The organism is Bacteroides sp. 4_1_36, from assembly GCF_003466325.1.
GTDB lineage: Bacteria > Bacteroidota > Bacteroidia > Bacteroidales > Bacteroidaceae > Bacteroides > Bacteroides uniformis.
In genome coordinates this window covers 115344-173014 of record NZ_QSOX01000004.1, presented here as the reverse complement: position 1 = coordinate 173014, position 57671 = coordinate 115344, and the positions used below count along the sequence as shown (strand labels likewise).

Annotated in this window: 49 protein-coding genes and 1 tRNA gene (2 of these 50 cut by a window edge); 18 read left to right on the top strand and 32 right to left on the bottom strand. The window is 45.6% G+C overall.

All coding sequences use genetic code 11. The features are described from left to right. Positions 1–780: the 5' portion of a pyridoxamine kinase gene (locus DXD65_RS06345; protein ID WP_005826422.1), read on the bottom strand. It extends 93 nt beyond the left edge of the window; 780 of the gene's 873 nt are visible here — the first part of the coding sequence; it begins with the start codon at positions 778–780; the stop codon falls past the left edge of the window. Positions 781–815: 35 nt separating this feature from the next. Between DXD65_RS06345 and DXD65_RS06340 the strand changes: the two genes are divergently transcribed. Continuing rightward, entirely contained in the window at positions 816–1175 is a 360-nt protein-coding gene (locus DXD65_RS06340) for a YbaN family protein (RefSeq protein ID WP_009036614.1), read from the top strand. Between the two features lie 109 nt (positions 1176–1284). On the opposite strand, the gene DXD65_RS06335 is transcribed toward DXD65_RS06340, so the two are convergent. The 4 genes from DXD65_RS06335 to DXD65_RS06320 all read right to left on the bottom strand — a co-directional run bounded on the left by DXD65_RS06335 (position 1285) and on the right by DXD65_RS06320 (position 3300). Further along, positions 1285–1863, bottom strand: coding sequence for an MTA/SAH nucleosidase (locus DXD65_RS06335; RefSeq protein WP_005826419.1), 579 nt, complete (start codon positions 1861–1863; stop codon positions 1285–1287). 158 nt (positions 1864–2021) lie between these two features. Beyond that, positions 2022–2312, bottom strand: coding sequence for a winged helix-turn-helix domain-containing protein (locus tag DXD65_RS06330; RefSeq protein WP_005826416.1), 291 nt, complete (start codon positions 2310–2312; stop codon positions 2022–2024). Positions 2313–2328: 16 nt separating this feature from the next. Next, positions 2329–2913, bottom strand: coding sequence for a hypothetical protein (locus DXD65_RS06325; protein ID WP_005826414.1), 585 nt, complete (start codon positions 2911–2913; stop codon positions 2329–2331). Positions 2914–2925: 12 nt separating this feature from the next. Continuing rightward, positions 2926–3300 carry a DUF2141 domain-containing protein gene (locus DXD65_RS06320; protein ID WP_034525507.1) on the bottom strand — a complete coding sequence of 125 codons (375 nt, stop codon included), beginning with the start codon at positions 3298–3300 and terminating at the stop codon, positions 2926–2928. Between the two features lie 529 nt (positions 3301–3829). Here DXD65_RS06320 and DXD65_RS06310 point away from each other — a divergent pair. The 4 genes from DXD65_RS06310 (at position 3830) to DXD65_RS06295 (ending at position 6972) form a co-directional block, all read left to right on the top strand. Next, positions 3830–4144 carry a hypothetical protein gene (locus tag DXD65_RS06310; RefSeq protein WP_005835817.1) on the top strand — a complete coding sequence of 105 codons (315 nt, stop codon included), beginning with the start codon at positions 3830–3832 and terminating at the stop codon, positions 4142–4144. A 14-nt stretch (positions 4145–4158) separates the two neighbouring features. Continuing rightward, on the top strand, positions 4159–4449 hold the full coding sequence (locus tag DXD65_RS06305) for a cell division protein ZapA (protein WP_005826408.1): 291 nt from the start codon (positions 4159–4161) through the stop codon (positions 4447–4449). Positions 4450–4574: 125 nt separating this feature from the next. Further along, complete coding sequence (rny, locus tag DXD65_RS06300) at positions 4575–6113, top strand: ribonuclease Y (RefSeq protein ID WP_005835816.1); 1539 nt, start codon at positions 4575–4577, stop codon at positions 6111–6113. Between the two features lie 85 nt (positions 6114–6198). Beyond that, positions 6199–6972 carry a copper homeostasis protein CutC gene (locus tag DXD65_RS06295; protein ID WP_057256369.1) on the top strand — a complete coding sequence of 258 codons (774 nt, stop codon included), beginning with the start codon at positions 6199–6201 and terminating at the stop codon, positions 6970–6972. Between the two features lie 77 nt (positions 6973–7049). Here DXD65_RS06295 and DXD65_RS06290 read toward each other — a convergent pair whose 3' ends face one another. Together DXD65_RS06290 and DXD65_RS06285 are read right to left on the bottom strand one after the other, a co-directional pair. Beyond that, complete coding sequence (locus DXD65_RS06290) at positions 7050–7652, bottom strand: OmpH family outer membrane protein (protein ID WP_009036606.1); 603 nt, start codon at positions 7650–7652, stop codon at positions 7050–7052. Between the two features lie 25 nt (positions 7653–7677). Next, entirely contained in the window at positions 7678–7911 is a 234-nt protein-coding gene (locus tag DXD65_RS06285; protein WP_025832920.1) for a hypothetical protein, read from the bottom strand. Positions 7912–8149: 238 nt separating this feature from the next. Here DXD65_RS06285 and DXD65_RS06280 point away from each other — a divergent pair, with 238 nt between their 5' ends. Together DXD65_RS06280 and DXD65_RS06275 are read left to right on the top strand one after the other, a co-directional pair. Beyond that, complete coding sequence (locus tag DXD65_RS06280) at positions 8150–9607, top strand: aminoacyl-histidine dipeptidase (protein ID WP_057256368.1); 1458 nt, start codon at positions 8150–8152, stop codon at positions 9605–9607. 39 nt (positions 9608–9646) lie between these two features. Continuing rightward, positions 9647–10705, top strand: a complete 1059-nt coding sequence (locus tag DXD65_RS06275; RefSeq protein WP_005826396.1) for an endonuclease/exonuclease/phosphatase family protein — start codon at positions 9647–9649, stop codon at positions 10703–10705. Here DXD65_RS06275 and DXD65_RS06270 read toward each other — a convergent pair. The 3 genes from DXD65_RS06270 to DXD65_RS06260 are packed head-to-tail and all read right to left on the bottom strand — an operon-like array spanning position 10702 to position 14106. Beyond that, entirely contained in the window at positions 10702–11871 is a 1170-nt protein-coding gene (locus DXD65_RS06270) for a mechanosensitive ion channel family protein (RefSeq protein WP_008663850.1), read from the bottom strand. The genes DXD65_RS06275 and DXD65_RS06270 overlap by 4 nt on opposite strands. A 58-nt stretch (positions 11872–11929) precedes the next feature. Continuing rightward, positions 11930–12613: a response regulator transcription factor gene (locus DXD65_RS06265; protein ID WP_005826392.1), complete on the bottom strand. Its 684-nt coding sequence runs from the start codon at positions 12611–12613 to the stop codon at positions 11930–11932. A gap of 38 nt (positions 12614–12651) precedes the next feature. After that, the gene (locus DXD65_RS06260; RefSeq protein ID WP_035449511.1) at positions 12652–14106 is read right to left on the bottom strand and encodes a sensor histidine kinase; all 1455 of its coding nucleotides are present in this window, start codon (positions 14104–14106) and stop codon (positions 12652–12654) included. A gap of 198 nt (positions 14107–14304) precedes the next feature. Between DXD65_RS06260 and DXD65_RS06255 the strand changes: the two genes are divergently transcribed. Both DXD65_RS06255 and DXD65_RS06250 read left to right on the top strand, forming a co-directional pair. Then, a complete protein-coding gene (locus DXD65_RS06255) occupies positions 14305–15171 on the top strand; it encodes a GLPGLI family protein (RefSeq protein ID WP_008663855.1) in 867 nt (288 codons plus the stop codon). A 19-nt stretch (positions 15172–15190) separates the two neighbouring features. Beyond that, positions 15191–17788: a carboxypeptidase-like regulatory domain-containing protein gene (locus DXD65_RS06250; protein ID WP_117887430.1), complete on the top strand. Its 2598-nt coding sequence runs from the start codon at positions 15191–15193 to the stop codon at positions 17786–17788. Positions 17789–17798: 10 nt separating this feature from the next. On the opposite strand, the gene DXD65_RS06245 is transcribed toward DXD65_RS06250, so the two are convergent. From DXD65_RS06245 to DXD65_RS06215, 7 genes are all read right to left on the bottom strand, one after another. Then, complete coding sequence (locus DXD65_RS06245; RefSeq protein WP_005826387.1) at positions 17799–18476, bottom strand: phosphatase PAP2 family protein; 678 nt, start codon at positions 18474–18476, stop codon at positions 17799–17801. Positions 18477–18479: 3 nt separating this feature from the next. Then, entirely contained in the window at positions 18480–20378 is a 1899-nt protein-coding gene (locus DXD65_RS06240; protein ID WP_035449516.1) for an LTA synthase family protein, read from the bottom strand. A gap of 115 nt (positions 20379–20493) precedes the next feature. Then, positions 20494–21150 carry a fructose-6-phosphate aldolase gene (gene fsa / locus DXD65_RS06235; RefSeq protein WP_005826385.1) on the bottom strand — a complete coding sequence of 219 codons (657 nt, stop codon included), beginning with the start codon at positions 21148–21150 and terminating at the stop codon, positions 20494–20496. Between the two features lie 102 nt (positions 21151–21252). Next, positions 21253–22725 carry an ATP-binding cassette domain-containing protein gene (locus DXD65_RS06230; protein ID WP_117680553.1) on the bottom strand — a complete coding sequence of 491 codons (1473 nt, stop codon included), beginning with the start codon at positions 22723–22725 and terminating at the stop codon, positions 21253–21255. Positions 22726–22735: 10 nt separating this feature from the next. After that, the gene (gene pulA, locus DXD65_RS06225) at positions 22736–24733 is read right to left on the bottom strand and encodes a type I pullulanase (RefSeq protein ID WP_008663861.1); all 1998 of its coding nucleotides are present in this window, start codon (positions 24731–24733) and stop codon (positions 22736–22738) included. A gap of 34 nt (positions 24734–24767) precedes the next feature. Next, on the bottom strand, positions 24768–25337 hold the full coding sequence (ruvC, locus tag DXD65_RS06220) for a crossover junction endodeoxyribonuclease RuvC (protein ID WP_005826381.1): 570 nt from the start codon (positions 25335–25337) through the stop codon (positions 24768–24770). After that, positions 25334–25639 carry a DUF4286 family protein gene (locus tag DXD65_RS06215; protein ID WP_005826379.1) on the bottom strand — a complete coding sequence of 102 codons (306 nt, stop codon included), beginning with the start codon at positions 25637–25639 and terminating at the stop codon, positions 25334–25336. The genes ruvC and DXD65_RS06215 overlap by 4 nt, the downstream gene beginning before the upstream one ends. 103 nt (positions 25640–25742) lie before the next feature. Here DXD65_RS06215 and DXD65_RS06210 point away from each other — a divergent pair. Both DXD65_RS06210 and DXD65_RS06205 read left to right on the top strand, forming a co-directional pair. Next, positions 25743–25816, top strand: a tRNA-Ala gene (locus tag DXD65_RS06210). A 94-nt stretch (positions 25817–25910) separates the two neighbouring features. Then, positions 25911–26834, top strand: a complete 924-nt coding sequence (locus DXD65_RS06205) for an urea transporter (RefSeq protein ID WP_022401656.1) — start codon at positions 25911–25913, stop codon at positions 26832–26834. On the opposite strand, the gene DXD65_RS06200 is transcribed toward DXD65_RS06205, so the two are convergent. From DXD65_RS06200 to DXD65_RS06185, 4 genes are all read right to left on the bottom strand, one after another. Continuing rightward, entirely contained in the window at positions 26762–27958 is a 1197-nt protein-coding gene (locus DXD65_RS06200; RefSeq protein WP_117680532.1) for an MFS transporter, read from the bottom strand. The genes DXD65_RS06205 and DXD65_RS06200 overlap by 73 nt on opposite strands. Positions 27959–28075: 117 nt before the next feature. After that, positions 28076–29413: a RagB/SusD family nutrient uptake outer membrane protein gene (locus tag DXD65_RS06195; RefSeq protein WP_009036592.1), complete on the bottom strand. Its 1338-nt coding sequence runs from the start codon at positions 29411–29413 to the stop codon at positions 28076–28078. A gap of 19 nt (positions 29414–29432) precedes the next feature. After that, positions 29433–32726: a SusC/RagA family TonB-linked outer membrane protein gene (locus DXD65_RS06190; RefSeq protein WP_117680533.1), complete on the bottom strand. Its 3294-nt coding sequence runs from the start codon at positions 32724–32726 to the stop codon at positions 29433–29435. 43 nt (positions 32727–32769) lie between these two features. Next, on the bottom strand, positions 32770–35412 hold the full coding sequence (locus tag DXD65_RS06185) for a zinc-dependent metalloprotease (protein ID WP_117713544.1): 2643 nt from the start codon (positions 35410–35412) through the stop codon (positions 32770–32772). 356 nt (positions 35413–35768) lie between these two features. On the opposite strand from DXD65_RS06185, the gene pheS reads away from it, so the two are divergent. From pheS to DXD65_RS06155, 6 genes are all read left to right on the top strand, one after another. Continuing rightward, entirely contained in the window at positions 35769–36803 is a 1035-nt protein-coding gene (pheS, locus tag DXD65_RS06180; RefSeq protein ID WP_005826371.1) for a phenylalanine--tRNA ligase subunit alpha, read from the top strand. A gap of 106 nt (positions 36804–36909) precedes the next feature. Next, entirely contained in the window at positions 36910–38106 is a 1197-nt protein-coding gene (locus tag DXD65_RS06175; RefSeq protein ID WP_005826370.1) for an MFS transporter, read from the top strand. Continuing rightward, a complete protein-coding gene (gene nth / locus DXD65_RS06170) occupies positions 38103–38777 on the top strand; it encodes an endonuclease III (RefSeq protein ID WP_005826369.1) in 675 nt (224 codons plus the stop codon). Before DXD65_RS06175 ends, nth begins: the two co-directional genes overlap by 4 nt. Before the next feature lie 88 nt (positions 38778–38865). Then, positions 38866–40125 carry a phosphoglycerate kinase gene (locus tag DXD65_RS06165; RefSeq protein WP_085929901.1) on the top strand — a complete coding sequence of 420 codons (1260 nt, stop codon included), beginning with the start codon at positions 38866–38868 and terminating at the stop codon, positions 40123–40125. Between the two features lie 74 nt (positions 40126–40199). Then, positions 40200–41225 (top strand): porin, encoded by a 1026-nt coding sequence (locus tag DXD65_RS06160; RefSeq protein ID WP_005826362.1) that lies wholly within the window; start codon positions 40200–40202, stop codon positions 41223–41225. 81 nt (positions 41226–41306) lie between these two features. Beyond that, positions 41307–43499: a tetratricopeptide repeat protein gene (locus DXD65_RS06155; RefSeq protein WP_005826360.1), complete on the top strand. Its 2193-nt coding sequence runs from the start codon at positions 41307–41309 to the stop codon at positions 43497–43499. On the opposite strand, the gene DXD65_RS06150 is transcribed toward DXD65_RS06155, so the two are convergent. The 6 genes from DXD65_RS06150 to DXD65_RS06125 all read right to left on the bottom strand — a co-directional run bounded on the left by DXD65_RS06150 (position 43496) and on the right by DXD65_RS06125 (position 47784). Further along, complete coding sequence (locus tag DXD65_RS06150) at positions 43496–44077, bottom strand: Maf-like protein (RefSeq protein ID WP_008663872.1); 582 nt, start codon at positions 44075–44077, stop codon at positions 43496–43498. The genes DXD65_RS06155 and DXD65_RS06150 overlap by 4 nt on opposite strands. A 46-nt stretch (positions 44078–44123) precedes the next feature. Beyond that, complete coding sequence (locus DXD65_RS06145; RefSeq protein ID WP_005826358.1) at positions 44124–44654, bottom strand: KdsC family phosphatase; 531 nt, start codon at positions 44652–44654, stop codon at positions 44124–44126. Between the two features lie 79 nt (positions 44655–44733). Continuing rightward, positions 44734–45531, bottom strand: coding sequence for a Rossmann-like and DUF2520 domain-containing protein (locus tag DXD65_RS06140; protein WP_005826357.1), 798 nt, complete (start codon positions 45529–45531; stop codon positions 44734–44736). Between the two features lie 4 nt (positions 45532–45535). Continuing rightward, positions 45536–45871: a hypothetical protein gene (locus tag DXD65_RS06135; RefSeq protein WP_005826356.1), complete on the bottom strand. Its 336-nt coding sequence runs from the start codon at positions 45869–45871 to the stop codon at positions 45536–45538. A 2-nt stretch (positions 45872–45873) separates the two neighbouring features. Continuing rightward, on the bottom strand, positions 45874–46410 hold the full coding sequence (locus DXD65_RS06130) for a nitroreductase family protein (RefSeq protein ID WP_005826354.1): 537 nt from the start codon (positions 46408–46410) through the stop codon (positions 45874–45876). Between the two features lie 93 nt (positions 46411–46503). Then, positions 46504–47784, bottom strand: a complete 1281-nt coding sequence (locus DXD65_RS06125) for a DUF4026 domain-containing protein (protein ID WP_158573896.1) — start codon at positions 47782–47784, stop codon at positions 46504–46506. A gap of 102 nt (positions 47785–47886) precedes the next feature. Between DXD65_RS06125 and DXD65_RS06120 the strand changes: the two genes are divergently transcribed. Beyond that, positions 47887–48870, top strand: a complete 984-nt coding sequence (locus tag DXD65_RS06120; protein ID WP_117589350.1) for a GNAT family N-acetyltransferase — start codon at positions 47887–47889, stop codon at positions 48868–48870. 12 nt (positions 48871–48882) lie between these two features. Here DXD65_RS06120 and DXD65_RS06115 read toward each other — a convergent pair whose 3' ends face one another. The 5 genes from DXD65_RS06115 to DXD65_RS06095 form a co-directional block, all read right to left on the bottom strand. Further along, entirely contained in the window at positions 48883–51462 is a 2580-nt protein-coding gene (locus tag DXD65_RS06115; RefSeq protein ID WP_117887429.1) for an alpha-amylase family glycosyl hydrolase, read from the bottom strand. A gap of 176 nt (positions 51463–51638) precedes the next feature. Beyond that, a complete protein-coding gene (locus DXD65_RS06110) occupies positions 51639–52964 on the bottom strand; it encodes an alpha-amylase family glycosyl hydrolase (protein WP_005826350.1) in 1326 nt (441 codons plus the stop codon). 81 nt (positions 52965–53045) lie between these two features. Continuing rightward, entirely contained in the window at positions 53046–54656 is a 1611-nt protein-coding gene (locus DXD65_RS06105; protein WP_008663879.1) for a SusE domain-containing protein, read from the bottom strand. Positions 54657–54680: 24 nt separating this feature from the next. Next, positions 54681–56300: a RagB/SusD family nutrient uptake outer membrane protein gene (locus tag DXD65_RS06100; RefSeq protein ID WP_117887428.1), complete on the bottom strand. Its 1620-nt coding sequence runs from the start codon at positions 56298–56300 to the stop codon at positions 54681–54683. An 11-nt stretch (positions 56301–56311) separates the two neighbouring features. Next, on the bottom strand, positions 56312–57671 hold the 3' portion of the coding sequence (locus tag DXD65_RS06095) for a SusC/RagA family TonB-linked outer membrane protein (protein WP_117887427.1). It continues 1643 nt past the right edge of the window; only the last 1360 of its 3003 coding nucleotides appear in the window; the start codon falls outside the window, past its right edge; the stop codon is at positions 56312–56314.

The window sequence follows — 57671 nt, the reverse complement described above, 5'->3', positions numbered from 1 at the left end:
TCCGAAAGTAGCACGGATACCTTGCAGAATGAACTGCGTGGCACGGTCCAGGGCAATGGGCAAACTGTCGCCTTGCAACAGTGCTCCGGTGATGACACTGGTAAACGTATCCCCCGTTCCGGGATAATGGGCCGGCAGGTAAGGACACGTAACCTTCCAGTAGCGGTTACCGTTCCGGTTATAGGCATACACGGACGTCTTATGCTTATCATCCCGTACGGGCACACTGGTAATAATCACCACTTCGGGACCACAATCGGAAAGCTGGCGAAGGTATGACTTCAATTCCTCATCCGTATTCATCTCCTTATAAGGAATACCCAGCAGATAGAACAGCTCCGTCAGATTGGGGGTAACGACATCGGCCTTGGTGATGAGATGTTTCATTTCATCAATCATGGACTCGTGGAAGTTCGCATAAAGCCGTCCGTTATCACCCAACACCGGGTCTACCACAACCAGACCGTCCGGTCGGCGGAAGTCATCAATAAAGTCAGAAACAATATGTATCTGCCGCGGAGAACCCAGATAGCCGGTATAAAAGGCATCAAACTGTACTTCCAGCTTCTTCCACTCGGAAATAATCTTCGGCATTTCATCCGTCAAGTCCAGAAAAGAGAATTCCGGATACTGGGTATGGCTCGACAATACGGCTGTAGGCAACGGACACACCTGAAAGCCCATAGACGAAAGGATGGGAATGACCACCGTCAGAGACACCCGTCCGACTCCCGACAAGTCGTGGACGGCAACAACCTTCTTTACTTTATTCGCATACATATTATCTATATTATTATTTTTCCTACATTTGCCGCATGAAAACCGTCTGCATCATTTTGGGAACAGTTTCTTTGGCACTCGGCATCATCGGCATCTTCCTGCCGTTGCTGCCCACCACGCCTTTCCTGCTGCTCACGGCAGCACTCTACTTCAGAGGCTCACCCAGACTGTACCAATGGTTGCTGAACCACAAATGCCTCGGTCCCTACATCCGCAGCTTCCGCGAGAACAAAGCCATCCCTCTACGTGCCAAAATCATCTCCCTACTGCTGATGTGGGGAACAATGGTTTACTGCATCTTCTTCCTGATTCCACTAACAGAAATAAAGACAGTATTGTTCCTTGTCGCTGTGGGGGTGACTTGGCATATACTGTCATTCAAGACGTTGAGATAAATGAATGTGCTAATGTGGTTAATGTGCTAATGTGCCAATGACCTGCGGTGTGAGAGTCTAATATACACATAGCGCAGCCAATTAGCACATTGGCATATTAGCACATTAATCAAACTCCTCCCAATTTTTCGAAGAATTCTCCCAACCCCTTCCGAGCATCGGCAAGCTTGTCTTCCCAATGTTTCACGGAGTTCTGCCCGATAATATCCGTCACGTACTTCACCGAAATGAAAGGAACATTCTTGGCACGGCATACCAAAGCCTGGGCATAGGCTTCCATATCCACAACATCACCGGACACATCCGAGAGTTCTGTCAAGAAAGTATCCCCCGTATTGCATACACCGCCTGCCGGCCAGTGTAAACAATATCCTTTTTGGGACAACAAATCCATTGAATCAATCTCATACTCCATACCAAGCTCCACCAGCTTCTGCATATCACGGTCTACAAAATGACGGCATACGAAAATATCTCCTACCCGATGACGGATAGTCCCTGCCGTACCTACATTGACCACCAAGTCCGGTTGCGCATGGCTTATCGCTTCAGAAAGATAAAAAGCCGATTTCACCTTTCCCACACCGGTACGGAGATAGCCTATCTGCACCTCTTCCTCCCCTATCAGTCCGGGAAATTTCAATTCCGTAAATTCGCCTTGTACGGCATAAGTGACTAAAATTCTCATATCATTCTATCTTTTTAGAGTCTGTTTAAATTTTGTCCGGCATGAGGGTGGCAAAACGGTTGATGACACACCCTCCTCCTTCTCATGAAAAAGGCAAAGATAGAAACCTTTTTCAGAAGATTTCCATCTTTACCCCATAAATGTAAAGTCACCCACACTCACAACCTCCCTGCCAGATAAGATTTCAATGACTCTACATATTCCTCAAATGCGTCTACTCCTTGCGGAGTGATCTTACAAATCGTACAAGGCATCTTTCCTTTAAAAGTCTTTGTCACCTCCACATATCCCGCCTTGCTGAGTTTGTCTATCTGCACGCTCAGGTTTCCTGCCGTAGCTTTGGTCTGCTGGCGGATATAGACAAAGTCCGCCTCCTCGACACTAATAAGCAACGACATCACCGCAAGCCGCAGTTCGCTATGGAGCAAAGGGTTCAGTTCTTTAAACATATATCATCCTCTTCTTTTATTGTTTGTGACGCTTCGCCACACTGTTCATGTAATGTCCGGGAATCACCATCATAAAGACGAACGCCAATGCAAAAAACAGTATCTGGTCTATGCCGGGCATATAGAAACATCCCAACGAGAGCAAGGCTCCCAGCACTCCCCCTATCGTAACCACTTTCGTGTTCACAATCAGTCCCGTCAGGGCAGTTCCCATCCCCATCATCAGCAAAATGACAAACAGAATAGGAATCTTCCATACAAATATGGCGGTACACGATACCAAGAAAGCACCCAGTCCAAATACCGTCCACACATAATCCACAACACGGTCTATGTAGGTCTTCAACATTTTCCGAGCCTTCCGCTGACTCCACAACGTAGCAGGAAAGGCTATGACTGGAAGCAGGAACCATAGGAATTGCCAATTGTTATTGCCCGTTTCCTTCAATAGAAACCAAACCAGCAACGAGATAATTACCGTTACATATCCCCACAGCAAAAAAGGTGTCCCTGAATTTTCCGCCATTCTGTCCTTCGTGTTCTGTATCATCCGAGTGATGAGTTCTAAACTCTCTTTCTCATTCAATTTTCTTTCTTCCATTTTCCTGCCGCCTTATTTGTTGCTTCCTTTTAATACCCGCTTAAGTGCTATCTCCACCTGCTTCGTGTCGGCGCTCACCTCCACATCCGCTATCGCGCAATACTCAGATGGAATTCCGTCTTCCCTATCCAACTGATAATTGTTGTTTTCATCATGATAGACATAAAGCTTATATTTACCCACTGTCACATCTTTCAGTTCCAGTACCGCCTCCGTGCCCTTGGCATCTACCATACCATACTGCCCCTTGTCAGTGGCAATCATTATCTTTCCCACAGCAGAAGGTATGTTCATCACCTTCACTTTCAGAACATCTTGCGCAGACACCCCCAATGCAAATACACAAAGAAGAGCTGCCGCCATACTTCTACAAACAATCGTTTTCATAATCATTCTCTTTAAGTTATACATACCAAAATCACATTTCGGGTTCGAACTCCGATACAAAGATAAAAGGTTTATTTTATAAACCAAATTATTATATAAATTATTTTATTTATTTCTTAGCATCTCCTCCTTCCTTTACTACATACTATTCCAACCGCACCTAAAGAGTAGTGCCTAAAACAGCAAAAAGTAATTTCGGCCTTACTAAATAGTAATCGTCCAACAACCGTTCAATTATCGTCCAACATCTGTTTAATTATCGTCCAACAACTGTCGGACGATAATTAAACAAGCGTCGGACGATTACTATTTAGTAACGGAGATACTAAGCTTTCGAAAAGCAAGAAATAAAATCCTTCTAAAAAGCAAATTGTTCCATACCTATCCACATCTCTTGAAAAGCCAGCCTCCGCCACCCTTTTTCAATCCCTCAAAACCAGTACTTCATAGGCCACTTCGGTTATTTCGGCACTTCTACAGCATATTTTCCCCGAAAAGTTTTTGTAATCTCCAAGTAAATTGTATTTTTGTGTACAATTTTGGTGTAGTGATGACAGACGAAGAAAAGAAGCTATTAAGTACCTTTGAAGCCAGACTGCGGCATTTAATCTATCTGCACGATGAATTAAAACGCGAAAATGCTGAGCTAAAGCAACTTCTTGAAGCCAAAGAGGAGGAATACGGGAAGGTACAAGCTGAATACCGGGAACTGGAACTTAACTACACGAACCTAAAAACAGCTACGACAATCAGCCTTAACGGCAGTGACGTGAAAGAGACGAAACTGCGATTGTCCAAATTAGTGCGTGAAGTCGATAAATGCATCGCTTTGTTGAATGAATAAAGAGAAGAGGATGTATGAACGATAAGATAAAGATAAACCTGCAGATGGCAGGAGCCTCCTACCCTCTCACAATCAACCGTGAGGACGAGGAAATGGTAAGAGAAGCCGCCAAGCAGGTAGATATCAGGCTCAATGCGTATCGGGAGCATTATCAGAATGTGTCTCTAGAGAGAATTATAGCCATGGTGGCCTATCAGTTCGCTTTAGAAAACCTTCAGTTGAAGGACCGTAATGATACTGAACCCTATACCGCTAAAATAAAGGAACTGACAGAGGTATTGGAGACTTATTTCAAGGAACAATAAGCTACAATCCCTCCGTCGGGTCGGTAAAAGAGAGAAATTCGCGCACTGTACAAAAGTTTGCCCTTCATCAAAGCAAGCTTTTATGCAGTGCTTTTTTATTTATACACTAAAAACAAATTAATAAAATGACAGTAGTTACAATAGTATTATCCATTGCCTGCTTCATTGTCGGAGGGTTTGCCTCGTACTTGTTCTTCAAGCACGGGCTGAAAAACAAATACGACGGTATCCTGAGAGATGCGGAAGCGGAAGCGGAAGTGATTAAGAAGAATAAGTTGCTGGAAGTAAAGGAAAAATTCCTGAACAAGAAGGCGGACTTGGAAAAAGAAGTGGCCCAACGTAACCAAAAGATACAGCAGGCAGAAAACAAGCTGAAACAACGTGAATTGGTACTGAACCAACGCCAGGAAGAAATCCAGCGCAAGAAGATGGAAGCAGAAGCCGTGAAAGAAAATCTGGAAGCCCAGCTGTCCATCGTAGACAAGAAGAAAGAAGAACTGGAGCACATGCAGCGCCAGGAAATAGAAAAACTGGAAGCTATCTCCGGACTTTCTGCCGAAGAAGCCAAAGAGCGCATGGTAGAATCCCTAAAGGAAGAAGCCAAAACGCAGGCCCAGTCCTACATTAACGACATCATGGACGACGCCAAACTGACAGCAAGCAAAGAGGCCAAGCGCATCGTGATACAGAGCATCCAGCGCGTGGCTACGGAAACAGCCATTGAAAACTCAGTAACCGTATTCCACATCGAATCAGATGAAATCAAGGGACGTATCATCGGTCGCGAAGGCCGCAACATCCGCGCCCTGGAAGCTGCCACCGGTGTGGAAATTGTGGTAGACGATACTCCGGAAGCTATCGTATTGTCAGCTTTCGACCCGGTTCGCCGTGAGATTGCACGTCTGGCATTGCACCAGTTAGTAACAGACGGACGTATCCACCCAGCACGCATCGAAGAGGTAGTTGCCAAAGTACGCAAGCAGGTAGAAGAGGAAATCATCGAAACCGGTAAACGCACTACTATCGACCTGGGCATCCACGGTCTGCATCCGGAACTTATCCGCATTATCGGTAAGATGAAATACCGTTCTTCATACGGCCAGAACCTTTTGCAGCATGCACGCGAGACAGCCAATCTTTGCGCTGTGATGGCATCAGAGCTGGGACTCAACCCGAAGAAAGCAAAACGTGCCGGACTGCTGCATGATATAGGTAAGGTACCCGATGAGGAACCGGAATTGCCGCATGCACTCTATGGTATGAAGCTGGCAGAAAAGTTCAAGGAAAAGCCAGACATCTGCAACGCCATCGGTGCCCACCACGACGAAGTGGAAATGACCAGCCTGCTGGCCCCCATCGTACAAGTATGCGATGCCATTTCAGGAGCACGCCCGGGAGCACGCCGCGAAATTGTAGAAGCATACATCAAGCGCCTGAACGACCTTGAGCAACTGGCCATGTCCTATCCGGGAGTGACAAAGACATATGCCATCCAGGCAGGCCGTGAGTTGCGTGTCATTGTCGGTGCAGACAAGATTGACGACAAGCAGACGGAGAACCTTTCCGGTGAAATCGCCAAGAAGATTCAGGACGAAATGACTTATCCGGGTCAGGTGAAGATTACCGTTATCCGTGAGACACGTGCGGTGAGCTACGCAAAGTAACATCAGAAAAGAAAATAAATGCAGAAAAGGGTGAATTCGTATTCACCCTTTTCTTATTTTTGCACCACAACCATAACTTTACAAAATGAAAGATTATCAGTTTGAAGTTTGTGCCAACTCCGTAGAGAGTTGTATTGCCGCACAAGCCGGCGGAGCAGACCGGGTGGAACTATGCGCAGGCATCCCCGAGGGAGGAACAACCCCCTCATACGGCGATATCCTCATCGCACGGGAAGTATTGCAGCAGACCAAATTGCATATCATTGTCCGTCCCCGTGGAGGAGACTTCCTTTACTCCTCCACCGAACAGCGCATCATGCTGAAAGACATAGAGAATGCCCGCCGCCTAGGCGCTGACGGAGTCGTGTTCGGTTGCCTGACGGCAGAAGGAGATGTAGACATTCCATTGATGGAGCAGCTTATGAAAGCCTCACAAGGGATGTCCGTCACCTTCCACCGTGCTTTCGATGTATGCAGAAATCCACAAAAAGCAATAGAAGATATTATCGCATTAGGATGCAACCGCATCCTAACTTCCGGACAGCAATCTACAGCAGAGCAAGGCATTCCCCTTTTGAAAGAGCTCCAACAACAAGCATCAGGCCGAATCATTCTATTGGCAGGCTGTGGGGTGAATGAAGCCAACATAGCCCACATTGCCCGAGAAACCGGCATCCGCGAATTTCATTTCTCCGCCAGGGAAAATATCGAGAGCTCCATGCTCTATCATAATTCCGCCGTCTCTATGGGAGGAACGGTACATATTGATGAATATACACATACCGTCACTACTGCGGAGCGGGTAAAGCGTACAATCGGAGCATTATTAAAAGCCTCTCCCCTAGCCCCTCCCCCGTAGGGAGGAGGCGGGGGAAGAGGCCTATAAAAAAAGGATGTACTTTTCAGTACATCCTTTTTTATATCATAGGATAAATATTATTTCTTCACCGGAGAAGAGTATCTTGCATTCAGGCCATCCAGAATCTCACGAGTGATGTTGTAGACACTGTCTGCATAGAGCAGATTGTCAAAACCCGTATTGCTGATAATCATGCTGTAACCTTTTGTCTTATTGTACTCCTTCAAGAAAGCGTTGATAGAATCACGCAGTTGCAGGCTGTTCTTTTCATTCTCACTCATCAGTTCAGACTGCAGCTTGTTGCTCAGGTTCTGCAAATCCTGCTCCAACTTTGCGATGCGGTTGTATTCCTGCTGCGCTCTCTCCTGAGAAAGATAAGCGTTGTTCTGATACTTTGTCTGGAATTCCTGCTTCTGCTTCTCCAGTTCGCTGGCTTTCTGGTTCAATGTCAGACGGACATTCTCGCCCTTCTTCACCATAGCCTCATTCAAGTCTATGCAATAGTTGTATTTTGCCAAAAGCGTATCTATTTCAACATAAGCAATCTTCATTTCCGATAATCCGCCGGCTTGTGCAGGAGCGTTTGTTGTCTGTTTATCAGTATTGCCGGCACATTGAGCAAATAAAACGATCAGTGCGAGAGCTGCCAGACCGTTCATGAGGTAGTTTAATCTCTTCATAATTGATAAATATTGTTTTTTAAAATTAGTTCATACTATCGTTTAAGGCTTTTTCCAGTTCATCAATGGAAAAACGGGATTTGCGTTGTGCTTCTCTGTCCTGCGACTGCGCACAGCCGATACCTCTATCGCGCATTGCCTTATTGCCACTGACATGCCCGTTAGGGAACCTGCCGCCTTTCACAAAAAAGACCTTTACACCCAATAAAACAATGCAAATAGCAACTATTAACAGAGTTATCAATATTGTATCAAGCATTTCCATTAATTTTGTTACATGAAAATAGTGTTTTTACTATTTTTGTGGGTGCAAATATAGGGCTTTGGTTGGACTAACTCGCCTTTTTTACTCTAAAAAAAGAGAAAGGGGAATAAAATAGTCAATCAATTTAACCATATTTAGCAATAAGTGGTTAATTTAATGGAGAATTGATATTTGACAATTGATAATGAAGGCTGCATAAACACATGTAAGGCAGCCGCTAATTCAGATAATTATGGAAAAAAAAGACTTGAAACCGGCTGGTGTATTTCACTATTTTGAGGAAATCTGCCAAGTGCCGCGCCCTTCGAAGAAGGAAGAGAAAATCATTGCTTACTTAAAAGCATTCGGAGAAAAACATAAGTTGGAAACGAAGGTGGACGAAGCCGGAAACGTTCTGATAAAGAAACCCGCTACTCCGGGTATGGAAAACCGCAAGACTGTCGTACTTCAATCGCACATCGACATGGTATGTGAAAAGAACAACGACGTGAAGCACGACTTCCTGACCGACCCTATCGAAACCGAAATTGACGGTGAATGGCTGAAAGCCAAAGGTACAACCTTGGGAGCCGACAACGGCATCGGTGTAGCCACCGAACTGGCTATCCTTGCCGACGACAGCATCGAGCACGGTCCTATCGAATGCCTCTTCACCGTGGACGAGGAGACCGGACTGACCGGTGCCTTCGCCCTGAAAGAAGGCTTCATGAACGGAGACATTCTGTTGAACCTCGATTCCGAAGATGAAGGCGAGCTCTTCATCGGCTGTGCAGGCGGTATAGATTCCGTTGCCGAATTCACCTACCGGGAAGTGGACGTACCGGCAGGGTATTTCTGCTGCAAAGTGCAGGTAAAGGGGCTGAAAGGTGGACACTCCGGCGGCGACATACACCTGGGGCGCGGCAATGCCAACAAACTGTTGAACCGCTTCCTGAGCCAGGCATCCCAGAAGTACGACATGTACCTTTGCGAAATAGACGGTGGTAACCTGCGCAACGCCATTGCCCGCGAAGCACACGCGGTAATTGCCATACCCGATGCCGACAAGCATGCCCTGCGCACAGACTTGAATGTCTTTGCCGCCGAAGTGGAGGCAGAATATGCCGTCGTTGACCCGGACCTCCAATTCGTGCTTGAATCGGAAGCAGCCCGTCCCAAAGCCATTGACAAAGATACCGCCAAGCGCTTGCTGCAAACCATCTATGCCGCACCTCACGGTGTGTATGCCATGAGCCAAGACATTCCGGGGCTGGTGGAAACCTCCACCAATCTGGCCTCCGTAAAGATGAAATCCGGCCATATCATCCGTATCGAGACCAGCCAGCGCAGCTCTACCGCCTCCTCCAAACAAGACATTGCCAATATGGTGCGTACTGTATTCGAAATGGGTGGAGCAGCCGTATCTTTCGGCGACGGATATCCGGGCTGGAAGCCCAACCCGCATTCAGAAATCCTGGAAGTGGCTGTTGAGTCCTACAAACGTTTGTTCGGTGTAGATGCCAAGGTAAAAGCTATCCATGCAGGTTTGGAATGCGGACTGTTCCTTGACAAATACCCGGCACTGGACATGATTTCCTTCGGACCTACCCTGCAGGGTGTGCACTCTCCCGACGAACGGATGCTGATTCCTACCGTACAGAAGTTCTGGGACCATCTGCTGGATATACTGAAGCACATTCCGGTGAAATAAATATCCCGCGTTCCTTAAAGGGGAACGGGAATCGTTTGTATGAACGTTATCCATAAGATAGGAGTTATACTCTTCCTTCTCTGCCCGTACATCAGTCTGTACGGGCAAGAAGGAAAAGATACCCTCACGTTTCGGATAGTAAGCTACAATGTAGAAAACCTATTCGACTCCCGACATGACACACTAAAGAATGACTACGAGTTCCTGCCGGATGCCACCCGACATTGGAATTACTCTAAATACAGAAAGAAACTGGATAATATAGCCCGCGTCATCATCGCCACCGGAGGATGGACGCCGCCCGCCCTTGTTGCCTTGTGTGAGGTGGAGAATGACAGTGTGATGCGCGACCTTACCCGCTACTCTGCCTTGCGCGAAGCAGACTACCGGTATGTGATGACACAATCTCCCGACAAACGCGGCATCGACGTAGCGCTGTTGTATCAACGTAATCTTTTCAAACTGCTTTCCTATCAGAGCCTCCCCGTAGACAAGCCCCGGAAGAATAGCCGTCCCACACGGGACATTCTTCACGTCAGCGGATTGTTGCTGAACCGGGATACGCTTGATGTACTGGTAGCTCACTTCCCATCCCGTTCGGGAGGGGCAAGAGAGTCTGAACCTTACCGGCTACTGGCTGCCCGAAAGGTGAAGCATGCCATAGACAGCCTATACACGATACGCCGACATCCGCAAATTGTCCTTTTAGGGGATTTCAACGATTATCCGGAGAATAAATCGGTAAAGGAGGTGTTGGAGGCAGCAGCACCGTCAACATTGCAAGACTCTCTACGTCCACAAAAACTTTACCATCTACTGGCAGGAAAAGCCAAAACACGCAAGCACTTCGGCAGCTACAAGTATCAAGGAGAATGGGGACTACTGGACCACATCATCGTATCGGGTACGTTGCTGCAAGAACACGCACCGCTATATACAGAGGAAGCAAAGGCAGACGTATTCTGCCTGCCCTTCCTACTGACAAGAGACAAGAAATACGGAGGGCAGCAACCCTTCCGCACCTACTACGGGATGAAGTATCAAGGAGGATACAGCGACCACTTGCCTGTATATGCGGAGTTCCGGTTGATATATTAGTCGGAATACTGATACAGTTTCAAGTCAAACTTCTGTACCATCACCAGCAAGTGGTCGAAGATGTCGGACTGAATGCGCTCGTACTCTTTCCATACCTTGTTGCGAGAGAAGAAATATACCTGGATGGGTACCCCATACGTCGTGGGTTCCTTCTGGCTGATAATCAAGTCCATCTCCTGGTTCACCACCGGCAGGCTGCACAAATAGCGTTCGATGTAGATACGGTAGAGCTGCGCATTGGTTGGCACCTCTTCTTCTGCTGGCTGATAGTCGGCCATCAAGGGGACTTCCTTGCGGATATTATCCAGCATTTCCGGAGTGCAGAACTTCAGGGTAGTCATATCCAGAAAGATATTCTTGTTTACCCGTCGCCCGCCACTTTCCTGCATGCCGCGCCAGTTCTGAAAAGAGTTGTTCACCAGGGTATACGGTGGTACGGTCGAGATGGTTTCGTCCCAGTTGCGTATCTTGACCGTGTTCAGCGTAATCTCCTCTACAACTCCATTGGCAACGCCACCCGGCAGCGCTATCCAGTCCCCTATCCGCAACATGTCGTTGGCAGAGAGCTGCACGCCGGCCACAAACCCCAGAATGCTGTCCTTAAATACCAGCATCAGTACAGCTGCAGATGCGCCCAGACCGGCAAACAAGGTCATAGGAGACTTGCCTATCAGCACTGAAACCACTATGATACCTCCGATAAAAAACAGCAGCACTTGCAATACCTGCACGAAGCCTTTCAGCGGACGGTTCTTCTGCTTGTCCTTCATGTTATAAACATCGAGCAGTACCAGCAACAAGCCGTTAATAGTAAGCAGCACCGCCACAATGATATAGACAGCACACACCTTTTGTGAGAACTCAAGCATCTCCTTTCCACGCACAAAGGCCATGGGCAGCAGGTAGTAGATGAGGATTCCCGGCAGAATATGTATCAAATGGTGTATCACCCTGCGTTTCATCAGCAACGTATTCCACTGATGGGGAGAGCGTCGGGTATAATGCTTCATACCGCCAACGAAGATTGCCTGGCACAAATAGTCCAGCCCTATCGAAAGCCCCACCATCAGCAGTGCAATAATCGTCTCGTCAAACATATCGGCAAACTTCGGGTCTATCCCCCAACCTATCAAGATTTTATTCATCCATCCTCCTAAACTCATCATAAGCTCTCTTTTTTTTGAAATGTCTTGTTTGTATAACAATCCAAAGATAAAGATGTTTTCAGAGAACGGCAAGCATATACCCTTTTTTCATCAACGACTCAATCCTCACGCTCGGGTCGTTTTTTAGCGACCGCCGCAGATAGGACATCTGTACATTCAAGGCAAGGGAGTTGGCATACGAGGCAGTGCCCCACACAGCATCCAGCAACGTATCGCGACTGACAGTCTTATTCACATTCAGCGCAAGCAAGCGAAGGATATCGGCTTGACGGGAAGTAATCAGCACCTTACTATTTCCCGTACGAATCTCGTTCGTACTGTAATTGAATACGGAATGGCCGAAAGCATACATCTCATCCTCTGCCACGCCGGACAACTGCGAAGTGAAACGCTCGCGGATACGCGCCGTAAGCTCTTCCGGATAGAAAGGTTTGGCAAGATAATCGTTCGCCTTCAGTTGGAATCCTTGCAGGCGGTCAGCCTTGTCGCTGCGGTCGGAAAGAAAAAAGATGAGGACATGCTTGTCCGCCTCCCGGATTCGTTTTGCCACTTCAAAGCCATTGAGCCCGGGCATATTGATGTCAAGCAAGACAAGGTCCGGTTTGACAAGAGGAAACTGGTCGAGGGCGATAAGACCATTTCCGGCATAGGTCACTTCATAACCCTCTTTCTCCAGGAAGCGTTTCAGAAGCATGGAATACTTCAGGTCATCGTCAGCAAAAAGAATTTTCAGTGGTTTCATGAGTTGCTATTTATATTCTCGATATCCATCTGTGCAGATTATTGTGGAATGGTTATTTCCACCGTCGTCCCCCTCCCAATCTGACTGGTCAGAAAGACGGTTCCCCTATGAGCCTCAACCAACAACTTGACATAACTCAACCCCAAACCGATGCCCGGCAAGGAACGGTCAGGCAAGTTGCTGCTACGGTAAAACTTATCGAATACCCGTCCCTGCTCGGAAACAGGGATACCAATGCCGTCATCGGAAACTTTCAATGTGAGCTCGTGGCCATGCAGGCGGCATTCTACCCGGATACTGACGGAGCTTCCCGAATATTTCACGGCATTTTCCATCAGATTACTGATGATATTTGCCATGTGCACGGGGTCGGCCGTAACCAGCAGGTTGTCCGTGAAATGTGTCTCGAAAGATACTTGTTTTCCTCCAGGAGCATGCTGCAGGCGTATCAACTTCTCCACAACCGGTTTCAAATCGAAAGTACTGAGGGAAAGTTGTGTCTGCTCATCGTCAGCACGGGTCATGTCGCGCAGCTTCCGGAGGTAGGCGGAAAGGTTGTCCAGCTCGGAAACGGAATCACGCACCACTTCATCCATGGCCTGCTCGTCGGTACGCATTGTTTTGTCATTGAGAAAAGAGACGCACATCTTCAAGGCCTGCACGGGACGTTTCAACTCGTGTATCATGGTGTTGACAAAGCTTTTCCGCAACTCGTCCACACGGTGCTGCTTCAAAATGGTCTTTATCTGGAACAGCAGACAGACAGACAGCAGAAGAATCAATACCAAGCTGCCCAGAAGTTGCCAGCCCATACGGAGCAAAAGAGTATGCGGCATCACCTGCACATCCACTTGTACCAACTCCCGCTTCAGCGGATTGTAAGGATAAACCAGACGGATGACCGGATGCAAATCACTCCCCAGCCGTTCTACGGTTTCCACCCATTGATAGAGGCTGTCGCGCGGCGTGACTAGTCCGGTAGTGAAAGACATGCCGTCCAGTTTAGTCGCCAGCACCGAATCGAAGCGCTGCAACGTAAAAGGGACATCTATCTGCAACTGATAAGCAACTATCGCCTCGCTGAAGCTCATGTTGAAAAGCAGCTTGTCTTCGCCATGTATCACAATCTTGTCCTTATAGACAATACTATCCTTCATTGCCGTGGATAGAACGGATTTATCTGCCATGGCCCCCACCACAAACGTACGCGTATAGCGCTCTTTGAGCTTGTTGGTCAATGAATCCCTATCCGTATGCATGTCCACATTGGTGTTGAAAAAGGATATATTAGGCTTGTTGAACACTTTCTTCGGCTGTTCACGCCGGATAGAGTCGTTCACTGCCACGGCATCCATGACAAGGCGGTGTATCTCTTCTTCATATTCCTCATTCTTATACTGATACTGGTTCCACAACCAATATCCCTGCCCTGCTACAAGTAGCAGCATGGATATCAGTGACAATGCCCATACTATTCTGATTCGTTTTTCCATCTCAGAGTCTGTTCTTCTTTTATACTATACAAAGGTAAGGGTTTCCTCCAATCAGAGGTACGCGCGAGGCGGCTATTCTCATTTGAGTAACATTTCAGTAATAACTTTCTCACTCCGGAAAGACAAATTCCGCATAGATTTGCGACGACAGGACACATGACACGTCCTCGAAACAGTAATTCCTAACAACGAAAAAGTATGAAAAAGCAGATTCTACTCACCGCCATGCTGTTGATAACCACCACAACCGCCTGCGCACAGTTTAACATCAAAATCGGCTCCGGCAAGACGTTCAGAAAAGATACCATAGACCAGACTGTACTCATGGTGCAGTATGAAGTGGACGGCTGTACGGACACACTGTCGGAAGAGCGTTTCCAGGAAACCATGATGTTGGAAATCGGCAAGAAATGCTCCAAGTTCTACAGTTACACAAAGTATGTGGGCGACTCGGTATTTGCTGCCGACATTGCCAATAACGCCTCGCAAGAAACGATGATTGAACACGCCAAACAGTTCGGAAAAAGCAAGCTGAACGAACAGACCTACAAGAGATACCCCGTAGGCAAAGTGACCACACTGGATGAAATTGCCGGAGACATTAACAGACTCCGGTGCGAGGAACCGGAAGAGTGCCCACAGTGGACGCTGCAGACAGACACGGCAACCATCCTCTCGTATCTCTGCCAAAAAGCAGAATGCGTGTTTAAGGGACGCAGATGGATTGTCTGGTACAGTCCGGAGATTTCCTCCAGCGAAGGGCCGTGGAAGCTGTTCGGACTGCCCGGACTGATACTGAAAGCAGAAGACAACAGGGGGCATTATCTCTTTACCTGCACCGGTATGGAGCAATGCCATTCCTACCGACCTATCCTCTTCAACGGAAAAGATTATGAACCCGTAAACCGCAAGGCGTACAACAAAATCCACGAAAGATACTATGCCGACCCGGTAGGATTCATTATGGGCAACACGCCTAACGTACGTATCACCATACGCGACAACCAGGGCAATGAAGCCAGGAAGCCGAAGAATATAGCCCACAATCCGCTGGAACTTGACTGATTCATCCCATCGAACTCCAATGGATATACACTTCAAGAAACTCTTGCTGCCAATCCTTGCCTTGTTTGCAATGACAGCGCATGCACAGTCTCTCAGTGGCTTGGTAACGGACGAAGAAACCGGACAACCGCTGGAAGCCATAATGATTAGTGTGCTGCGAAACGGCACCATGATAGATTACGCCCTGACCGATGCCCGGGGGAGATATTCCCTGCCATGGAAATACAACGGCAACCTGCAAGTCAGCGTATCACTGCTGGGCTATAGACGGGAAATACGCAACATATCGGCAGCAGGAACACTCCATATTCGTCTGCATCCCGAAGCCATTGCACTGAAAGAAGTCCAAATACGTCCCGGCCGCATTCATGGCAGGAAAGATACCGTAAGGTATAATCTGGCAGAGTTTGCCTCTTCCAAGGACATACACATCAAGGATGTTCTGAAAAAGCTCCCCGGTGTGGATATTGACGACAACGGGCAGGTGAAATATAAAGGTAAAGCCATCGACCACTATTTTGTGGAGGGTATGGACGTGACGGGTGGACGCTACAGCCAAATCAACAACAACCTCAGTGCCAAAGCCGTAAAATCGGCAGAAATTATGGAGAACTACCAATCGGTCAAGGCATTGAAAGGAAAACTCAGTTCGGATGAAATAGCCCTGAACCTGAAACTCGACCCACAGGCACGCGACCAATGGATTGTCAACGGTACCCTGGGTGCAGGCTGGAGCGATGGAACACAAGAAACGACCGGAACGGCACAAACGAAGAGGGACCAAGGAACGCTTCTTTGGGAAAACGCCGCCAATGCCCTCCAACTGGGTAAAGGCAAGCAAAGCATCTACGGCTACAAGAGCAACAACAACGGTACCGACCTTAGCCGTGAGCAACATATACTGACAAACAACACATCCCAACAGATTCCCCTGCACGGCTTTCTGGTACAACCGGGCATCAGCGCTCCCCTCGACAAGCAACGGCTGCTCTTCAACGAAACCCATACACTGAACGCCAACCGCATGTATAAATGGAACGACGAACGTTCCCTGCGCCTGCAAGCCGGATATACCCATAACCGGATTACCCAGCAACGGGGCAACTCGCAAGTCTACTACCAGCCCGATGACACCATACGCATGGATGAAGCCTACCACTACTGCCTGCAGAACGATGCCGCCCATATGGAAATGCACTATGAGGATAACAAGACCATCCACTATCTGTCGAACCGCTTCCTGGCAGAAAGTGAAACGAACCGCGGCACCTCCCACGAGTTGCAGCAAACGATGCGCACCTCCCAGTTTACGGCAAAGAATTTCTTCAGCCTTATCCGCAATGGAGAGAAAAGCACATGGAAGTTCAATTCTGCCACACAGTATGCCTATCTACCCTCCTCCTTGTCACTACACGACGGGAAAGACAAATTCATCCAGCACAGCCTTTACAACGACAATAAGGCCAGCCACCTAAGAAAACACAACGGTTTCACCCGGCAATACACCGCCGGTATAAAGGGCGAATGGGCATCGGTAAAGTACCATTCCACCCGAATGGAAACATTTGGCGCATCCAGTTTTTCTCCCTACCTCTCCTCCTACTTCCAATTGGAACAAGGCAAGTGGCAGGGAAGTCTGTCACTCCCTCTCAGCTATAAGCGCTACTTCTCGCAACAGCGTTCTTTTCTCTTTTTCAATCCGTCACTCTATCTGCGCTATCAGCCGGACTACCATTGGAAAATTTCCCTCTACGGCAGTTTACACCGCTCAGCAGGAGATGTCACAGACCTCTGCCCTTTTACCTATCGGACAGACTACCGTACCTGGAAAAACACTGACGGCCTCTTCCCCGTCAGTATACGCCAACAATACAACCTTTATGGAGAATACAAGAATACCGTGCAGGAATTTTTCGCCACCGCCACTTTGTCCTACCGGCATGTACACTACAACACCTTGAATGAACAGAGTATCTCTGAAAACCGCATTGTCCACACCCTTCGCCTACATTCCAACAGTACACAAAGTTGGTTCCTGCTCAGCACTCTCTCCAAGGGATTTTTCGACTGGAATCTGAAAACCTCACTTGACTTACAACTGAGCCGCAATACCGGCTGGCAGTTGACACAGGTTTCAGATACAGACGCCCTCACTCCACAAACGGAAACAGCCGGAAACGGCCCGCCTCAAAAATACCGTTATGACTATCTTAAGATGGAACCCAAACTGATATGGTCGCCCGCCGAAGCTTTCGAAGCCGAATATCATGCCACAATCAGCTATGGCGGCAGTAAAATAGGGAACGACGCGCACCTTGCTCCTCTACTGGACTTCGTACAGCGTATGCACCTCACATTCAGCATCGGGCACGTCGACCTCTGCCTTTCCGGAGAACATTACCGGAACGATTTAAACAGCGATACGCATCTCAACACACTGTTTGTAGACGCATCACTCATTTATAAGACAAGGAAATGGAGAGTGGAAGCCAGCCTCAGCAATCTGTTCAACAAGAAAGAGTATGCCTATACTACCTACTCGGCCACACAAAGCTATACTTCACGGTTGAATATCCGTCCACGGGAGGTTATGGTGACTGCTGGTTATCAGTTCTAAAGACTGTCATCTACAACAATATCCGTATTCCGGCATAAACCAGCATCCCCGCTATCGTCAGCAACCCTACCCATATAGGAGCATAGACATGAGTGACATGCTCGACACGCTTATATCCGCTAACCTTCACAAACAAGCGGTAAATCAGCCAGGCACCAATCAGCCCCACAATAGTCCCTGCCAACAAATCACCCGGATAATGCACACCGAGATATACGCGCGAATAGCACGTCAGCAACGCCCAGGCCATAATGAAAAGAGTAAGCCACCGCTTGCGGAATAGAAAGAACAGGAAAAACGCCAATCCGAAGGTATTGGCGGCATGACACGAAGGAAAACCATAACGCCCTCCACGATGATTGTTGACGATATGCACCATCTCCGAAATGGGATTATTCAGATTAGAAGGACGCATACGCTCCACATAGGGACGTATCCAAGTGGCACATGCCTGGTCGGCAAAAGTAATGGTGAGCGCAAGGCCTATCATGCAAAACAGTGTGACCTTCCAATGAAAATTGCGCAACATCACATACCAGATGGCAGCATACATGGGAATCCAAACCCACTTACCGCTATAAGCGCTCATAAAATAATCGAAATACATGTTGTGCATCCGATTGATGGAAAAAAATATGTTTGTGTCTACATCTATTGCCCCTTGCAAGGCGTCCATAAGTGCTGTCATACGTTATCTTTTGGCTATATCATCATATAATTTTTGCAAATAGGCTTTGCCCAACGGCAGGTTCTTCCCTTTTGCTGTGCCCTCATCCACTACCACAGTACCCGCCTGGCAATTGAATATCACTTGATTGTCCGCTGTCACCATACCGAAAGCATCGGGTACGGTAAAGAACGCGAAATGAGGGGAAGCGGGATTAAGCATATCTTTACTGAAAACAAACTCATCATGGGGCAGCGCCAATTGAGCCAGCAACGTGGCTGCAATATCATGTTGCGAGCCATAGACGTCAATGCGCCTCGGCTCTCGGACAGCACCGCCCACCATCAACAGAGGTATCCGGTAGCGTTCTACCGACAAATTGTCGATATGTTCGGGATAAGCTCCCAAGTGGTCTGGAACAAACACAATCACCGTATTCTTCCACTGGGGAAGCTCACGGAACTGTCTTACAAAATCGCCTGCACAACTATCCGTATAGGCAAAGGCGTTCAGCCGGTCATTCTCCAGACGACGGAAAGGTACTTCAAAAGGCTCGTGGCTGCTGGAGGTCTGCAAGACACGGAAATGAGGAGTTTTCTCTTCGGCAGTTCCTTCGGCAGCTTCGGCTTTCAAGTCTTCCAGCAGACGGTTGAATACGAGATGGTCGTGCGCCCCCCACTTACTTAAACGTTCCGTTACGGGAAAATCCTGGTCGGAAACAATGTCTTCAAAGCCTGATGACATCAGGTAGGAACGCATATTGGTAAAGTCGGCATCACCGCCATAATAATACTTGGTACCATAACCCGCCTTCCGCAAGCTGCCTGCAATGGCAGGAATGGACTGCGTTTTACGGGGATACTTCATAATACTAGTAGTGGGCTGGGCAGGATAGCCACTCAAGATAGCCACCAGCCCACGGTCCGTACGGAAACTGTTGGCGTAGAAGTTCGTAAAGAGCACCCCTTCCTTACTCAAGCTATCCAGATGGACGGCAATATTCGGCTCACCTCCCAAAGCTGTCATCAACCTGGAGGAAAAACTCTCAAGAATCACAAAGAGTACATCGGGACGCTGAGTATTGAATAAAGTATGCAGTGAATCGGCAGGTTGCAGCACAGAATCTGTCTCTTCCGTTTGACCACCGGCACCTGCGGGTTCAAGCATGTCTTTAAAAAGCCGGTCGGCCTCCGCAGCTTCCATAAAACGGTACTGCTTGCTGAAGTCCTTCTGCTTGGCAAGAGATTCCATCAGACTGAATGCAGGGTTGATAGCTGCATGGTTCAGACGCTGCTCGGCACTGAAATAGACTTTCCCCACATTCATGGTAGATACTGTAAAGCCTCCACGGATAGGAATAAACAGTAACCCCGTCATCAGCAACAATATACCTGACACCTTCAGGCGACGATAAGGCAGTTTCATCCGCAGCAACAGCTTCTTCTGCAGCAAGATGCCGTAGAAAACAGCATACAGCACGACAGCATAAACAGCCATTGCCACAATTCCCCCCAGCACCATCCAAATGCTGACACTGGCCACTGCGTCTTTAGGGGAGGAAAAGAAATAGAATAACGGAGTAGCATCCAAACGGAACCCCCAATACTCGTATAATCCTAAATCGACAGTAAAAATTATGGAGATAAGTACTGAAATGAAGAGGAAATAGCCGCACCAGATGCGATGAAGGGATTTAGAAAGTGTCCATACAGAGGTTATGAAAAGAAAACCGGGAATAGCTGTCAGATAACCAGCCAGAGATAGGTCTAAAGGTAACCCATGCCAAATGACACTGAACCAGTCCGCACACGAGGCATCCGGATACAGCGATTTGTAAAACAGCATAAATAGTGGTTTCTGCAACACAAAAATGCAGACAAACAAGCAGTATGTCTTAATAAATCCTATGAGCCTATCTTTCATCGGTGCCTTATTGTATATCTAAATATAAGGTGCAAAAATAAATCTTTTTATTCTATTTCTCACCAATATTAGTCAATAATTACATTGAAAGATAGGCTTATAGGATATTTTAAGTTTATCCGTTCACGCGTTTGTAATCTTCAAGGAACTTCTTCAGACCGGAATCGGTCAGCGGATGATTAAGTAAACCCTTAATGGCCGAAAGCGGACAAGTAGCCACATCAGCACCCACCTCTATACACTGCATGATATGTGCCGTATGACGGATAGAGGCGGCAAGTACCTGGGTGGTATATCCATAATAACGGTACATCTCTACAATCTTCGCAACCAATGCAATGCCATCCTCACAGATGTCATCGAGACGCCCCACAAACGGAGAAACATACGTTGCACCTGCCTTGGCTGCAAGCAATGCCTGACCGACAGAAAATACCAGAGTACAATTTGTACGGATACCTTTGCCCGAGAAGTATTTAACGGCCTTGATACCTTCTGCAATGCAAGGCACCTTCACTACGATATGCGGATTCAAGGCTGCCAATTCTTCACCCTCTTTAATCATGCCTTCATAGTCGGTAGCTATCACCTCGGCACTCACATCGCCTTGCACAATATTACAGATGTCCACATAGTGCTTACGCTGGTTCTCCACTCCTTTGATACCTTCTTTTGCCATAAGCGAAGGATTAGTGGTAACTCCGTCGAGTACGCCCAAGTCATAGGCCTCCCGAATCTGTTCTAAATTTGCCGTATCAATAAAAAACTTCATGATATAAATGTTTAGATGGTTGATATTACAAATATAACGATTTACACCATAAATGGTTCCTGCTAGTCCTTTATTATCTTTGCTTGACTAATTATTATCTGGTCAGCGGTTTCGCTTCAAGAATAAACGGTTAGTAATTGTTTGCGGCAATTCATTCTCATAGTGGGTTACCATAATCATCGTTTTATCCCGACGATGGCAGAATGCCTCTATAATCTTCTTGACCCGACGGCGGTTGTATGTATCGAGTCCATGAAGCGGTTCATCCAATATCAGCAGTTCCGGGTCCTTGACAAAAGCACGTGCCAATAATGCCAGACGCTGTTCCCCGCTGGAGAGTTGCAGAAAAGGACTGTCTTTCAAGGCGGCAATACCGAAAATCTCCATCCACCACTCACATACCGACATCTGTTCGGCATGAGGACGTTTATACAATCCGATGCTGTCGTGCAGACCGGAAGCGACAATCTCTATGGCAGGCAGATTCTTCAGATAAGCACGATGCATTTCCGGACTGACATAACCGATGTGTTTCTTGATTTCCCAAATACTCTCCCCCGTTCCGCGCTTCCGTCCGAAAAGACTGATATCGCAGGCGTATGACTGCGGATTATCCGCACAAACCAAACTAAGCAAGGTAGACTTGCCGGCACCGTTCTCGCCACTCAGCGCCCACTTCTCACCACGCATCACTGTCCAATCCAGCTCCTTCAGAATGGTACGGTCATCGTAACGGATGCTAACCCCGTTCAATTTCACCACTTCGTCCGAAGTGAAATTCGCATGTTCGTAGGGCAAATCGAGAATACGCCGCTGCAATTCCTCCAACGCTCCGGCCTCTTCCTGAATACGCATCTGATTGCCCGCACAGAATGCCTGCACATACTCCTCACGTTCCATCTTTTCGCCCACCTTCATGTCCTCTACCGGCACAACATGTGTAATAAATGAAGGTATGTCATCCAACATGGAAAGCACAAGGACAATCTGCAACTCGCCCAGCCGGGTAAGCCGCTCCAGCAAATTAAAAAGCAGTTCACGGGTAGGCGCATCCAGCCCTATGAAAGGATTGTCCATGATAAGAATTCGGGGAACAGTCAGTAAAGCTTTAGTCAACTGAAACCTGCGCAGCTCCCCACTGCTGAGAAGAATGATTTTCTTGTCAAGCATCGGCTCTATGCTGAAAAGTTCAAATAGCTGCCGCCTCAAGATATCGTCTTTTACCTCTCCCAGCACTTCGCGTACTAGCGGAGCATCCTCCTGGTCGTGGGCATTCCAACGCTGTTGATAGTAATAATTGGCATCGGCAGAACCGTAAGTATCACGGAAAGCAATGTATTTGATATTGTCATAGGCAGTTTTCGTGAGGGAGGGAGAGAAATCATAGGTAAGCTCACCATCACGCAAAGGATACTTTTCCGTCAGCATATCCACCAGGAGGCTCTTTCCGGCTCCGTTCGGTCCTACAATGGCAATGTGTTCTCCTGCCAGGAAATCAAGGGTGACAGGCTCTGTCAAACGAACAAGCGGGTTGCGTACTACGCCCCCCGCTATGTGTATTGTATGTTGTTGCATCATCCAATCATCATTTATACATAATCAGTGCCGATTGGGCCGGAACAACAACTTCGGGGCCGTACAGTGTGCCCAAACCTTGTTCATTGATAAAGCCATCCTTGCAGACCACTGTATATTTACCTTCGGGTACGGTAAGTTTGGCAGGCTCCTTACGGGCATTCAAGACTAGTATAATATCTCCCCATGCATCACCGTTGGCATTTTCTTTCAGACGGTAAACCACCACATTGCTGCCGTCAACCGGTAGAAATTCCAAATGCTTACGCACCAAATCCGCATCACCCATACGGAAAGCCGGATGCTTCTTACGAAGCTGTATCAACCCTTTATAATAAGCAAATACATCTGCATGCTCCGCCTTTCGTCTCCAATCAATCGCATTGATGGAATCGGGACTCTCAAAACTATTGTGTACTCCCTTCTTGTCACGCATCACTTCCTCACCGGCATAAATAAACGGTACACCTTGGGAAGTGAATACGGCTGTTTGCGCCAGTTTGTCAAGCTTTGCCAATTCTACGGGAGTAATACCCGGGATACTTGCTTTCAGCCTATCCACCAAGCACATATCATCATGGCAGGAAACATAGCTGATCATCTGTGTAGGTTGTTCCGCCCACGGATCCTTACTATAATTCACAGAGTCATTATTTACTTGCGGATGCCTGATGGCTCCTACAATACCAAACTTTATGCTCTCCTCTCCTCCCGGCAATCCGGCAAGGAAAGCACCTTGATGATTATCATTGAACGGACCGCGCAAAGCATCACGCATTTCGTCAGAGAAAGCAGCAACACCCGGCATCTTATAAGTATTGGCTTTCATTGCCAGAGAATCTTCCGCCATCTGTGGAGCCGATGCCGCCCATCCTTCACCATATATAAATATAGTCGGATCTACAGACGTTGCTGCCTTACGGATTTCGTTCATTGTCTCGATGTCATGAATACCCATCAGGTCAAAACGGAATCCGTCAATGTGATATTCATTAATCCAATGTAATACAGACTCTATCATGTATTTACGCATCATCGGACGGTTGCTGGCAGTTTCATTGCCACAAGCCGAACCGTCTGCATACGTTCCGTCCGGTCGCTGACGGTAAAAGTATCCCGGCACTGTACGTTCAAAATTACTGTCGGATGTATTGAAAGTATGGTTATACACCACATCCAGAACAACACGGATACCTGCTTTGTGCAAAGCCTGCACCATCTGCTTGAATTCCCGGATACGAACATCCGGTTTGTAGGGGTCGGTAGAATAAGAGCCATCAGGCACATTGTAATTCTGCGGATCATATCCCCAATTATACTTGTTCTCGTCCAGCTTTGTCTCATCAACGGAGGCATAGTCATAAGACGGAAGGAGATGTACATGTGTCACCCCCAATTCTTTCAGATGGTCAATGCCGGTTGCCAGCTTGTCGGGACTTACCGTTCCTTGTTCTGTCAGTGCCAGGAACTTTCCTTTATGCTCAATGCCCGACGACGGATCGATGGACATATCACGATGGTGCATTTCATAAAGAATCACATCGGCAGGAGAGGCCAATGCCGGACGTTTATCATCTACCCATCCTTCGGGGTCCGTGGATTTCATGTCGATGATGGCGGCACGTTTTCCATTCACCCCTACAGCTTTGGCATTGATACCCGGAGTGTCCCCCAGCCACTTATCATTGATTTTCACATTGAATGTGTAGAATTTACCCATCAAGTCCTTTTCAACTTTAGTTTTCCAAGTTCCTTCTTCAGAGGGTTCCATTGAAATAGTTTCATAGGCATGCCCTCCGTCTCCTGCTTCGAACAACATCAGGCGAACTTCATCTGCCGTAGGTGCCCACAATGTGAATTGCGTGGCAGCAGGTGTATATTCCATCTCTGTCAGACTACCCGAACGGACAGGGTAAAGTTCGTACGAAGCATACTCCGTCTTCGCGGGAGTGCAGCTTACAACCGTCGTTGCAGCCACTCCAATGATAGCAAGTTCATTCAATTTCATGATATTATTTTTAGATTCTACATTTCAATTCTTATCACTTCTTCACCTTATCCGGATTTTTGGCAATAAAGTCTTTCCAGCCATGATAGCCTTTCTCCACCGTGGGACGCCCCATCTGCAGAAAGTGACAATAGGCAGCAGCAAGCCCGTCCGTTGCATCCATAAAAGTAGGCATATCCTCTTTAGGAAAATGCAGCATACGCTGCAACATGTCTGCCACCTGTTCCTTGGATGCTTGTCCGTTTCCGGTGATGGCCATCTTTATTTTTAAAGGAGCATATTCCGTAATGGGAATATCCCTGCTCAAAGCAGCTGCCATTGCTACGCCTTGCGCACGCCCCAACTTCAACATGGACTGTACATTCTTTCCGAAGAAAGGGGCCTCAATAGCGAGCTCGTCAGGCAAATAACTCTCTATGATACTCAGTACCCGTTCATGAATATGGCGTAACTTCAGATAGTGATCTCCAAATTTGCGGAGGTCGATAATTCCCATGGCTATCATTTCCGGCTTGACACCTGCCACACGCAATACTCCATACCCCATAATGGTGGTACCAGGGTCTATACCCAATATAATTTTCTCTTTGACCGGTTGTATCACACTATTACCTCCATCAATGTAGGAAAGCCAATCACTTTATCTTTAAAGATATTCAGTAATTCCTCGTTCAGTTTCACTCCTTGCTCTTGATGCCAACGATGCAGTTTGGCAGAGTTTTCCACCTCAAACTGAACAGAATAGCAGATGCTTCCTTCTTCAATATGACTCAAGATACGGGCTATACGTGGAGCATACAATGTTCCGTTCTTTTCTACCTCGGGAAGATAGTGTTCCTGCATCCATATCAGGAAGTTTTTGTCTTCTCCTTCCTCTACATGATAAGTGGTATTATATATCAGCATAACTTATTTTTTCAAATTCTTTCGCAAACATAGCAATTATTTCAGAATAATGCATTATATTTGCACCATCAAAAACGAAAGCAAGCCTGCAAACGTTGGCAACGGGGCGTTAGCTCATCTGGCTAGAGCGCGACACTGGCAGTGTCGAGGTGATGAGTTCGAGTCTCATACGCTCCACGAAAATTAAAACGGTTAGATTAGTCTAATCGTTTTTTTTGTACGCATTAACGAGCTATAAATTTACATATAGTCCATTTTCATTCGACAACTCATGAAAGAAGCTTTTACACGCAAGTCATTACTTATTTTAGGACGTGGCATAGGGCAAGTCATGTTCCAAAACAATGCATTGTCCGGATTATTGATGTTGATTGGAATCTTTTTGAATTCATGGCAAATGGGCCTATTGGCTGTAAGTGGCAACATAATAAGTACGTTGACAGCCCGTATCTCAGGATATGACTGTGATGATATAAAAAATGGATTATATGGTTTTAACGGTACACTGGTAGGAATAGCCGTAGGGGTCTTTATGCTTCTGACTGTAAGTTCCTTGATGCTGATGGCTATTGCCTCGTGTGCATCTACCTACATTGCACGGTTTTTCAACATGCAACGCGTGTTGCCCGGATTCACTACCCCTTTTATCCTTTCTGTATGGATGCTGCTGGGATTGTGCAGTTGGCTGATGCCTGACATGCTACTCGTCTCTGATACAGAAACACCCGCTTCTTCCTCCATAAATTACTTACAATGTTTCAGTATGGGCATAGGCCAGGTGATGTTTCAAGGAAACATGATGACCGGACTATTTTTCCTTGCAGGCATTCTCGTGAATTCCCGGAATGCAGCAGTATATACCATATTGGGAGCACTTCTCCCCCTCCTCCTAGCCACATTATTGGGAGTGGATTCCGAAGCTTTGAATATGGGTCTGATGGGATATAATGGCGTATTGTGTGCCCTTGCTTTAGGAGGTAAAAGCTGGATGAGCTGTATATGGGCTGCATGTTCCGTTTTACTCTCTGTTGTATTGCAAATTGTGGGAATGAATTGGGGAATTATTACATTGACCGCACCTTTCGTTCTCTCCGTATGGCTGACAATGGGAATAAAAAATCTCTATCTCTTTTTCAAATTAGGCAGAAAGCAAGCCACCAACCCCAGTAAAGGCATAAAGGCACATACATTATAAACAGCCTCTATACCATACTTATCTGCCATACCTCCCAATACAGCCGAAGCGATACCGGCAATTCCAAAAGCGAAACCAAAAAACAACCCGGAAATCAAACCCAGCTTATTGGGTAGCAATTCCTGGGCGTACAGCAATATGGCAGGAAAAGCGGAAGAAAGCATCAGACCGACACAGAAGCTCAGCACTACTGTCCATGCAAGCCCTACGTGAGGCATCATCATACTGAATGGAGCCGTTCCAAGAATGGAAGCCCAGATAACATACTTACGTCCTATCCTATCACCTACGGGACCTCCCACCAATGTTCCGATGGCAGTGGCTACCAGGAAGACAAACAAGAAAAGCTGTGAAGCCTGAACAGTAACACCAAATTTATGGATCAGATAGAATGTATAGTAGCTCGTCAAACTTGCCATATAGATATATTTGGAGAAGATAAGTATCAGCAGAATACTTATGGCAAACACCGTCATTCTTGAAGAAAGGGGACGCTCTATCTTTCCTGCCACAAGCATCGGGCGTTTCTTGATATGATTCAAGTAGGAACGGAACCAACGACATATAGGAATCATCACCACGATGGCAATCAAGGCAAAAACCGTGAACAAGGCAATGTGATGCCTCCCGTAAGGAGCTACCAGCAAAGCCACCAGTAACGGTCCAAGCGAGCCACCCAAATTCCCGCCCACCTGAAATAGAGACTGCGCCAGTCCGCGTTTTCCGCCGGAAGCCAGAAAAGTAATACGTGACGCCTCCGGATGGAGTACAGACGAACCGATACCCACAATGAATACCGAAGCCAGCAACCAATACAGATTAGTAGCAAAAGCCAGATTCATGATACCGACCAAAGTAAAGCCCATACCTATCGGCAATGACCAGGCAATGGGGCGCTTATCAAAGAACAATCCCATTAGAGGCTGAAACACGGACGCCGACATCTGATACACTAACGTAATCAGACCAATCTGGGCAAAACTCAAGGATAAATCCTCCTTGAACAAAGGGTATACTGCCGAAATAACCGATTGCAGCATATCGTTCAAACAATGCGAAATACTCAATGCTATAAGAATAGGAAAAGCAATTCTACGGATAGGAGGTCTCTGATTCTGTATCATCTTATACTGTCTATTACAAAAAACGGTGCAAAGGTACGTAAAAAATACATATCCAATCCACATAAAGACAAAACTCCCCGATTCTCGTCAATACAGAATCGGGGAGTTTTATCTTTATCAGTTCAGCAATCCCGGATTGGCTTCTATGGCTTCTTTCGGAATGGCCAATGTATAGCGGGCATCATTCTCTTCGAGTACATAACGCGTACCATCAAGCACTTTCTCCAAACGCGGACGGGTGGAACGACGAAGGTCAAACCAGCGATGTCCTTCAAAAGCAAGTTCACGGGCACGTTCATCTAATATTTCCTGTACCAACGCTTCCTTATCCATGGCATTGACAACAACGGATTTCGCTTCGTAGGCCTCCGGTGCATAACGTTTCCGCATCAGTTCCAGCAGGCGGGTACGTGCCTGAGACAGTTCTCCAAGTCGGGCAGCAGCCTCAGCAGCCGTCAGATATATTTCACCCACACGGAAAGTACACAAGTAGTTATTGCTTCCCGCCTTCTTATTCTTCCGGAAACCTTTTTCATCCGTTTCAGCAAAATATTTGTCCAGCCGAAGGTCGTTCTCAACATAAAGGGAGAGAAAAACCGGAGTAGCCAGAGCAGCCCCATTGATTGTACTGCTCAGAGGCGTCTCCAGTGGAGTAATATTTTCCACGGAATTATAACTGTTAGGAAGAGTTGCAGAGGCATCATTCAAATCTACCAATACAGACTTCACGGCAAGCACTGCCTCAGCAGCATCCCAAGCCGCCTGCCACTCGCCCTTATAAAGGGATACGCGTGATTGAAACGCCTCTACCGAAGCCGCATTGAAACGATATGAATATCTCTGTTCCCATTCTGCCTTCGTGACCAGTTTGCGTGCCTCGTCAATATCTGCTTGGATGGAAGTATAAACTTCTTCCACCGTATTGCGTTTCAGGACTTTCTCTAAATCCGTATCCAATTTCAGCGGTACCGATTTGGTATCCAAAGCTCCCTCCTTAGTATAGGGCTGTCCATAAAGATTTACCAATAAGAAATGTACATAAGCACGGAGCATATACGCTTCTCCTACAAGCTGATTTATCTCTTCCTCAGTGCCTTCCTTAATATCACTTCTGCTCTCAATAACGTGATTGGCAATAAAAAGCACATTGTAATACTTGGCCCATTCAAACGATGAGGTATAGGCATTGGGAGCAAGGTCGTTCCAGCGCTCTATATCCATATAATAATTTTGGTCATATTCATTATCCCGAACCTGCATCTCGTCGGAACGGAAACAAGCCATTCCCCGGTCACTGAATTTACTCACGTCCTTATAAGAACGGGCAAGCAACGCTCTATACTCAGCCAAAGAATTGGGAATGACACTACCGGTAGGCTGTATATCCAGATAGTTGTCGCATGCCGCAAGCAGAAGCATGCAGGCCATTATCATCAGACTTATTGTTTTCTTCATTTTCTTTCTGCTTTTGAAGTTAGAAATTCAAGTTCAAACTGAATGTAACCGACTTGGGTACGGGAGTTGCATAAGGATTGTACATCGACTCCGGATCCATGTAGTTATTATATCCCGAACCAAACACGAAGAGATTGCGTCCTTCAATAGATACCGTTGCCGAGTTCATTCCCAAACGCTTTGTCAGGAGCTCAGGGATACGGTAACCCAGACGCAGATTCTGCAAACGTACGTAGTTCAGCTTCTTCACCCAGATATCCAAATCTCTCCAGATGGTTTTAGAATCATACCAGGAGTACTCTTCCGGGTTGGAAGCACTCAGCATAAATGCCGGAAGCTCCGCATTCGGGTTTTCCGGAGTCCAGCGGTTCAGCACATCCGCATTATAGTTCTTGCCATAATCCGGATTGATGATGTCATAAGAGGGTTGCGTACGTACGTACCCGCCAAACGTCAAAGAGAAATTGACATTCAGCTCCCAGTTTTTATAGCTGAAGGTATTAATCAAACCTCCCGTATAAGGAGCATCGCTACTCCCGATATACGAATAAAAGGTTCTCTCTTCGGCTGCAGTTACATCGGAAGAGGCAATACCTATCCCCCACTCGTCCTTCAGGCGGTAAAGCTCCTTCAAGGTCACTTTCTCTCCCTCCGGATTATAGAACATCATATTACCGGTTTCCTTATTCACTCCCGCAGTCTTCAGTGCGAAAATTGCCCCTACGGGATAGCCTTCACGTCCCGGAGTGGTCTGCTGCTCCGGTATGTTTTCCTGCAATACCTTATTACCGTTATAGGCAAAATTGAAATTTGTGTACCAGGAGAAGTTCTTTGTCGTTATGTTACGGGTAGACAAGCTGATTTCCACACCTTTGTTCTCCATACTTGCCCAGTTGACGTTCATCGAAGTAAAGCCCGTCTCCAGAGGAAGCATGCGCAAAGCTATCAAATCGGTACCCTTACGGTAATAATAGTCCACGCTCAGATTGATAGCCTGGTTCAATACAGAAAAATCAAAGCCGGCATTGACAGACTGCGTCTTTTCCCAACGCAACTTCTTGTTGGGAGCGGAATTAATGATAATTACATCTTCCGATACTCCGGGCAAAATACTCTCCGACCGATATGTACCCAGCAGGAACGGAGAAGTATTCTTGTCAATATTTCCCTGCAGACCGTAAGATGCACGGAACACCAGGTTATCCACCCACTTGGCCTGCTGCATAAACGGTTCTTGCGACAGACGCCACAAGGCACTGACAGAATAAAGAGGAAGATAGCGGTACTTCTTATCCACACCGAAAAGATCGGAACCGTCAAAACGGATACTTCCTCCCACCGTGTAGCGATTCAATAAAGAGTAAGAGGCCGTAGAGTAGAAAGATACATAAGCATTCTCCTTATACGTCGTCTGATGGAGCGGGAAAGACGTGGCGTAACTTTCGTTGGGGAAAATCACCGGTTTGGTCGTCAACGTCTTGCGGTCGAAGCCATACCCTGCCGAAAACAAGGTTTCATACCAGGTCTTGCGCAGCTCGGTACCCGCCATCACTTCCAGTTCATGAATATCATTGAAACTGTCGCGATATTCTCCCATCGCCTTCCAAGTAATCTGTGAATTGGAGTTTTCATAAGACTTCTGCATACCTCCTTCGGGCAGGAAGTGTTTGGTTTCTCCGCCCTGGGAGTATTCGCTCAACTTATAGTAATAGCGCATGGCATAGCTTTCCCAGTCCGCTATTTCTTCTCTGGAAGTCTTTTCCAACTGATAGCCAAACTGGGAAGTCAGCTTCCACTTGTCATTGAACCGTAGCTCCGCATCAAATATAGATGAAAAAGAATTCACCACGCTTTCATTAGACGTGTTCTGCCGTTCTTCAAAGATGTTGAATCCTAAATCCTTATCAGTGTTGTTCTGAATATCGTAGTCGTAATTATAGTTGCCATTCTTGTCATAAAGTTCAAAATACGGATTAGCCTTGCGTGAATAGAACACGGGATTCGACATACCGTATGCATCTGTCAAGTAATTGGTATTTTTGCGACGGTTGGCAAACATGGAGGCACCCACTTTCAGTATACTGTTCACCTTATAGGAAGTCTTTCCTACCAAGTTGAAACGGTCCATACCCACACCGTCCACATTTCCATCCTCTTTATAATAGCCGAAAGAGGTATAATACGTAACCCTTTCCGTACCGCCGGAAAGGCTCAAGTTATATTCCTGGCTGAAAGCATCGCGGAAAAGGATATCTCCCCAGTTTGTATTAACACTCTTCAAACGGTTGATGGCAGCTTGTGTATCACTGCTCAAGGCATCCCATCCTCCATTCTGAAAAGCAGACAACTCATTGTAATTGGAAAGAATATTATATACGCCTCCTTTATGATTGTCCGGAGAATAGTTATTACGGATCATATCCATTTCCAATCCGACTTTCTCCGCTGAGTTCAGCAAGTTCAACCGGTCAAGGCTCAATGTAGGAGTATAGGTAAACCGGGACGAGAAATTGATAACCGGTTTACCGACCTTACCCTTCTTTGTTGTAATCACAATGACGCCATTGGCTGCCCTCGCACCATAGATGGCAGTGGCTGCCGCATCCTTCAGAATGGTGATATTCTCAATATCAGCCGGATTCAAGCCTGCAATGGAAGATTGCTTCATGTTGGTTATGTCATTCAGCTCATCCGGTTCGGGAACATCCGTTCCCTCCAAAGGAATGCCGTCCAGCACCCACAAAGGGTCTTGCGTACCATTCAATGAAGCGGTACCGCGAATGCGTATCTTTGCCGGAGCACCCGGAGCACCGGAAGTCGGGCTGACAGAAAGTCCGGCAATTTGTCCGGCAAGTGCCTGGTCGATACTTTTTACTGCACCGATGGTCTCGTCCGATATATCCAGTTTGGATACCGCTGCCGTCAGCTTGCGGCGCTCCACTGTCTGGTAACCCGTCACAACAACGGCATCGAGCATTTGGGAAGATGCATGAAGTGTTATTTCATAATGTTCCTTTCCCGGAACAAGCTTCACTTCCAATACGTCATATCCCACGTAGCTACAAAAGAAACGGGTTATCCCCGTAGGTATAGCGATAGAGAACTGACCATCCACATCAGTGATGACCCCCATTGTAGTCTGAGCACTCCCCGCCTTTTTCAAGTCTTCCGCAGTCACATAAACGGAAGCACCGATAAGCGGTAGGTTATCCTCTGAAGATATTACTACGCCCTGGACTTTTTTCTCTGCAGCAAAAGCAGATGACAAAGCTCCTACAAAGCATAGCAAAACGATTAATACACGTTTTTTCATGCGTTACATATAAAATTAATTAATACTCTATTGAAAAGAAAAATCACTTTACTCCTAATGCAGTATTGATACGCAAAATCAAATCCTTATAATGATATTTAGTGGCTATATCCGATGCACCCAGACGATTTTGGAGCAATTCTTTGATGCGAAGCAACTCACCACGCTTCACGGAGATGACATCAGATACGCGGTTTATCTGCGAACCGTAGAAGTTCAGTTCGCGGTGTGCACCCATACGGTCGGCATCCAAAGTCTTACCGGCATGCTCGTCACAGCTGCAAAGGGCAGTCTGATGGTCCAGCAAGAAGTGGTTGTCCATCAGTTTTTTGTTTATTTTCACTCCTTCGCTTTCGGCAGCTGCTGTAATCAGTGCATCTACGAAGTTCTTCTGCAAGGCGCGTGTCATGACGTCCGGCAAGGCACCGCGTTCCGTAGTGGCAAAGATGTTGCGATGCAGGCCATCCATCAGCTCTACCACCGTGAAAGCCTTTTTGCCGTTCACCGATTCGTTCTCCAACATACGCATCAGGCGGTTGTTGCCCAGCAAATCCCAAAGGATATAGGATTGGGCATTCTTCAACACTTGTGTCGGTGCATTCTCCACTACGCCCAGTGGAGTGTTGCGCAGCAAGTAAGTGTACTCTCCCACTTCCGTGTCGAACAGCCATTTGGGATAGGTCAGCACTTCGTCCAGCAGAAACTTCAGGGCGGCTTGCTGCTTTTCTTTTTCTACGAAAGTATAGGTTTTCTGTCCGTCGCCCACAACGGTGTTTTCTATATAGATACCACCGATGTTTGCCAATACATGATAGAGGTAATTGTTCCATTGGTTGATAACCGCATAGTATAGGCGGGAAGCTTCTTCATAAGTCTGTCCTTTCTCGCCAGTAGTAGTCCATTGGATGATTTGAGGAACAATACGCTTCAAGTTCTCAATACCCAGCAGAGATGAGCGGACAGCATCATCGCCCAAATCTTCATTCTGCGCACGCGGGTCTACGGCATCACGTACATCCTGCGCCTCACTATATTTATATAAACGGTCTGTATGACGGCTCAGGAAGTCGGCAAGCAAGTCCTTCTCTGCCTCTGGGGTTTCTTTACCATACCAACGATAGCCGTATTCTATGGCAAACATATCATACGGACCGATATGAGGAGAAAGCTCCGTAACACCGTCACCCGGCTGTGCCACATAGTTGAAACGTGCATAGTCCATGATAGAGGAGGAAGTGGTATTCATACGATCCGTAAATGTTTTGGAACGCAGGGAATCTGTCGGAAAAGTCCAGGAAGCAATCATATTGTGGCGCAAGCCCAACGAGTGCCCCACCTCGTGGCATGCCACAAAACGCATGGCATCACCCATCAGTTCATCCGGCAGCCTTACTCCTCTTGCTTCGGGACGTACGACACCGGTTTGCACTGTAATCCATTCCTGGAGCATGCCCAGCACATTATGCCACCACATGATGTCCGCTTCCAATATCTCGCCCGAACGGGGGTCGAGGATAGAGGGGCCCATGGCATTGGCTTTGGTGGAGGCGGCGTAGGTCAGCACGGAGTAGTTCACGTCATCCTTATCCACATTCATGCTGTCCGTCAGTTCCTTGGCTATGATAGCATTCTTGAATCCGGCACGTTCAAAAGCAGCCTGCCAATCCTCGATTCCCTGCTTGATATATTTCCGCCAACGACGGGGAGTGGAGTTCTCGATGTAGAACACAATCGGTTTGGCCGGTTCCACCAATTCACCGCGAAGGTAACGCTCCCGGTCTTCCGGTTTCGGTTCCAGACGCCAGCGGGTGATGAACGGTTTCTTGTCTACACGCTGCTGACCGTCACTGTAATTTAATAACGGATTAGTAAAATAACCTACACGCGGACTATCCAGACGTCCCATCATCGGTTTCTCCGGCAACAGCAACAGAGAGGAACTGACTTCGACCGTAACAAACACAGTCGTTGTTCCCTCAGTCACCTTAGTTGTCAGCTCGGAAGTAGCTACCACATTGTTCTCAAAAGCTTTGATAGATAAAATGCGGGAGAGATTCTTGATGGCCGAAGTTCCCAGGTTGATATTCGTAAAGACATTATTGATACTCGTCTCCGTACCATCATAAATATCGTTGACCTTGACCACTATCATGGTAGAGTCATTATTGAATGCCTCTATCTTGAAGCCGGCTATCAGCGGAGAAATATAATTATCCAGTACGGACTGCCGTATGGCATCCTCGTCCGGTGCCAACGGAAGAGGACGGCTCTGACGTACCAACAGCTTGTTGGCAGCCTTGTCCAATTCAAAACGCACCATCTGATTTTCGTAATTCGTACCACGGTTCACACCCGCCTCATTCAGTTCGGAAGGCACACGTTGTAATTTATTTACTACCAGCATATCACGTCCCAACAGCCTTGCCGGCACTTCAAAGTAATAATCGCTCTTCTTCTGGTAAACATTGAACATTCCCTTGCGGGCAATAGCATCGGAACCAGTCAATTTTTCGTAGTCGCTCTTGGATTGAACGCTGTCCTTGGTTTCACTCTTCTTTTTCTTACGGAACCATCCCATAGCTTCGGGAGAAGCAAAATCAGATGTACCGGCATGCAACAATACGGCAGGCTCACACATGAGTACTCCCGCAACTGCCACGACTGGCAGGATTGTCTTCAATTTCATCAATTCAAACTCTAACTTTAATGCAACAATTACTCCGTTAACTCTCTCTCTTTGACGTATGTTAATAAATACCAACCGCCAGTTTGTTCTACCTCCATAGAACAGTAAACGGGGCGCAAAGATACGAAAAGTATATTTTAAAAGTCACTAAACAACGCTCATTTATGTTTTTTCCATAAACAATATGAAGACTTTTACATATATATCATTTTTTCTCCCATCCTCTATCATTTCTTCTTCACATAAAATTTTGTACCACTGATACCAAATTATCTTCCCCAAGTGGAGGCAAAACAATGATAATATTGTATCTTTGCACCGTTTTTAACTTAGAAAATAAATAAGATAACAACGATATGATAGCTAAAATCAATCAGCTTCTGCAGGAAGTAGAGGCGCTGAAAGCCGCTAACGCCGAGGAATTAGAGGCACTCCGCATCAAGTACCTCAGTAAAAAAGGAGCCATCAATGACTTGATGGCAGATTTCCGCAATGTAGCCGCCGAACAGAAAAAAGAGGTGGGTATGCGCTTGAACGAACTGAAAAACAAAGCACAAGAAAAGATTGCCGCTTTGAAAGAACAGTTCGAAAGCCAAGATACCGGCTGTGACGATATTGACTTGACCCGTTCAGCCTACCCGATAGAATTAGGAACCCGCCATCCGCTCTCCATCGTGAGAAACGAAATCATCGATATATTTGCCCGTATGGGATTCAATATCGCCGATGGACCGGAAATGGAAGACGACTGGCACGTATTCTCCTCCATGAATTTTGCCGAAGACCATCCGGCACGCGACATGCAGGATACATTCTTCATCGAAAATGATACAGAAAACGTATCGCACAGCATCATTCTTCGCACACACACATCCAGCGTGCAAAGCCGTGTTATGGAGACTACACAGCCTCCTATCCGCGTGCTTTGTCCGGGACGTGTATACCGTAATGAAGCCATCAGCTACCGTGCACACGCATTCTTCCATCAGGTAGAAGCCTTATACGTAGACCGCAATGTGTCTTTCACTGACTTGAAGCAGGCCTTATTGCTCTTTGCTCAAGAGATGTTCGGCAGTGACACCAAGATTCGTCTGCGTCCTTCCTACTTCCCCTTCACCGAGCCGAGTGCCGAAATGGACATCAGCTGTAACATCTGCGGCGGCAAGGGTTGTCCTTTCTGCAAACATACGGGTTGGGTAGAAATTCTGGGATGCGGTATGGTAGATCCGAATGTATTGGAGCTGAACGGAATAGACAGTAAAGTGTATAGCGGGTATGCCCTGGGTATGGGTATAGAACGCATCACCAACTTGAAATACCAGGTGAAAGACCTTCGTATGTTCTCTGAAAATGACACACGCTTCCTGAAAGAATTCGAGAGCGCTTACTAAATATAGTGAATAACGGCTAGTGATTAGTGATTAATAAGTTGCGCATTTTCAGCATATCATTAATCACTCATCGCTAACCACTCATCGCTAACCACTATTTTTCGCTATGGCAAAAGACAAACTTGTAACTTCCGGCTATTGCCTTATCCTGGCTGCCAATTTCCTTTTGTATTTTGCCTTTTATCTGATACTACCGGTTCTTCCATTCTACCTGACTGAGGTATTCCATACCGGAAATGCAGCAGTAGGTGTCATCTTGTCATGCTACACCATTGCCTCGCTCTGCATACGCCCGTTTTCGGGATACCTGCTCGACACGCTAGCCCGCAAGCCTCTTTATCTGGTGGCATACTTCATCTTTATCACCATTTTCGCAGGTTACATGTTAGCGGGAGTCCTATCTTTATTCATCATGTTGCGGGTTGTCCACGGCCTTGCATTTGGAATGGTGACCGTAGCGGGAAATACAATTGTGATTGACATTACCCCTTCGTCCCGTCGCGGCGAAGCCGTAGGATATTATGGACTGATGAACAATACAGCCATGAGCTTCGGCCCGATGATTGGTCTTTTCATGCATGACATATATTCCTTTGAAACGATTTTTGCCTGCTCGCTCATATCAGGAACTATCGGTTTTGTTGCCGCATGCCTCGTCAAGACCCCACCCAAACAACCAGTCAAACGAGAACCTATCTCATTGGACCGCTTTGTGCTGCTGAAAGGTATCCCGGCAGGAATCGCACTGCTATTGCTCTCCATACCATATGGCATGACAAGCACTTATGTAGCCATGTATGCCAAAGAAATAGGAATTACCTTGAATTCCGGATTGTTTTTTACTTTTATGGCCGTCGGCATGGCAGTGTCCCGTATGTTCTCCGGCAAACAAGTGGATAAAGGACGTATCACCCAAGTCATAACTTTAGGACTATATCTGGTATGTAGCTGTTTCTTCATATTGTCCGCTTGCGGACTACTGATGAAGACCGTCCCGGAACTGACAAACATATTGTTTTTTATGGTTGCCCTCCTATTGGGAGTAGGCTTCGGGACGATGTTCCCCGCCTTCAATACGCTGTTCGTAAACCTGGCCCCCAACAACCAGCGCGGAACAGCCACCTCTACCTACCTGACTTCATGGGATGTAGGCATTGGTATAGGTCTGACAGCAGGAGGTTATATCGCACAGATTACCTCATTCGATATGGCATATTTTTTCGGAGCCTGCCTCACGGTTATCTCCATCTTCTATTTCAATCTGAAAGTATCTCCTCACTATCATAAAAACAAATTAAGATGAGAAAGAAAGAGCGTTATGAAAAAATCCTTGCTTGGTTTAGGGAGAACGTTCCCGTAGCCGAAACAGAGTTGCATTATGACAATCCGTTCGAGCTGTTGATAGCAGTTATTCTCTCTGCACAATGTACGGACAAACGCGTCAATATGATTACCCCCGCCCTTTACCGGGACTTCCCTACTCCCGAAGCACTCGCCGCTACTACTCCCGACGTGGTATACGAGTATATCCGCAGCGTCTCCTATCCCAACAACAAAGCTAAACATCTTGTAGGCATGGCACAGATGTTGGTGAAAGAATTCAACAGTGAGGTACCCGATACCCTTGAAGAACTGGTAAAACTGCCCGGCGTAGGCCGCAAAACAGCCAATGTCATCCAATCCGTTGTTTTCAATAAAGCGGCTATGGCAGTAGACACACACGTGTTCCGCGTCAGCCATCGCCTGGGTCTCGTATCAGATAAATGTACAACTCCGTTCAGTGTCGAAAAAGAATTGGTAAAACATATACCGGAAACAGACATCCCCATAGCTCACCACTGGCTTATCCTGCACGGTCGCTATGTATGCCAGGCACGTACTCCACAATGTGATACCTGCGGTTTGCAATTAATGTGCAAATATTACTGCCAGAAATATAAAGTTAGCAAAGAGAGCGGCAAAGACAAAGAATAAACAACGGTTTCATAGCAAAAAAAAGAAATAAATGCTAACTTTGCGCTCACTAAAAAGAAATTAGTAACACTTTTAAATAAAATAGAGTATTATGACAATTGATCAATTTAACTTTGCCGGAAAAAAGGCATTCGTTCGTGTGGACTTCAACGTACCCTTGGACGAAAACTTCAACATTACAGATGATACCCGTATGCGTGCCGCTCTTCCTACATTGAAGAAGATTTTGGCCGATGGCGGTAGTGTAATTATCGGTTCTCACCTCGGTCGTCCGAAAGGCCCGGCTGACAAGTTCTCCTTGAAGCACATTCTGAAGCATCTCGAAGAGTTGTTGGGTGTTGAGGTGCAATTTGCTAACGACTGTATGGGCGAAGAAGCTGCCGTAAAGGCTGCTGCTCTGCAACCGGGTGAAGTGTTGTTGCTCGAGAACCTCCGTTTCTACGCTGAAGAGGAAGGCAAACCCCGCGGTTTGGCTGAAGATGCTACAGACGAAGAAAAGAAGGCTGCCAAAGCTGCTGTTAAGGAAAGCCAGAAAGAATTCACCAAGAAATTGGCTTCTTATGCAGATTGCTATGTAAACGACGCTTTCGGTACCGCTCACCGTGCACACGCTTCTACTGCATTGATCGCTAAATATTTCGACAAGGACAACAAAATGTTCGGTTACCTGATGGAAAAAGAAGTAAAGGCTGTTGATAAAGTTTTGAACGATATCCAACGTCCGTTTACTGCCATCATGGGTGGTTCCAAAGTTTCTTCCAAGATTGAAATCATTGAAAACCTGCTGAACAAGGTAGACAACCTGATTATTGCCGGCGGTATGACTTATACTTTCACCAAAGCCATGGGCGGCAAAATCGGTATTTCTATCTGCGAAGATGACAAACTGGATTTGGCTCTTGACCTGGTGAAGAAAGCAAAAGAAAAAGGCGTAAACCTTGTTTTGGCTGTTGATGCCAAGATTGCCGATTCTTTCTCCAACGATGCCAACACCAAGTTCTGCCCGGTTGACGAAATTCCTGATGGCTGGGAAGGTCTTGATATCGGTCCTGAGACTGAAAAGATCTTTGCAGATGTCATCAAGAACTCCAAGACTATCCTTTGGAACGGTCCGACGGGTGTATTCGAATTCGAGAACTTCACTCACGGTTCACGCGCTGTAGGCGAAGCTATCGTAGAAGCTACCAAGAACGGTGCTTTCTCACTCGTAGGTGGCGGTGACTCTGTAGCTTGTGTCAACAAGTTCGGCTTGGCAAGCGGCGTGTCTTACGTATCTACCGGTGGCGGTGCATTGCTTGAAGCAATCGAAGGAAAAATCCTTCCGGGTATCGCTGCTATCAACGAATAAAAACAAGCAAAATAACACCCAAAGGCAGCTCTTTGAAAAAAGGGTTGCCTTTTTTACTACTATCCATCCCTATAATGAGACGAATTCTACTATCCTGCATCCTTTTATCAGCCACATGCATCCTGAAAGCACAAGATGCTTGTCTGAATGATGTAGTCAACACTTTAAAAGACCGCATTTCACTCTCCGGCTATGCCCAAGTGGGATATACATACGATGATGCGGGCGAAGGTACCAGCAATACTTTCGATATAAAGAGAGTTATCTTTATGGCGCGCGGTAAAATCACCGATAAATGGTCGGCTTACTTCATGTACAGCTTTGCCAATACCGGAAAAATTCTGGAAGCCTACACGGAATACCGCTTTCTCCCTCAACTCACAGCACGTATCGGACAGTTCAAAACCATGTATACCATTGAGAACCCGATGTCTCCCTGCTTTGTCGAATTAATAAACTGTTATTCTCAAGCCGTCAATTACCTGGCCGGTATCAATGGCAGTGATCCGTTGTATGGCTCTGCAAGCGGTCGTGATATGGGATTGTTAATTTATGGAGACTTGTTCGACTCTTTGATGACTTATAACCTTGCCATCATGAACGGACAAGGCATCAACCTAAAAGATAAAAACAATCAGAAAGATATTGTAGGCAGCCTTATGGTACATCCATTGAAATGGTTGTCCGTCGGCGGTTCCTTTGTTAAAGGGAAAGGATGCGCCGTAGCCGTTTCTTCCATTAATCCAGACATAGCCATAGGAGAGAATTACACCCGAAACCGCTGGTCGGCAGGTGCCACCATCAAAACAAAATCCGTAGATGTACGTACAGAATACTTGGCCGGAAAAGACGGACACGTTAAAAGTGACGGTTACTATGCAACCGTATCTGCCCATGTGCTTCCCAAATTTGACGTAATAGCCTCTTATGACTATTTCAACAAAAATAAAACTATTTCCGATAAACAGACCAATTATGTAGCAGGTGTACAGTATTGGTTCTATCCCAAATGCCGTCTGCAAGCCCAGTATACATACTGTAACCGCCATAAAGGAGAAAACTCAAACCTGCTTCAAGCACAGTTGCAAGTTCGTTTCTGAGCTGGGGAAATGGAAATTTATGAACTTTTTGGCATCCTTTTTGTAGTTTTATAAGATACATACCCAAAAAGAGACTGATTTATGAACGAACAAGCCATACAAGAACAATATCAGCATATCGTTACTCTACTCAAGCAGCAACGGCTGAAGGAAGCACAATCCCAACTGGAAGCCTTTCTTTGGAACAGCGGTGACTGGACACTCCGCAACCGCTTGGAACAAGCTCAGACATCCTATCAGTACATGCTGCAATACATGCGCCAGGGAATCGACGATCCTGAACGACAGAAACTATATCGCCAGATTCTGACCGAAACTTGGGAAGTCGCTGACCAGGCACGTCTGTCTCTCCTTGACGGAGTTTCCACGCACTATTACCATTCCCTGCGCAATAACCGGGAACGCCTCCCCAAAGAATACAATATTGCCGCACTGCAGAAGGTATTGGAATCTTTCCCTGATGACCTGGCCGTTTGTCAGCTGATGCCGGATAACCAAGGCATGGACGCCGTACTGCAACGGCACGAACAAACCGCCCAGGTTCTTTTCCTTTCCACATGGAGTAACAGTGACTGGTCTGCAGAAGACGAACAGCAAGCCAAAGGATTACTGGAATCAGAAATGCTTCCCGTCAATGATTTGTGCCTGTTCACCAGTGCCGTCATGCTCAGTCTGATGGAATGCTTCGATACCCGCAAATTCTCATGGTTGCTAGACGCCGTAACGCATGCAAATACGCAAGTAAACCAACGGGCTTTGGTAGGTATCGCTTTCGCACTTCTTTTTCATCCCACCCGTCTGTCGCTTTATCCCGAATTGACAGCCCGCCTTTCCCTGCTCAACGAAGACGGCAGTTTCGGCAAGCAACTGAACCGTATTTACATCGAGCTGCTCCGTAGCCAGGAAACGGAAAAGATAGACAAGAAGATGCGTGAAGAAATCATTCCGGAGATGATGAGGAATGTGAACATCATGCGCAACATGAAGTTCGGTTTTGAAGAGAACCCTGAGGAAAACGATCTTAATCCGGATTGGGAGAAAGCTTTTGAAAGTTCCGGACTGGGAGACAAGATACGGGAGATGAACGAATTACAGCTGGAAGGCGCTGACGTCTATATGAGTACGTTTGCACAACTCAAGACTTATCCGTTCTTTAAGGAACCGTACAACTGGTTCTATCCGTTCGACATGCATCACTCCAGCATCATCAAGGAATTCGGATTCAAGCCTACCGGAGACAATGCCATCCTCTCCCTTATCCTCCAATCCGGTTTCTTCTGCAATAGTGACAAGTATTCCCTTTGCTTTACAATGGCACATATACCACAGTCACAGCGTACGATGATGCTCAGCCAGATGACTTCCCAGGATTTGGATGCACTCATGGACGAAAGCAAATCTTCCGCTTTACGGCAGTATGCCGAACGACCGGATGTCATCAGCAACCAGTATGTCCACGACTTATACCGTTTCTTCAAGTTAAGCCAGCGCAGACACGAGTTCCGTGACATCTTCAAGGAAGAGATTGCCCTGCACCGTATCCCGGCACTCAAAGATATTCTGTGCAAACCCGAGCTGCTGATTACCATCGCCGATTTCCACTTCCGCAAAGAACACCCGGCAGAAGCATTGGAGCTTTATAAGGAATTGATAGCCTTGAACCATGCAAATGCAGACATTTTCCAAAAGGCTGGCTATTGCCTGCAAAAGGAAAAGAGGTATAAGGAAGCGATAGACGCCTACCTGAAAGCCGATGTACTAAAGCCCGACCATGTCTGGACAATCCGCCATCTCGCTACGTGCTACAGGCAGATAAGGGACTTTGCCTCTGCACTGGAATACTACAAGAAAGTGGAGGCAATCCAGCCGGAAAACCATAATATCCTTTTCTACGCCGGAAGCTGCCTTGCCGAACTGGAAAGATATGAAGAGGCTCTGCAATATTTCTTCAAGCTTGATTTCATCGAAAGCAATTGTATCAAAGCATGGCGTGCTATAGGCTGGTGTTCGTTTGTCAACGGCAAGTATGAGCAAGCAATGAAGTATTACGAAAAGATACTCGCCTCCAAACCACTCGCAGCAGACTATCTCAATGCCGGACATGTTGCTTGGAGAACGGGCAAAATAGAAAAAGCTGCAGAACTTTACAGTAAAGCAGCTTTGGAATATGGCGGGCAGGAGATTTTTAGAGAAATGTTCGGTAAAGACAAAGAAACACTTGTCAGACAAGGAATCAGTGAAAAAGATATCCCTCTAATGATGGATCTGGTTTAGACCTCCAACAACTCCCTGTACAGCCTCTGTACGGGGAGCCCCATTATATTATAGTAACTCCCGGATATGTTTTCCACCCCGATGAATCCAATCCACTCTTGTACACCATAAGCTCCGGCTTTATCCATGGGGTGGTATTTGTCCACATAATAGGCAATTTCCTCTTCGTTCAGTTTGGCAAAACGCACTTCTGTTGCCGCCGCAAAACTGCGTTGCCACTCAGTGGTAGTGATGCATACACCGGTAAACACTTCATGGGTACGTCCGGACATGTCGCGCAACATCTGCATAGCTTCTTCCCTATTCTTGGGTTTTCCGAGAACTTGTCCATCCAGCCAGACAATGGTATCTGCTGTAATCATCAATTCGTCCGGATGCATCATATCACGGTAGGCATCTGCCTTTTCCCTGGATATGTAGAGAGGAATATCCGCTCCCCGCAACGTTTCGGGATAAGACTCGTCCACATCGGGCAAAGTTCTTACTTCATATTCCACTCCCAAACCAGCCAGCAATTCTTTCCTTCGCGGAGAGTTAGAGGCAAGAATCACCTTATATTTCTTCAGATTATCTAACATCATATCATTTACGATTTGACGATTTACAATTTAACGATTGAAACAACTACCAACCAAAAGCTTTTTCATCTGCCATCCAAAGCCCTTGCACTTTCAATACCTGTTCCACAATGTCGCGACCACAGCCATAACCGCCTTCTGCATACGAAATATAGCGAGCCACAGCCTTTACCTCAGGCACAGCATCCTTAGGACAACACGGCAAACCACACTCACGCATCACCTCCAAGTCGGGAATATCATCACCTACATACAATATTTCCTCGTCCTTCAAGCCATGACGGTCACGGAAGTCATGGTAATCATGGATTTTAACAGAAGAACCCATATAGATATTTCCATCCTCAAAACCTAAAGAAGTAAAACGCTTGCGGACTGCTTCTGTACGTCCACCCGTAATTATACCCAGCAACACACCTTGCTTAGCGGCCAGATGCAGGGAATAACCATCCTTTATGTTGACCGTACGCAGAGGTTCACCCTCCGAACTCATAGGGATAACATTGGCACTCAGCACACCGTCCACATCAAAAACAAGGGCTTTTATCTTTTTCAAATCATAGTTTATGGTACTCATTGCACTTTTTTCTTGTTCATTATAATATACCTATATGCAGCAAAACATTAGTTCAAAAGAGGCAAGCATCGGCATCCGGTTATCTTATTGCCAACCGATGTATATTCTCGCTAATCTCCCGATATAGTTCCAGCATTTGCGGCTCATCGGCAAGCATCCGCAGATGCTCGTCAATGACATTCTCATCATAGCGCACAGCCGGTCCTGTCTGTGCGGCAAGCGGTTCCAGCTCATGCACCTTGCGGGCCGTCTCGTCTATCAAGGGGAGCATTGCCTCGAACGGCAACCCGTACTTTTTCAGCAGTTCAGCAGCCAACACATACATGTGATTGGTAAAATTGCACGTAAACACAGCCGCCAGATGCAAACTTTTGCGCTGCTCAGAACTTGCTTCATACACTTTTTCCGATAGGGCGGAAGCAATGTCCTTCAGAAGCTGCACATCCTCTTCCGAGTTGCTTTCCACAAAACACGGTATCTGTCCAAAATCCACTTCACGCTGCTTACTGAAAGTCTGCATCGGATAAAGCACTCCATAACGCGCAACATGCCCCTGCCAAATATTCATAGGAATACTGCCGGCTGTATGCACCCATAAAGCATTCTCCTTTCCAGAAACAATCTGGGGTAATAATTCTACAAAAGCCGCGTCCTTCAGCGAAACGATATAAAGCTGCGCCTCCTTCGTAACCGCCTGCAGCTCCGTGGTATATGCAGCTTCCACCGTCTGTGCCAATCCCTGCGCCGATTCTTTTGTACGGCTGTAGACCTGCACAATACGAAACCCTTTCCGATAAAGAGCTTTTGCCAGATTAGTAGCTAGATTTCCGGCACCGATAAAGGCAATGGACATATCTTCTATACTTCTTCCTGCCATACGCTTATCTTGTTGCCAACCAATACAGAATAGCCCCTAATGCCAGCAACGCCAACGGCAGCAGATAAGCGGACATCGTACCGAGTAAGGCAGTTATCAACCCGAAGTTCAATATCAGCCACAAACCTATCAATACCAATCCCACTGACTTGTCATGCTTGAACAGCAGAAAAATCACTGCGGTATACAATAGAAAATTATCCTTATTCATCACCCACGGCAAGCCGATTGCAGAAAAATGCACCAATTTGTCCACCAAGTAAAGAATGCCGAATACAATCAGTGTGATGGCAGTGGCCTTATATGTATCACGGTTATTGTTTGCTTTTGCTGCACTCACTGTTACTTTCCTCCGTACTTATTGATATGTATCTTTTCCCACTGCAGATTGTCTTCGTTGAAAGGCTTGCGCTCCATCCCCTTATGGCCGATAGCAATAACACTAAGCACCTGCAACTGCAAAGGAATATCCAACACCTCGTGCACATACTCGCCGGAAGGCATACCGGAAGCCGTAAAACGTTCGCGCACCTGCACCCAGCAGCTTCCCAGCCCCATATCTTCGGCCTGAAGTTGCAGGTAGATGGAAGCAATGGAGGCATCTTCTATCCACACATCGCTTGCCAGCGGGTCGGCAACAACCACTACTGCCAGTGCCGCATCGGCAATAAACTGCGATGCCTGCTCCTTGCAATAGGACAATTCCTTCAATTTATCCTTCTCGTCCACCACTATGAACTGCCATGCATTGCTACGCTTCGACGTGGGTGCCATCAAAGCAGCTTTCATCAAAGTGACGACTTGTTCTTGTGTCAATTCTTCTTCTGTAAACTTCCGCATGCTGCGGCGTGCTTTTATCAATTCACTGAAACTTTCCATAACATATTCGTGTTTAGCGAAGGCAAATTTAGATAAAATATCCGGGAATGGCGAATAAAAGCCCTTACAATCTTCTCCCCGCTTCCTTTTGTATCAGACAAGCAGATAGGCGGTATCCGGAGCAACCGAAAATTCCTCTAAATAGATTATCCAGTCGGTCACATCCTCTACCGTAAACCACCCTTCATCACCCTCGTGCATGTGGCTGACGTCGTAAGGTTCTTGTATAAGCTGTCCCTTGAAACGCTCTCCATCAAACTCCAACAGCTTAAACCAAATATGTTCGCGGTCGTCAGCCTGCTCGGCACTGTCTGTCTTCAAGCCAATTTTAAGCAAGATAGAGTCTTCGTCCTTCTTTGCCATGTATTTCACAAGACCGAAACGCTCGCGAGCCAACGCACTCATGCGATTGGTTTCACGGGTACTAATAAAGAATAGCGGATTCTCACCCCACATGCTATCGTATTCGGACACCTTCCGCAGTCTGCCTTTCTTCTCGTCGTCCTCACTCGTATAGATGAACACGGGTGCCGTACGGCCGTTGTGTCCCTCCTCACGGTCGTCCGCACTGCCAAGAACGAGGCTTCGGTACTCATCCAGCGCCTTTGTCCACGAAACGTAGGTGGCCACTATCGGCAAACGGTCATTCAACATCCCGATATATACGCCAACACCAGGTTCGGAAGTCCTATCGTCTTTATCGAGCAGATGACTAGCAAGGGCGGAAATCAAGTAATAATGGTTGTTGTAATTCTCCTTGTCTGATTTCAGAATCTCAAGTTCATACAAACCGCAACGGTTCAATCCGTGCGTATGCAACCACACCTCGCCTCCTTCATCGGTCACAGCATGTACCGTGAACAAAACACTCGTTCCGGGAACTACCGCCGAGTCGGCAGCCAGAGTGGCCCACCGAGCACAAACCAGTTTCTCGGCACTTTCGTCCACAATGGCAAGCAGGTCGGGCACCATAGCTACAGCAATCTTCAGTTGCAGATGGTAGGACTTCTGCCCGTCAACGCCGAACTTCATGAACACCGTAAGTGCCCTATCGGCTCTGCCAATAGCATATAGTTCTTCGTCAGTGAAATAATAATCCCGACGATTAAACATATCAGGCATTGAAAAATCACCTTCATAGAAACCTATTTCATACACTTCGCCATCATATCCTACTTCCATATATCCCGGTTCGTCTTCATCAGGCAAACGTTTTTTCAACAATTCCACTCCAGAGATAGCAGCCACGCGCTCAAAAAGCCGTACCGACAAATCCATTCCACCCCCCTTAGGCACTGCCATCATATAAGAGGACTCTTCCCAGTAGCACAGCGGCTGTTCTTCGAGAACCGTTTTCTTTTTCTTAAAAATCATATCCATTCTTTTTATGTAAGACTTCAGCTATAGTGACAAATTTAATAAAAAAGCCTACCCATGCCAACCGAAATTTCAGTTTTTTTGTTAAGTTTGCAAGCAATGCCCCTCAAACTCACTACATATTACCGTGGGAGCAAGGTTCCTGACCTGCCAGGCACCAACACCTTCCATTCCACAGAGTTGTTCCGAATCTACGAGGAAACTCCGGGGTATACCCCCATACTCATTGTGGCATCCGAAGATGACAAGCCCGTTGCGAAACTGCTTGCCGCCATACGTAAAAGTGTCCGCATGTTTCCACCCGGCATCATCAAAAGATGTGAGGTGTACGGTACGGGAGAATATTTCAATAACGAGGCAGACAAAGAGATTATCTTCAGTGACATGCTGCAAAGGCTTACCAATGAAGCATTGCGCGATTCTTTTCTCATCGAGTTCCGCAACCTGGAAAATGCCATGTTCGGATACAAATCTTTCCGAGACAACCAATACATCGCCATCAATTGGCTGCGGGTGCGCAACTCGTTGCACAGCGTCGAAAAGGTGGAAGAGCGTTTCAGCCCGTCACGTATCCGGCAAATCAAGAAAGGCCTCAAAAACGGTGCCCAAGTGCGGGAAGCACGTACCAAAGAGGAGATTCTCTGTTTCGCCCAGATGTTGCGCCACGTATATTCTTCCAAGATACGGCGCCACTTCCCCAGTATCAAGTTCTTTCAGCATCTCGAAAACCAGTTGACAAAAGGGCAGCAAAGCAAAATCTTCATCGTCATTTATAAGGAGAAGATTATCGGTGGCAGCGCATGCATTTATTCAGATGATAGCGCCTATCTATGGTTCTCAGGTGGCATGCGCAAGACTTATGCCCTGCAATATCCGGGGATTCTTGCCGTATGGAAAGCACTGGATGATGCCAAACAACGCGGATACCGCCACTTAGAGTTCATGGACGTGGGACTTCCCTTCCGTAAACATGGCTACCGTGAGTTCGTTCTCCGCTTTGGAGGAAAACAAAGCAGCACCCGACGCTGGTTCCGTTTCCGTTGGAACTGGCTGAATCGGGTGCTGATAAAGATGTATGAATGATTCTTACCGAAATCAGAAATTAGTGTAGACCACATATCCATGAGCCGGTACATTAACCTGTTTATTTACGGTTTCACTTTTTCCTGTAAAGTAATTGGTCCAGTTACCAGGAGTGGCAGGGAAAACAATATCAGTAGCGGTATGTGTAAAGTTACCCACCACCACCAGTTGCTTACCCGTTATACTTTTTACCAATAATGTACGACCGTTGTCCCAATCAGAAGTTTCCACCTTCCATGTCAAAGTTGCATTTGCATCAAACAACTCCGGATGAGCATTGCGCAGCTTCATCAAACCTGCATAAACATCGTGCAGCCCTTTACGATCGGCGTTATCTAAATATTCCCAATGCAAAGGCTTCCTACCGGTACGGCCATTTTCTTCAATAGAGATGTCATATCCCATCTCTCCGAACTGCCAAACCATCTTAGGACCAGGAACGGTAAGGAAGAAAGTTGTATTTAGTGCCAACTGATTCATACGGGCATCAAGGTCGGTTTTCAGCACACCATCACCCCATTGCGACTGTTTGTAAGCTGTGCGTTCTTCATCATGGCTTTCCATAAAACCTACCCATGCAGTGTTTTTCTCATAAAGGCTACTAAAAGAACTATTTTCAGCATACCCCATAGCCGACTGACAATAGGCATTATTCAAGTTACGCCATAAGTGCATACCATCAGCTGCCAGTTCATTTTCTTCCTTTGAATCACAGAAATGCTCCAAGATAACATAAGAGTCCTTTTTCACTTCCTTGATGGCCGCATTATAATCCTTTAGGACGGCAATGCGACCCGCATCGTAATTGGATGCTGTACTTTCAGTGCAAGAGGTTTGTGTGAACCCTTTCGTCAAATCAAAACGAAAGCCATCCACCTTATATTCCTTCAACAAGAATTGCAGATTACGCTTCACAAACTTACGCACCAATGGGCTTTCATGATTGAAATCATGGAACACGCTATAAGGATGAGGTGCTTCCACATTGAAGTATGGATTATTCTTTGCAGTCTTATCACCATCCCAATAGAGTTTAGCCAGCGGATTATTTCCTGTAGCATGATTATAAACCACATCCAGAATAACTGCCATACCAGCCTCATGACAAGCATCAATGAACTGCTTATACATTGTTTTTGTCCCATAAGCTTTATCCATCGCAAAGAAAAAACAAGGATTATACCCCCAACTGTCATTGCCGTCAAACTCCTGCACCGGCATCAACTCAATAGCGTTGACACCCATTTCTTTCAAGTAAGAAAGCTTTCCCATCGCACCGTTAATGTCACTCGTAGCCGTAAAGTCGCGCAAGTGCAATTCATATATCACTAATTGCTTAGGATTTGCTATTTTAAAATCATTATACTTCCAGTTATAACTATCTTTCTGTATCTTGAAGGTCGAAACGATTCCTACCCCTCCCTTAGGATAAACCAGGTTTTCATTATAGGTAGAAGCTGAAATATCTTTATCATTATCAGGATCCAGTATTTTTTCAGTATAAGCATCTGCCAAATGAATTACTTCACCTTCCTTTGTACCCACATAGTATTGGAAAGCATACTCTTTACCAGCATCTAACCCCGCCAACGTAATCCACCAACATCCGGAAGCATCATCACGATACATCTGCGACTTTTCGTCATTACTTAAGGTCCAATTGTTAAAGTCACCCACAACATGTGCAAAATCCTTATGATTTCCATTCACATCTTTATCATAAAGTACCAGTGTCACTGTAGAATTATCCATTATGTTGATACCTTCGACCATATCAGCCGGTACAGCGGCAGTTTTAATCTCACCGGGTACAAATCCTTCATATTTTGTATCAGTTACCGCTATAAAGGAATCAGTATCTATTCCTTTTTTACTACCATCCGCACTACGAATCACTATTCCAAGTTGGTTCACCGGTGTCTTTCCACTCCCAAACCACTCCCGGATATTCGGACTCAATGTAATACTCCAAATATTAGCCTCAGATAAAGTCATCTTACATTTATCTTTGTTTTCTGCCCACTCTGCAGGCACGAATTGCCAACGACCTTCACTGACAACACCAATATGTACATACACATCTCCTTTATACTCATAGAGGGCAGACTTTGTATCCGCTTTAAACGTAATGACAAGAGACTGATCAGCATCTGGTACCACCGGTGTATAACTCAGACCAGCAGGAATTGCAATTGCATTGGCAGCTTGAGTGACGGATATTTCTTCCCTTTTTGAACCGGATATAATATTCAATTGTGCTGTACGCGCTATTCCAGTTTCATTTTTAGCAACAGAAACCATAATCGTAGCTTTTCCTGACAAGCCTTTTGCCGGATTGATACTGCACCAGCCAATATCCTCACCACTCAGCTCAGCAGTCCATTGATATCCGGCCTCAAAACTGACACTTTGTGAAGAAGCAGCTTCAGCAAAGCTAAAACCTTGTTCAAAAATAGCTTCACTACCGGAGGCAGGAGTCAAATATTCCTGAAACTCCTCTTTGTTGTCACTACATGCCGTGAATGCCAGCAGCACGCTGAAGCATATCAAATGCCATAAAACAAGATTCTCACGTTGAACGATAATTTTCATAATATGAAGTATTTAAAGTTATCACTTCACAAATATAACCGGAAAAGAAAGGGCAAATCAATTAACGTAAAGGAAAACGAGAACAATATCACGAAAACGTTTGCATATCAAACAGAAAGAGGAGACCTTACACAATATAATAGTATAGGGTCTCCTCTTTTATTAAAATCCAGCCGTCAGAATCTAATTATTCTATACTCTAATGCATTCAGTTTAATTTCATTCATCAATTCCAGAGGTTTATTTTCGTAAATATCAGTAGCTACATGATGCTTCCAACCCTCCGGTAAGATAACAGAAACATCTCTATTACGCACATTAACCAATATCATAAAAGCATCTTTACCATCACTTTTCTGATACATCAAGACGTCTGAAGCAGGATACCCAGTTAATATTCCTTTCCGAAGTGCAGGATATTTATTATACAATCCCATTAAACACCCATATTCTTGATAAATATCCGAACATTCGGACCAATCCACGGATGTATATGCAAAAAAATTAATAGGAGCCTCATGTCCAATTTCTTGTGAACTATAAATCAATGCTCCACCATGCAAAAAAACTGTTCCAACAAAAGCAGCCATAGCTGCCCTTTCACTTCCTAACTCCACAATTGGCGACATTTTAGAAGCCTCATCATGATTGGTAATAAAACGTAATTTCATTTTTCCTGCCGGAATTGAGTCATACTCGCTCCAATCCACCTCCAACAAGCGTGCCGCACTACTATCATTAACGAAAACATCCCGCATCGCCTCCATCAAATCCCAAGCATAGTTCATATCAAATCCTGCATCAAAATGATCTTTGCGCTTACCTTCTGCCAACATTAACAATTTCCGATTTGGAATAGCCCTCAGAGAATCAACAGCTTGCTTCCAGAAAGTATATGGAACATAATCAGCAGCATCACAGCGAAAACCATCTACACCAACTTCTTGTATCCAATATTTCATAGCATCAATCATTGCAAGGCACATATCTGCATTATCGTAGTTCAAATCTGCCACATCATTCCATCCCGTTCCTGCAGGAGAAATTATATTTCCGATACTATCCTGAGTATACCACTCTTTATGTTCTTTAATCCAAGCATGGTCCCAAGATGTATGATTAGCAACCCAATCTAAAATTACACTTATTCCTTTTTCATGGCATAATTCCACTAAACGCTTAAATTCTTCTACTGTTCCAAATTCAGGATTTATTCTTTTATAATCTTTGATACAATAAGGAGAATTCACCGTATTTACCTCACCAATCTCATAGATTGGCATAAACCAAACAACATTAACACCCAAAAACTGAATAGAATCAAGATGTTTTGATATGACATTAAATGCATTCTTCAGAGCAAAAACACGTGGATTGATTTCGTACATCACAACGTCTTCTACAGCAGGTAATACTTGCTTTTGTTCAGTAACTATCTCGCGTTTTCCGGCACAAGCATACACTGTCAATAATACAAGTATAGTATAAAATAAATTCCTCATCTATTTACAATTCATTGGTCTGACAAATAAAAAAGGATTAAAGGTCCCCCCCTTAATCCTTTTTCTATAAATAAGAGAGCCTTAATTGGCTGTCATTGTAGCATTCTTAGCTTCTGGATCCAATACAATCGTGTATGTTCCAGCTGAAACTTTAATATTTCCACCATCCTGCGTCAGCGCACCTAAACTACCACCAAAGTTTATAGTCCAAGCTGCATCCCATCTGAATTTCATTTCACCATCACCTAATGTAACAGTCACCGACCACTTTTGCGTTTCAGCATCATAATCCATTAAAGTGCCTTTATCCCATCCACCAGGAGTAGCATCACCAATAATCTCCCAACCTGTCTTATCCAAAGTAGCAACCATCTTCTTAGTATCGGCACCTACTCGATAATAACCGGCAGCCTCAATCTTAACATTACCGCCATCACCGATAACAAACGTAGTTGATGTCTTAGCCTCATTCCAAGTAATATCTCCAACAACACCAATCCACGTACCAGAATCATAGAACTTGAATTCTGTATCGGCAGGGAAATAGTGAGTGCCAGTATATTTGAAATCACGAGCTGCAGATTCTACCTTATAGCAATCATCAGCTTCCGGCTTCCAACCATCACCACTCTGATAGCTACCAGGCAATGTCATTGCAGAGCTAGAAAGCTCAATCGTTGTTTCTTCCATACTATAAGTATATTTTCCTGCATTAGTCAAATTTAAAGTAATAATATAGGGACTTGCCTTTACCACTTTGAAATTTTGACCTCCAGCAACCAAGTTACCGGCCAACTCAGAAAGTTTACCTTCTTCTGCTCCATAATTGAATCCCCAGTCATTATTGGCTCTAAATTTGAATTCCTTATCGAGCAACGGAGTAACCACTGTCCAAAGACGAGTAGTGGTATCGTATTCCATCTGGGTATCTTTGTCCCAACCACTAGACGTAGCATCTCCAATTACTCCCCAAACCAGCCCTTTCTCTGATTGGGTTACCTTACCTTCTGCATCTAAAGTAATTTCAATGAAACCTTTACCATCAGCAGTAACTTGCTGATCTTTAGCCAATACTTTCGTAAGGTCTGCACCATCAATGATTGCATAAGAAGCAGCACCATCAAAATTGGCATAACCACTATAAATGCCATCACCGTCAGGGTCACCTATCAAATAGGCAGTAGTGTAGTCCCAATCAGGATAGCCAACAGCTACATAAGCATACTTCCATGTAATATTATCTACATTAGGGTCATAAGGTGTAGCCTTAAAAGTTATTGAGTTACTAGCTGCATCAGTATAAGCATCATATGCCTCAGAAACCAAAGAAACAGTAAAATCATACGTTTGCCCCGGATATGCTCCTACCTTAGCCAATAAAGAATTCATTTCACTATTTGTAAATGCCAGTTTTGCATCCCCTGTTTCTCCTATTACAATACTCTTATTGGTAGAAGTATTTGTTAGAGTTACAACATAATTAACTACTGCAGAAACTCCATAATCTGCCTTATCCCAAGCTATTTCCGGAAATTGCGCATCCTTATTGTCTTTAGTAATAGTAATGTCTGTTTGGGAAAGCGCATGCAATGCAGCAGCAGTCTTCAATTCCAATATGGGGGTAGCATCCTCCTCACAAGACATCAATGCGAAGATTCCAGCCAAAAGTAAATAAATATATTTTGTCTTCATATCATTCATGTTTAATCATTAATATTAGTATCCTTCATTCTGTACCAGGTTCTGATTAGAACCAACATCGTCTGAAGGCAAGGGGAACACTTGATAAAAGCTTTCAACAGATTTTCCTGCCGCAACTCCACCCTTCCATGGCCAAACATAATCAGCAGAAGTATATTTACCGAAGCGAATCAAATCTGTACGTCTTTGAGCTTCGTAGAATAGCTCACGTGCGCGTTCATCCATCATAAAGTCCAAAGTAAAATCACTATCGGAAATAGGTGCGGACGCCTTGTCTGAATATGCACGTTTACGCAAATCATTTACATATCCCAAAGCCTCTGTTTTTGTTGCTCCTTGTCCGCCACGAAGAACAGCTTCTGCTAAATTCAAATAGATTTCACCTAAACGGAATAATGGATAATCTGTCCAAGCTTCCGCAGATGCAGGTTTACTTCCATCTTTATTCACATTATAAAACTTGGTAACGGGAATGCCATTATTGACAAAATCAGCCTCATTTGTGATCTCAATATTTGTGGTAGCTTCTGTACGCAACATTGCTTTACGAGTATCCTTATCACTGCTATCCTCTTTTTCAAAGATATTATATAAAGACGACTTAGCTCTAACACCTTGCCAACCTCCCTTTGCATTCGTTTCTTCTTGAAAATCAGCAGAACCCCAGCATAACAAAGCTGTCATACCTCCCCAGGTCATTGTATCTTCACCTTCATATCTCAATGGGAAAATCATCTCTTTGGATTGGTCATTATCAGCTTTGAACATATCGCCATAAACCGGTTCCAATTGGTAACCTGCTGAAATAATCTTTTTAGAATAAGTCACACATTCAGTATATTTATTTACACCTACATACGTGTCTGCATTCAAATACAAGCGAGACAATGCAGCCCACAGAGCAGCTTTATTAGCATGTCCATAATTATCATTAAATCCAACTACAGGATCAAGCATATCACTTTCACATGCCAACATTTCACTTTCAATGTATTCAAATAATTGATCTTTCATAATTTGTTGTGGACGAACGCTACCAATAGGGCTGTTTTCATCTACAAACGAAACATTACGATACAAATCCAAAGCATACAGATACATCAAAGCACGCATAAAACGAGCTTCTGCACGGAAAGTTTTAATAGAAGCCTTTACTTGCTCTGAACAACCTCGTGAGGCAAGTTTATCATCAGTTGTTTCACGTAAAAACGCATTTGACAAGTTAATCTGATAATACAAACGATAATATGATCCTTTGATCCATGGACTTGAAGCAGCCCAAGAAATATGATTGAAGTCTGGAATACCAGGATCATTCCAGCAACAATGAGCGATATCAGAAGCCAATTCCTGCATATTCCACAATACGCGAATAAATGAAGCCTGAGAACCACCGTCAATGCCGGCAACATCCTGGTCTGAGTCTCCACCTGCATTACCACCTATTACCAAACCTGCATATATTTTAGCCAAACTTTGTTCATAAGCTCCTATCTCCTTTCCAAAAACGACATCCGAAACCAATTCATCCTTATCCAATGGAACCGTATCCAGATCGTTCACACAAGAGGTAACCCCTAACATCGTACTCAAAAGGGCTGCCGACAATATATATTTATATTTTAATATTTTCATAACTTCATTGATTAAAAATTAAGATTCAAGCCTAACATAAATACACGAGGGCGAGGATAGATATTATTATCAACTCCACTACCGCTAATTTCAGGATCCAAACCATCATATTTGGTAATAACAAACGGATTCTGTACCGTGACATAAACACGTGCACTTTGTTTATCATTGAACAGCTTGTTAAAAGTGTATCCTAATGAAATATTGTCCATCCGTACAAAAGAAGCATTCTGAACATAGTAACTAGAACGATATTGCCCTGTCTTGAAATTTGTTTTCCATGCAGAAGTCAAACGATTTTTCAAGAAACCAGTTTGGTCATACATTTGTGAACCATCCCAAGCCTCACGATTGGATTGTACATTGTTATAAGCATAGTTTCCAATACTTGCACGCAAAGCAAATGACAAATCCCAATTCTTATAAGACAATTGAGAAGTTAATCCCATAAATACGTCAGGAGCAGACTTTTTGTAAGCGACCAAATCTTCTTCGTCTATTTTATTATCCCCATTTTGATCAACATAAGCACCTTCTATCGGATTTCCAGCCTTATCATAAAGTTGTTCCCATACATAGAATGAATTATAAGGATGATCAACAGCATTTATCATGATATTATAACCGGTTGCTCCATCAATACCAGTATGAATCACACCTTTATAAGCCGGGTCATCATTAAATGTCAATTTGGTAATTTCATTTTTATTATAAGAGATGTTATAACTCAATGTCCAGTCCCAATCTTTTGTCGTGATAGGATGAGCCGTCAAAGTAAGTTCAATACCTTTATTCTCCAATGTACCTACATTCGTCAACAACTGGTTACTAAAGTTTGTACCGGCAGGAGCTGTAACTGTATTCAGCAAATCATCAGTTTTACGATAATACAAATCAAGAGTACCTGTCAATTTGTTGTTCAATACACCGAAATCCAATCCAATATTGTAAGTTGTAGTTTCTTCCCATTTCAAGTTTTCATCATAAGCTTGAGGAGCAATCAATGAATACTTGTTGTTACCAAAATAATAATTTGCTCCAGCTTTGGAATACATATAGCGAGCCATATAAGGATAGTCACCATTATTCAGGTTTTGCTGACCAGTAATACCATAGCCCAAACGCAACTTCAAATCAGAAAGCCAATCCACTCCCTTCAAGAAATTCTCTTCTTTCATCTTCCATGCCAAAGCAACTGAAGGAAATAATCCCCAACGATTGTCTTTATTGAAACGTGAAGAACCATCATTACGCAAGGTAAATGTCACCAAATAACGATTCAATAATGTATAATTCAAACGCCCAAAGAAAGAAACAAGATAGTTTTCAGTTGAATAATCTTCCATATCCTTATAGAATTCCTTACCAGTT

Bases quoted from the DNA above. Each gene is read 5' to 3' on its own strand.
- DXD65_RS06150 (WP_008663872.1), bottom strand. From the start codon at position 44,077: ATGTTAGATAATCTGAAGAAATATAAGGTGATTCTTGCCTCTAACTCT.
- DXD65_RS06280 (WP_057256368.1), top strand. From the start codon at position 8,150: ATGGAAAAAAAAGACTTGAAACCGGCTGGTGTATTTCACTATTTTGAG.
- DXD65_RS06340 (WP_009036614.1), top strand. From the start codon at position 816: ATGAAAACCGTCTGCATCATTTTGGGAACAGTTTCTTTGGCACTCGGC.
- DXD65_RS06125 (WP_158573896.1), bottom strand. From the start codon at position 47,784: ATGATTTTTAAGAAAAAGAAAACGGTTCTCGAAGAACAGCCGCTGTGC.
- DXD65_RS06265 (WP_005826392.1), bottom strand. From the start codon at position 12,613: ATGAAACCACTGAAAATTCTTTTTGCTGACGATGACCTGAAGTATTCC.
- fsa (WP_005826385.1), bottom strand. From the start codon at position 21,150: ATGAAGTTTTTTATTGATACGGCAAATTTAGAACAGATTCGGGAGGCC.
- DXD65_RS06110 (WP_005826350.1), bottom strand. From the start codon at position 52,964: ATGAGGAATTTATTTTATACTATACTTGTATTATTGACAGTGTATGCT.
- DXD65_RS06100 (WP_117887428.1), bottom strand. From the start codon at position 56,300: ATGAAAATATTAAAATATAAATATATATTGTCGGCAGCCCTTTTGAGT.
- DXD65_RS06270 (WP_008663850.1), bottom strand. From the start codon at position 11,871: ATGATGAGTTTAGGAGGATGGATGAATAAAATCTTGATAGGTTGGGGG.
- DXD65_RS06285 (WP_025832920.1), bottom strand. From the start codon at position 7,911: ATGCTTGATACAATATTGATAACTCTGTTAATAGTTGCTATTTGCATT.
- DXD65_RS06305 (WP_005826408.1), top strand. From the start codon at position 4,159: ATGAACGATAAGATAAAGATAAACCTGCAGATGGCAGGAGCCTCCTAC.
- DXD65_RS06160 (WP_005826362.1), top strand. From the start codon at position 40,200: ATGAGACGAATTCTACTATCCTGCATCCTTTTATCAGCCACATGCATC.
- DXD65_RS06200 (WP_117680532.1), bottom strand. From the start codon at position 27,958: ATGATACAGAATCAGAGACCTCCTATCCGTAGAATTGCTTTTCCTATT.
- DXD65_RS06275 (WP_005826396.1), top strand. From the start codon at position 9,647: ATGAACGTTATCCATAAGATAGGAGTTATACTCTTCCTTCTCTGCCCG.
- DXD65_RS06205 (WP_022401656.1), top strand. From the start codon at position 25,911: ATGAAAGAAGCTTTTACACGCAAGTCATTACTTATTTTAGGACGTGGC.
- DXD65_RS06290 (WP_009036606.1), bottom strand. From the start codon at position 7,652: ATGAAGAGATTAAACTACCTCATGAACGGTCTGGCAGCTCTCGCACTG.
- DXD65_RS06240 (WP_035449516.1), bottom strand. From the start codon at position 20,378: ATGAAAGATAGGCTCATAGGATTTATTAAGACATACTGCTTGTTTGTC.
- nth (WP_005826369.1), top strand. From the start codon at position 38,103: ATGAGAAAGAAAGAGCGTTATGAAAAAATCCTTGCTTGGTTTAGGGAG.
- DXD65_RS06295 (WP_057256369.1), top strand. From the start codon at position 6,199: ATGAAAGATTATCAGTTTGAAGTTTGTGCCAACTCCGTAGAGAGTTGT.
- DXD65_RS06120 (WP_117589350.1), top strand. From the start codon at position 47,887: ATGCCCCTCAAACTCACTACATATTACCGTGGGAGCAAGGTTCCTGAC.
- DXD65_RS06255 (WP_008663855.1), top strand. From the start codon at position 14,305: ATGAAAAAGCAGATTCTACTCACCGCCATGCTGTTGATAACCACCACA.
- DXD65_RS06175 (WP_005826370.1), top strand. From the start codon at position 36,910: ATGGCAAAAGACAAACTTGTAACTTCCGGCTATTGCCTTATCCTGGCT.
- DXD65_RS06195 (WP_009036592.1), bottom strand. From the start codon at position 29,413: ATGAAGAAAACAATAAGTCTGATGATAATGGCCTGCATGCTTCTGCTT.
- rny (WP_005835816.1), top strand. From the start codon at position 4,575: ATGACAGTAGTTACAATAGTATTATCCATTGCCTGCTTCATTGTCGGA.
- DXD65_RS06130 (WP_005826354.1), bottom strand. From the start codon at position 46,410: ATGGAAAGTTTCAGTGAATTGATAAAAGCACGCCGCAGCATGCGGAAG.
- pheS (WP_005826371.1), top strand. From the start codon at position 35,769: ATGATAGCTAAAATCAATCAGCTTCTGCAGGAAGTAGAGGCGCTGAAA.
- DXD65_RS06105 (WP_008663879.1), bottom strand. From the start codon at position 54,656: ATGAAGACAAAATATATTTATTTACTTTTGGCTGGAATCTTCGCATTG.
- DXD65_RS06245 (WP_005826387.1), bottom strand. From the start codon at position 18,476: ATGACAGCACTTATGGACGCCTTGCAAGGGGCAATAGATGTAGACACA.
- DXD65_RS06190 (WP_117680533.1), bottom strand. From the start codon at position 32,726: ATGAAAAAACGTGTATTAATCGTTTTGCTATGCTTTGTAGGAGCTTTG.
- DXD65_RS06115 (WP_117887429.1), bottom strand. From the start codon at position 51,462: ATGAAAATTATCGTTCAACGTGAGAATCTTGTTTTATGGCATTTGATA.
- DXD65_RS06185 (WP_117713544.1), bottom strand. From the start codon at position 35,412: ATGAAATTGAAGACAATCCTGCCAGTCGTGGCAGTTGCGGGAGTACTC.
- DXD65_RS06230 (WP_117680553.1), bottom strand. From the start codon at position 22,725: ATGCAACAACATACAATACACATAGCGGGGGGCGTAGTACGCAACCCG.
- pulA (WP_008663861.1), bottom strand. From the start codon at position 24,733: ATGAAATTGAATGAACTTGCTATCATTGGAGTGGCTGCAACGACGGTT.
- DXD65_RS06325 (WP_005826414.1), bottom strand. From the start codon at position 2,913: ATGGAAGAAAGAAAATTGAATGAGAAAGAGAGTTTAGAACTCATCACT.
- DXD65_RS06140 (WP_005826357.1), bottom strand. From the start codon at position 45,531: ATGGCAGGAAGAAGTATAGAAGATATGTCCATTGCCTTTATCGGTGCC.
- DXD65_RS06155 (WP_005826360.1), top strand. From the start codon at position 41,307: ATGAACGAACAAGCCATACAAGAACAATATCAGCATATCGTTACTCTA.
- DXD65_RS06320 (WP_034525507.1), bottom strand. From the start codon at position 3,300: ATGAAAACGATTGTTTGTAGAAGTATGGCGGCAGCTCTTCTTTGTGTA.
- DXD65_RS06260 (WP_035449511.1), bottom strand. From the start codon at position 14,106: ATGGAAAAACGAATCAGAATAGTATGGGCATTGTCACTGATATCCATG.
- DXD65_RS06145 (WP_005826358.1), bottom strand. From the start codon at position 44,654: ATGAGTACCATAAACTATGATTTGAAAAAGATAAAAGCCCTTGTTTTT.
- DXD65_RS06330 (WP_005826416.1), bottom strand. From the start codon at position 2,312: ATGTTTAAAGAACTGAACCCTTTGCTCCATAGCGAACTGCGGCTTGCG.
- DXD65_RS06215 (WP_005826379.1), bottom strand. From the start codon at position 25,639: ATGCTGATATATAATACCACTTATCATGTAGAGGAAGGAGAAGACAAA.
- DXD65_RS06335 (WP_005826419.1), bottom strand. From the start codon at position 1,863: ATGAGAATTTTAGTCACTTATGCCGTACAAGGCGAATTTACGGAATTG.
- DXD65_RS06250 (WP_117887430.1), top strand. From the start codon at position 15,191: ATGGATATACACTTCAAGAAACTCTTGCTGCCAATCCTTGCCTTGTTT.